Origin of the sequence: Conchiformibius steedae (genome assembly GCF_014054725.1) — a bacterium.
Taxonomy (GTDB): domain Bacteria; phylum Pseudomonadota; class Gammaproteobacteria; order Burkholderiales; family Neisseriaceae; genus Conchiformibius; species Conchiformibius steedae.
Genome location: NZ_CP059563.1, coordinates 1,030,877 through 1,087,031, shown reverse-complemented (window position 1 = coordinate 1,087,031; position 56,155 = coordinate 1,030,877). Strand labels below are relative to the sequence as shown.

Below are 56,155 nucleotides of genomic sequence, written 5' to 3'. Positions count from 1 at the left end.
ACGGCTTCGGCATCTTCAGGCAGCGCGGGATTGCGGATAATCGGCACGGTTTTGGCGTCTTCAATATCCAGCAGGGCGCGCGCGGTTTTGATGGGAATATGGCGCGGCAGGGGGCGGTTGATAAAGTGGACGATTTGTTCGCGCACGGGGGTTTTGCGGGTGGTGGCTTTGGGGGCTTCTTTTTGTTTTTCTGTGCCAAGGGGGAATTTTTGTCCCAATTCGTAGGCGAAGTTTTGCAATTTGAAACCGCCTTTGGCAACGGCTTGGCGCAACAGTTTGACGGCGCGGGGGTCTTTGGCATTGAGCAATGCCATGCCTGCGGCGGCGGCAGGGCTGAAACTTTGTTTGCCCGATTGTTTTAAAAAGTGGCGGATATCGACGGTTACATCGCCAAAGTCAATTTTGACGGGACAGGGTTTCACGCAACGGTGGCACACGGTGCAGTGGTCGCCGATATTGCCCAATTCGTCAAAATGTTTCAGCGATACGCCGCGACGGGTTTGTTCTTCATACAAAAATGCTTCTGCCAGCAAGCCGACACCGAGGATTTTATTGCGCGGGCTGTAAAGCAGGTTGGCGCGGGGGACGTGGGTGGAACACACGGGTTTGCATTTGCCGCAGCGCAGGCAGTCTTTGACGGCGTGGGTAATGCCGCCGAGCGCGGACTGTTCCATAATCAGCGATTCAAAACCCATCAGTTCAAAAGACGGGGTGTAGGCGTGGCGCAAATCCGAGCCTTTCATCAGCTTGTGGCGGTTAAAGCTGCCGTGCGGGTCAACCTTTTGTTTGTAATCCCAAAACGGCTGCATTTCTTCATCGCTTAAAAATTCCAGCTTGGTGATGCCGATGCCGTGTTCGCCCGAAATCACGCCGTTTAAGCTACGCGCCAAATCCATAATGCGGGCAACGGCGCGGTGGGCGGTTTGCAGCATTTCATAATCGTCTGAATTAACGGGGATATTGGTGTGGACATTGCCGTCGCCTGCGTGCATGTGCAGGGCAACAAACACGCGTTGGCGCACCACGGCGGCGTGGATTTTGCCCAAACCCGCCATAATTTTGGCATCGGCGCTGCCGCTGAAAATTTCCGCCAAAGGTTTCATCACGTCTTCCTTGACCGATACGCGCAGGCGGAAATCGCGGAAGGCGGTAAAGCAGCTTTCGGCAGGATTGGCAGCGGGGTCGGCAAAGGCTTGTGCGCCGTAACGGTTTTGGTAATCCGCCAAGGGCAAATCCATATTGTCCAACAGCCACTGCCAGCGTTCGCGCACGGTTTGGACGTGTGCCAAAGCGTGTTTGGCGCGGTCGCCCAGCAGTTCGCTTTTGGGCAAATCCGTGCCGAGCTGTTCAACGGGCAGGCTGCCTGAAAGGTAGGGAATCAGGGCATCGCACAGTTTAAGCTTGTTTTGAATGGACAATTCAATATTGATGCGTTCAATACCGTCTGAATAGCCGCCCAAGTTTTCCAAGGGAATGACCACGTCTTCATTGATTTTAAAGGCGTTGGTGTGGCGGGCGATGGCGGCGGTGCGGCTGCGGTCCAGCCAAAAGGTTTTCCGCGCTTCGGGCGAAACGGCGATAAAGCCGTCGCCGTCACGCGCCCGCGCCAGCTCGACAATCTGTTCGGCGGCTGCCTGAACATCGGCTTCGTTGTCGGACACCACGTCTGCCAGCAACACCATTTTCGGACGACCGCGCCCTGCTGCTTTGGTGGCATAACCCACGGCGCGGACATAACGCCAGTCCAGATGTTCCAAACCCGCCAAGCGCACGGACGGATGTCCCAAAATAAAATCGCGCACTTCCACAATAGACGGCGTGGCGTTGGCAACCGTGCCGAAAAATTCCATGCACACGGTGCGCGTGTGCGCGGGCATTTTGTGCAGCACAAACGCTGCGCTGGTGATGATGCCGTCCGTGCCTTCTTTCTGCACCCCCGGCAAACCGCTTAAAAATTTATCGGTTACGTCTTTACCCAAGCCTTCTTTGCGGAAACGGCTGCCTGCGATTTCCAAACGCTCTGTTTTGGCAATGGTTTCGCCGTCTTCGCGCAGGGTGTGTACGTCAAATATGGCGGTTTCTTGGTCGTGGATTTTGCCGAAATTGTGGTTTACCCGTTCAATTTTCAGCCATTCGCCCTGCGGATTGACCATTTTCCACCACGCCAGATTGTCCAACGCCGTGCCCCACAACACGGCTTTTTTACCGCCTGCGTTCATGGCGATATTGCCGCCCACGCAACTGGCATCTGCCGAAGTCGGGTCCACCGCAAACACCAGCTTGGCGGCGTGCGCGGCTTCTTCCACGCGCCGTGTGACCACGCCCGCGCCGCAGCGGATAATCGGGTGCGTACCTTCCAAACCCGCCAAGGCAACGTATTCCGCGCCGTGATGACGGTCTAATTTTTCGGTATTGATGACCGCGCTCATCGCGTCCAAAGGAATCGCGCCACCCGTGTAACCCGTACCGCCGCCGCGCGGGATAATGGTTAAATCCAATTCAATCAGGGCGCGTACCAAAGGGGCGATTTCGGCTTCAGTATCGGGGTTAATCACCACAAAGGGATATTCCACGCGCCAGTCTGTCGCATCGGTAACGTGGCTCACCCGCGCCAAGCCGTCAAACATAATATTGTGTTTGGCGGTGATTTTGCTTAAACGGTTGAGGATTTGGCGGCGTTTGAGTTCGGTGGCGGCAAAGCCGTCTTCAAAACGGTTGACTGCGCTTTCAGCTGCCTGAATCAGTTTTAACACTTCGCTGTTGTCGTCGCGGCGTTTGCGGATTTCGCCCAAACGGTGGCGCATTTCACGCACCAGTGCGGCGCGGCGTTTGGGGTGTTCGAGCAAATCGTCAATCAAATAGGGGTTGCGCTGTACCGCCCACATATCGCCCAACACTTCAAACAACATCCGCGCGGAACGCCCCGTTTTGCGCTGCGAACGCAAACTTTGCAGGGTGTCCCACGCGGCATTGCCCAATAGGCGGCAGATGATTTCGCGGTCGGAAAAAGAGGTGTAGTTATAGGGGATTTCGCGGATGCGGGTGGTGGTCATGGTGTTCCTCCGTAAATACAGGGCGGATATTATGCAGAAAGGCGATTGTAAAAGATTTTCCCTATTCAAAGCGCGAAAAATATTAACGGGCTGCCTGAAACGGATTCAGGCAGCCCCAAGCATACGGCAAGTTTTAATCATCGTCGCGGTCGGTATCGGTAATCACGGCACGACCGTTTGCCGCATTCACACGAATTTCGTATTTCACGCCTTTGCGGTACACATCTACTTCATAATAACCGCGTTTGCGGTCAATATCGGTTACACGTCCGCCGCCGGCACGTTTAACCGCAATGGCGGAAGCCTGTTGAGCGGTCAGGTGTTTGCCCTGTTTGGGTGCAGGGGCAGCGGTGGCGATTTGGGCGGTGCATACGGCAGCGGTAACGGCGATGACAGAAAACAGTTTCATCAAAAAATCCTTTAAACAGTAAACGGGAAAAACATTATTCTAACCCCAAACAATTAGCTGAAAATTAGCTTGTACCGTTTACCGCATACGCCCCAATGCCCGTTCGGAACGGCAGTTCCCAGCCGCAGCAAAAATCGTTACAATCACAGCGTTTATTTTCCCCCTATTTTGCCATGTACCGTTTTGCCCTATTGCTGGCGTTGTGCTGCGGTTTTGCCCGCGCCGATGTGCCTGCCGATGATGCCCCCAATCAAGAAGAAACCGCCGCTGCCGAAGAAGCTGCCTTGCCTCCCGTTCCCGACCCCGACGGGCGCGGTTGGTTTGACTTATACGTTTCCCCCACCCACCGTGGCAAACCCACCATTTTGCTCGACAGCATTCACACCGCCGCCGACAACAGCATTCACTACATCATTAACCGCCGCTCGTCCGCAGGCAGCGACAACGTCAGCTTGGAAGCCATGATGTGCTTGGGTGATGAAGAATGGCTCGGTTCGGACGGTGCCAAATACCGCATTCTTGCCTTTGCCGATTTGGGTAACGACAGCTGGGTTGTCCCCCGCCGCAGCGACTGGCAGATTACGGGCAACAAACTCACTGCCACCGACCCGCTGCGCCAAGTGCTGTACGACAACTTGTGTACCGAAGGCAAAGCCAAAAACGATGAAGAACTGCGCCGCCGCATCCGCCGCGGTGCGGGCTATATGATTCAAAAAGACTATTCCAAATAAGCCCATGTCCGTTCACAGCCACAGCATCATCACCCCACAGATTATTGATTTTAACGCGCCCTTTACCCTGCAAAACGGACAGGTTTTGCCGCATTTTTCGCTGGCGGTGGAAACCTACGGCACACTGAATGCCGACAAAAACAACGCCGTTTTGATTTGCCATGCCCTTTCGGGCGACCACCACGTTGCAGGACGACATCACCCAGATGACCGCTACGCAGGTTGGTGGGACAATATGGTCGGTTCGGGCAAGCCCATTGATACCGATAAATTTTTTGTTGTCGGTGTCAATAACTTGGGCGGTTGCGCGGGCAGTACGGGACCTTTGTCGCCCCACCCTTCAGGCGAAGGCAGCTACGGCGCAGATTTCCCTATGGTAACCGTGCGCGACTGGGTACGCAGCCAAGCCCTGCTTGCCGACCATTTCGGCATCAACCAATGGGCAGCAGTGGTGGGTGGCAGTTTAGGCGGTATGCAAGCCCTGCAATGGACATTGGAATACCCCGAACGCATCCGCCACGCCCTTGTTATCGCCTCATCGCCGCGCTTGAGCGCCCAAAACATCGCCTTTAACGACGTTGCCCGCCAAGCCATTATTACCGACCCCGATTTTCACGGCGGACACTACGCCCGCCATCACGTCCTGCCCAAACGCGGCTTACGCATTGCCCGCATGATGGGACACATTACCTATTTGGCAGAATACGGACTCGGACACAAATTCGGACGACAACGCCGTCGCCCCGATTATCAATATCACTACGATATTGAATTTGAAGTAGAAAGCTATTTGCGCCATCAAGGCGATAAATTTTCAGGGCGTTTTGATGCCAATTCCTACCTGCTGATGACCAAAGCCCTAGACTATTTTGACCCTGCCGCCGAATACGGACACGACCTGCAAAAAGCCCTGTCCCGCGTACAAGCCCGTTTTTTCGTTGCCAGCTTCAGCAGCGACTGGCGTTTTTCGCCCTCGCGTTCGCACGAACTGGTCAAAGCCCTGATTGGCGCACGCAAGTCCGTTCAATATATTGAAGTGGAATCCCACCACGGACACGATGCCTTTTTAATGGAAGACCCACCTTATATCAACGCCGTACGCGCCTATATGCAAAACATTGAAACCTCATCATGAAACAAACCCTTATCGGCATACTTGCCCTGATTGCGCTGGTGTGTGCCTATACGTTTCTGCCTTTGGAATGGCGTCGCCACAAAGACATTGAACGCGGCAACACCGTGATTGCCAATATTGAAACCTACCGCCAACAGCACGGCAAACTGCCCCCTGCCGACAACGCCGAACTGCTGACCCGACTGGGCATGCAGCATCATAAAGATTTGGGTTGGCAACCCGATTACCAGCCCCTTTCCGACACGCAATACCGCATCCGCTACCGCAGCGGCTATTCCCCGCCGTGGCTCACTTGGGACACGCAGCAACCGCAATGGCGGCTGCAGGGCGAATAAAAAAACTGCCCGAAACACACAGTTTCGGGCAAAGTTTTCTAGCTAATCAATCCGCCAACTTTTGTACATAAAGCTGATACGCAGGCAAACCCTGCAATACCCTCACTTTTCTTTGAAAAGCGTTCACATAAGCATCTACCGCAGGTTTCACCAGCAGATAATGGTCTTGCTCGCCATCGGGCAGCGGCGACCACAAATAATCGTCAAAAGCAATCACACCACCTGCACGCACCAAACGGTGTGCCAGCAAAGCATCTGCCAACACATCAGGGGCTTCGTGCGAACCATCTACATAAACAAAATCAAAATAATTTTCCCAGCCTTGCACACACAAAGTCATCATGGCGGTTTGGGAAGTGCTTTTGTGTTTAATGATTTCTGCTTGTGGAAAATGTGCGCCAGCCAGTTTGAGATTGTGGTCAAAACGGTTTTCTGCCACATTCATATCGTGTTTGCCGATGTGTTCGCGCCCACCTAACCATGTATCCACGCAATAAATTTGCACTTTATCCTGATATTGCAGGGCTTTTTCTACAAAATAACACGCCGAACGCCCTTCGTAAGAGCCGATTTCCAAAATCCGTTGGGGTTGCAAGTGGTCTAACAGCGGTTCCAGTGCGGGTAGGTTGTGGCTAAACCAGTCATCTGAAAAAATATAGCCTTTGTCGTTCATATTTTACGCACAATCTGAATAAAAAAACTTAATCGGGCAAGTGGTTTACCGCTTCGGCAAACACTTTGCCACGGTGGGCATAGCTGTCAAACATATCCAAGCTGGCACAGGCGGGACTGAGCAGCACGGTATCGCCTGTGTGGGCAGCGGCGGCGGCGCGTTGTACGGCTTCGGGCAAATCGGCGCAAAAATGCAGCGGTACACCGCAGTCTGCCAAGGCAGCCGCGACTTTGTCGGCATCTGCGCCAATCAGCATCACGGCGCGGGCTTTGCGGCGCACTTCTTCACGCAGCGGCGAAAAATCCTGACCTTTGCCCTGCCCGCCTGCAATCAAAACGATTTTTTCGGGCAAACCCGCCATCGCTGCCACGGTTGCGCCCACGTTTGTGCCTTTGCTGTCGTCAATATAGTTTACGCCTGATTTTTCGGCGATTTTTTGTACACGGTGGGGCAAGCCTTGAAAGGTTTGCACGGCGGCAAGCAAGCTGGCACGTGGCAGTCCTACGGCTTCGCACACGGCTAACGCTGCCAAAACATTGGCGGCGTTGTGGCGACCTTGCAGGGGGATTTGTTCGGGCATCAGTAAAACTTCGCCATCGCAACACAATGCGCCTGTTTGTTCGTCAATAAAATAGCCGCTATTGCCTTCGGTGGAAAACCATCGCTGCTCGCGCCCTGCCCGCTTCATGGCACGGCAAAACGGGTCGTCTGCATTCAATACCTGTACGCCGCTGCCGTTAAAGATGGCATCTTTGGCGCGGGCATAATCCAGCAAATCATCGTAACGGTCTAAATGGTCTTCCGACACATTCAGGCACACGGCGGCGGCGGCGTTTAAATCGGGGGTGGTTTCCAATTGAAAACTGGACAGTTCCAACACCCAAAAATCGGCGTTTTTGCCGTTTCGGTCTTGCAAAGCCGCCAGCACGGGCGTACCGATATTGCCTGCGACAACGGTATCGCAGCCGCAGGCTTGGCACAGATGCCCGATTAGGCTGGTTACGGTGGTCTTGCCGTTGCTACCTGTGATGGCAAGAATGCGGTCGGGACGGTCGCGCAACACTTCGGCTAATACGGCAACATCGCCGCTGACACATCCGCCTTGTTGTTCAAATTGGATAATCTCGGCGCGGCGGCGGCTGATGCCGGGGCTGAGCAGCAACACATCACGTCCTGCCAGCGCCTCTGCCAAACTGCCTGATAATAACGGTACATTGGGAAATTCGCCTGCCCATTGCGCGGCGCGTTCGGGGCTGACGCGGGCATCATAAGCGGCAACGTCCATGCCTTGTGCCACACACCAGCGCACGCTTGCCATGCCTGTCCCGCCCAAGCCCGCCACCAAAACGGTTTGATTGTGCAAATCCATAATTATGATTCCTTACTACTGCTGCGGCAAAACGGCAGGCACGTCTTCAACGCCCGCCGTTTCGTCAAATTCTGCTACCGATGCTTCGGTTTCAGACTCGGACGGCAGGCTTTCTTCGGCATACTGTGCGCCCCAGTCGTTTTCCACCTGTTTTAAATACACGCCCGCATCGGTTTGCGGATAATCAATATTGTCGCGGTCGGCATCATTCACAAACACCACCTGCGCCAACACGCGCCTTTGTCCAGCAAGGCGCACGGCTTCATCGCGCCAAGCGGGGTCATCTACGGGAATATCGGCAATCACGCTGTCACCCGGTAGCAGCACCCCCGACAAAGGCACAGGCACTGCCTGCACTTGGGCAAAGGCTTCGTTTGAACCGTCCAGCAGCAGCGACAGGCTGATTTGTGCCGCGCTGATGGCAAATCCGCCCTGATTATACACCGCCACCCGCACCACAGGCATACCGTCCCGATAGGCAAACTCACCCTTTTGCACCGCCAAATCTGTGCCACTGCTCACGCTTTCGCTCACCTGCTGCCATTCGGCAGGCACTGCGCCCGATACTTGCGACAGGGTAAAAGTATTCACATCAGAACGCGGTTTTGCCTGTTCCACTTGGCTTTGAATGTTTTCCGCACTCTGACCCAAGCCGCTGACCACATACCAGCCGCCATAGCCCGCCGCGCCCAACAGCAAAAAAAACACCGTCCACAACAACACCGATTTAAATTCGCTGCCGCCGTCTTCGTCATAATCGTTCATGATGCCGTCCTTTTACCGCGTGATGGCACATCAGCGCAATTTAAGCGAACTCAATCCCACCAGCACCAGCACAATGGTGATAATCCAAAAACGCACCACCACCTGCGTTTCTTTCCAACCTTTTTGTTCAAAATGATGGTGAATCGGTGCCATCAGAAAAATCCGTTTGCCCGTTTTTTTATACCACGCCACCTGAATCATTACCGACAAGGCTTCCACCACAAACAAACCGCCCATAATCACCAGCACCACTTCCTGACGGATAATCACCGCCACCGTACCCAATGCCGCACCCAATGCCAATGCGCCCACATCGCCCATAAACACCTGCGCGGGGTAAGCGTTAAACCACAAAAAGCCCAAACACGCACCACACATCGCCGCACAAAATACCACCACTTCGTTGGCACCTGGTACATAAGGCAGCACCAGATAACGGGCAAACTCGCTGTGTCCGCCCACATAGGCAAACACCGCCAAACCCGCTGCCACCAGCACCACAGGGAACGCCGCCAAGCCGTCCAAACCGTCGGTTAAATTTACCGCATTAGACGTACCGACAATGGTTAAATACGACAAAACCACAAAACCCACCGCGCCCAAAGGCAGCAGCAGCATTTTCAAATAAGGGATAATCAGAATACGGTTGGCAGCCACCGCGCTGTCGGCGGCATTTTTCGGGTCGGTGATGTAGCTGCCGTCTGCCAACAGCGAAAACAACGCCACCCCCGCTGCCAACGCCACCGCCGACTGCCACACCATTTTAAACCGCGCCGATACGCCGTTGGGGTCTTTGTACACCACCTTGCGCCAGTCGTCATAAAAACCCAACGCGCCTGTCGCCAGCATTACCCCCAGCAAAATCCAAATATAGCGGTTTTCCAAATTGGACCACAGCAGCGTGGAAACGGCAATCGCGGCTAAAATCAAAGCACCGCCCATGGTAGGCGTACCGTTTTTAATCAAATGGCTTTGCGGACCATCAGTGCGGACTGCCTGTCCCACTTTCAATGCCGTGAGCTTGCGTATGGACCACGGTCCCAATAACAGGCTGAACGCCAAGGCGGTAAGCGCCGCCATTACCGCGCGGAAAGTGGTGTATTGCACCACGTTAAACGCTTTAATCCAATCGTCAAGAACTTGTGCCAGCCAGATAAACATAAAAACTTCCCTTGTTACTGCTATAGTCAATATGCTTTATTTCTCATACCGCGCGGCATCGCCTTGCCGTATTATTCATACCGTCTGCGGCATCGCCGCCTTGTATGAAAAATAAATCACATTAACTATAAATAATTGATAAAACGATTTCAGACAGCCTGAAGCGCCGCCGCCACGTCTTCCATTTTCATAAAACGCGAGCCTTTAACCAACACGCTTGCGCCCGCAGGCAAATCGTGCGCCAATACCTGGATCAGCGGGTCTTTATCGGCAAACCACAAACCGTCTGCGCCAAAGGCTTCCGCCGCAGCCGCGCTGTGATTGCCGACAAAATACGCCGCTTCAATCCCTTGCGCTTTGGCATACGCACCCACTTCGGCGTGCATGGCATCGGCTTCGTCCTCGCCCAACTCGCCCATATCGCCCATTACCAACACACGCGGCGCAGCTTGGGCAGTCAGCACATCAATCGCGGCTTTCATGCTGTCTGGATTGGCATTGTAACTGTCGTCAATCACGGTTGCGCCGCCAATGCCGCGTTTAAACTGCAAACGTCCGCGAATATTGGCAAAGTGTTGCAAACCCGCCGCAGTTTGTGCCAAATCCACGCCCGCGCAACGCGCCAACGCAGCGGCAGCCGCCGCATTACGGACATTGTGCCAACCAGGGGCAGGCAAACGCACCGCCGCACGTTCTGCCCCACACACCAAATCAAATTCGCTGCTGTCGGCGTGCAAACGCACATTTTCAGCGTGAACATCGCCCGTTTCCGCCCCAAAACTCAGTTGCGTCCACGCCTGCGCCGCTTCACGGAACAGCGGTAAACGCTCGTCTTCGGCAGGCACTAAAGCCGTGCCATCCGCTGCCAAACCTTGATAAATTTCACTTTTGGCACGGGCAATGTCGTCCACACCGTTAAAACCACAGCCGATATGCGCGCGCATGGCATTATTGACCAGCGCAGCATCGGGGCGGGCAATGCGCGTCAGTTCCGCCAACTCGCCTGAGTGATTCATGCCCATTTCAATCACGGCATAACGGTGTTGTGGTTTTAAATTCAACAGCGTAAGCGGCAAACCGATGTGATTGTTAAAATTGCCAGCGGTTGCCAGCACCGCATCGGTACCAAAACGGTGGCGTAATATGGCCGCCAGCATTTCTTTCACAGTGGTTTTGCCGCTGGAACCCGTAATACCAAACACAAACGGTTGAATGTGCTGCCGCCACGCCGCCGCCAAAGTTTGCAGGGCGCGTAAGGTGTCGTCTACTTTCAGGCAGCCAGCAAGCGCGGCGCAATCGTCACGCGACACAATCGCATACGCGCCTTTTGCCAGCACTTGCGCGACAAAATCATGGGCATCGTGGTTTTCTCCCACCAAAGCAACAAACACATCGCCTGCTTCGGCGGTGCGGCTGTCGGTGATAATTTTGCCAACAGGGGCATCGGATAAGGGCGGTAGTCCTAAAGTTTGGGTAATAAAATTTAAGTTCATTATTTGCTCGTAAAACCTAATTTCCCGTAATAGTCGGAATCGGTAAACCATAACACGCCAATGGTTTTACCGTTTATCTGATACGGATAAAACAATTCATAATTGCCGTTGCGACTGTTAAAACGGATATCGCGACCGTTTTCAGCAAAAACTTTGTCTAAATACTGTTGTTCTTTTTCAGGAAAGCGGCGATGGTAATCCGATTTTTCCACTGTGTGCTTTGTTTTTTCTTCATTAGACAACACCACTTGAAACGAATCGGCGGCAGCACGGGAAAAAACGGCATCATCCAAATACGACCGTTTACCTATGGTTAAATAAACGGGATGTCCATTGATGGTATCGGGCGCAATCCACGCCACATGGATATCAGCATCAGAAACTTTATCTTCTGCCTGTTTCAGATAACGCAGCAGGGTTTGCAAATGGGCAAAATCAAAACGATAGCCAGAAACAGGCTGCTGGTTTTTCACAATATAAGCCGCATCGGTCAGCAACCTGTCGCGTTTTTTTAATGTACTGAGATGGTTGCCACCAAACAACAAAGCTGCCAACACAGGAAAACTCAAAGCAAACAACCAAACGCTTTTTTTATTGCTCGCAACAGGCTCAGCGGCACCACCACGCTCGGCAATGCGGGTCAGGTTGAGCATAATGTTCAGCATCAGTGCCGCTGCCATTACCGCTAAAATGCCGATAATGCTGAAACCGAACATATCGGTGATTCTTTGCTGGAAAATTTTTAAGCCGAGAACTTCCACCAACAGAAAGACAAACACCCAGTAAATCATAATGATGGCAGCAGTAATGCCCAGCGTATTAACAGCTTTGACCCATTTTTGCATATTCATCAATTAGTCTCCTGTTTTCAGGCTGGCTAAAGCTCAACGTCCACTGCTGTCTGCCAAACGCTTTGCCAACGCGTGTTCCGCTTCTTCAAAATCGGAAAAATGGTGTTTCACGCCCTGAATATCCTGATAAGTTTCATGCCCTTTGCCCGCAATTAAAATCACATCATCGGGCGCAGCCTGCAAAATGGCTTGCTCAATGGCACGGCGGCGGTCGGCTTCCACCAGCGCAGGATGGGGAACGGCAGGCAAAATATCGTCAATAATGGTTTGCGGTTCTTCCATGCGCGGGTTGTCGCTGGTAACTACGGGATAATCGCTGTAAGCGGCAGCCGCTGCGCCCATTAGGGGGCGTTTGCCACGGTCGCGGTTGCCGCCACAGCCAAATACGCACCACAGTTTGCCGTTGGCAGGCAAAATTTCGCGCAAAGTCGTTAAGGCTTTTTCCAAAGCATCAGGGGTATGTGCGTAGTCCACCACCACCAAAGGTTTGCCGCTGCGGGCAATGCAGTCCATGCGTCCTGTGGCGGGGCGAATTTGCGCGAGTGCGGCGGCAACGTCTGCCAAAAGATAGCCGTTGGCGCACAATACGCCGATACAAGCAGCCAGATTTTGTGCGTTAAAACGCCCCAACAAACGGCTGGAAACGGTACATTCGCCCCAAGGTGTGTGCAAATCGGTGTGCATACCGTCAGGCGAGGCTTGAAAACGGCTGATGCGGATATCGGCGTGTTCGGCAAAACCATAGCCGTAAACCGCCAATTCGGGACGCTGTTGGCGCAATTGTTGCAACAGTTCTTTGCCAAAATCATCATCTGCGTTAATCAAGGCGTGTTTTAAGCCTTGCCAGTAAAACAAACGGGCTTTGGTGTCGCCATAGGCTGCCATTGAGCCGTGATAATCCAAATGGTCGCGGGTCAAATTGGTGAAAACGGCAGAGGTAAACGGTACGCCGTTTACGCGGCATTGGTCAAGCCCGTGGCTGGACACTTCCATGGCAACGCTGTTTGCGCCTTCGCGGGCAAATTGGCGCAGCAGGGTTTGCAGCGACACGGGGTCGGGGGTGGTGTGGGTGGCTTCGCGCAATGCGCCCCAAAAGCCGTTGCCTACCGTTCCCATAATAGCGCAGGATTTTTGCTTTTCTAAAATATCAACGGCTTGTGCCAGCCATTGGGTAATAGACGTTTTGCCGTTGGTGCCTGTTACGCCAAAAATATTCAAACCTTCTGCCACGCTGCCGTACAGTTTGGCAGCGGCTATGCCCGCACGTTGGCGCAAATCGGCAATCCCAACATTGGGGACTTGCCACGCGCTGTTCCATTGAAAACGTCCGTCATCGTCCCACAACACCAGCGATGCGCCTTGGGCTATGGCAGCGGGAATGTAGTCGCGCCCGTCCACATATTCGCCCTGACAGGCAACAAACACATCGCCCGTGCGGATTTTGCGGCTGTCGGCGTGCAGGGTTACACTTTCGGCAACGGTGTCGGGCAGATGGGGAAATTCGGTTTCAAGAGACGGGGTGCGGGTGCTGTACATGATGGTTTCCTTGGCGGGGATAGGGGCGCAAAACCGCCCCCGCCGCTCAATATGGCGGCAGGGGCAGGATACAATCAGGGTTCGGACGGCTCAACGGCGGATTCGCTCGGCGGCACAACGGCGGGGGTTTCGGTTTCTTCTACACGGGTGGGTTTCACACCCAAGGCGCGTAAACCGCCTGCCATCACATTGCGGAATACCGGACCCGCCACCGTGCCGCCGTAATAACCGCGTCCGCGCGGGTCATCAATGGTAACCGCCACAATCAGGCGCGGGTTGTGTGCGGGCGCAAAACCGACAAAGCTGGCGCGGTAACGGTCTTCATAACCGCCGCCGCTGGCACCGACTTTTTTCGCCGTACCCGTTTTGCCTGCCACATCGTAGCCCGGCACAGCGCCGTTGATGCCGCTGCCGCCCGGACGGGTTACGCTAATCATCATATCGCGCATTACTTTGGCGGTGGCGGGGCGGATAACGGGCGTTCCTGCAGGCACGGTGTCGCGTTTGTAAATGGTTACGGGCAACAATTTGCCGTCATTGGTAAAAATGGTATAGGCCTGCGCCATTTGCAGCATATTGGCAGTAAGCGCATAGCCGTAAGACATCACCGCCTTATCCAATTGTCCCCAACGCTCTGCGGGTTTTAAAGGCGAATTTTGTTCGCCACTCACGCCCGAATTGGTTTTTTTACCGAAACCGACAGCACTGAAATAATCGTACAGGGCTTTGCTGGGATACATTGCCGCGATATGGCTCGTTCCCACATTAGACGATTTTTGCAAAATGCCTTCAGCGGTCAGGCTGGGGTATTCGTGAGTGTCGCGAATCAGTTTGCGCCCGATGGCAAACGGACGGGTGTCAAATTGGGTATTGCGCCCGATTTTGCCGTCATCAATGGCTTTGGCAACGATAAACGGCTTCATTACCGAACCCGGTTCCATGGTGACACCCACGGCGTAATTGCGGAAGCTGTCTTCGGGGAATTGGGTATAAAAATTGGCATCGTAATCGGGCATGCTGGTCATTGCCAGAATTTCGCCCGTTTTCGCGTCCAGCACCACCACGCCGCCTGCTTTGGCGTTAAACTGCTTGAGTGCGTTTGCCAATTCGTCCCGCGCCAGCCGCTGAATTTCCTGACTTACCGACAACACCAGCGTATTGCCCGAACGGGCAGGCGTGTTTTCGGGCGAATCCAGCATTTCCACAATATTGCCGTGGCGGTCGCGAATCACGATTTGTTTACCGTCTTCGCCTTTCAAACGCTCGTTTTCGGTGCGCTCGATGCCTTCCAAACCCACGCCCTTGCTGTTGGCAAAACCGACAATATGGGAAAACAGGTTGCCTGTGGGATAGCTGCGCTCGCTGCGCTCTTCAAAACGCAGCGAGGGGATTTTCAGGGCTTTAAGGGCATCGGCTTCGCTTAAGGAAAGCTCTTTTTTTAAATTGAGGTATTTAACAGAAGTGTCTTGAAATTTGGCTTTAAGTTCGTTTTCGGGAATCTGCAGAATTTCCGACATCTTGCGGAATTGTTCGTCGCTGATGGTCTGCCAATTAACGGGGTCGCCTTTGCGCTTGGGCTCGTAAATCGCCTGCGGGTTAAAAGTAGGCACGCGCAAATGACGGCTCACCGCCAAGACGGTGCCGTCGCGGTCGGTAATCATGCCGCGCAGGGCGGGTTCGCGGATGCTGCGGATCAGGCGGTTTTCGCCAAAACGGTTTAATTCGGTGCGGTGGCTGATGTGAATGAAAAAACTGTACACTGCCAGACACACAAAAGCCACGCAAATGGCAATCAGTACCACCATCAGGCGCACATTGCTGGTGACGGGCGGAACGTCTTTTATGGTTTTGGGTTGCTCGGCCATTTGGCTTCAATCGTTAAAACGGGTTAATCATCTGAATTGTAAAATCACGGTTTCCTGCGGGGAAGGGGCGTGCATACGCAGCTTGCCGGCGGCGTTGTGCACCAGCTTTAAATCCACTGCCTGACTGTGTTCGTATTGCAGTTCGGCATAGTCTTGGTTCAGGCGGATTTCGGCTTCCTGCCCTTTGCCGTAAAGCTGGGTTTGGTGTTTGATGCTGTTGTTCAAATCCACCACATAGTAGCCCGACGCCAGCACGCCTGCCAGCAGCAGTATATTGAGTCTGGTAAACATAAAATCTAAAATCTTTCACTTTGCAGGGGAATAAGGGGCTAAAGTGCGCTCTGCCACACGCAGCACCGCCGAACGGGCGCGGGGGTTGGCAGCGGTTTCGGCGGCAGAAGGTTTAACGGCTTTGCCTACGCCGCGCAAAGGCGGTTGCGGCAAATCGGCATCGCGCACCGCCGCCCATTTGGGAACAGGCGGTAAGGTGCTGTGGCTTTTTATAAATTGCTTGACGATGCGGTCTTCCAAAGAATGAAAGGCAATTACTGCCAAACGCCCGCCCGTGTGCAGCCGCGCCACCGCCTGCGGCAGCAGGGCTTGGATTTCGTCCAGTTCGCGGTTGATGAAGATGCGTATCGCTTGGAAAGTGCGCGTGGCGGGGTCTTGCCCGCGCTCGCGAGTACGGACGCACCGCGCCGCGATTTGCGCCAGCTTGCGGGTTGTATCGATGGGACTTTCGCCGCGCTGCGCAACAATCGTGCGCGCAATCTGGCGGGCAAACCGCTCTTCACCATAATCTTTGATTACCTCGTAAATATCCTGTTCGTCTGCCTGCGCCAGCCACTGCGCCGCCGACAGCCCGCGTGTGGTGTCCATACGCATATCCAAAGGCGCGTCAAAACGGAAGCTGAAACCGCGCGAGGCATCGTCAATTTGCGGCGACGACACGCCCAAATCGCACAATATACCGTGTACCGCGCCGATGCCCAAGTTGTCCAAAGCCTGCGTTAAAGCGGCAAAACCGTTGTGTACCACATGCACACGCGGGTCGTGCTGCGCCAAAGCGTGTGCAGCGGCAATGGCTTGCGGGTCTTTATCAAACACCACCAAACGCCCGTTTTCCCCCAAACGGCTTAAAATCAGCCGCGAATGTCCACCGCGCCCGAACGTGCCGTCCACATAGATGCCGTCGCTGCGGATATTCAGCGCATCAACGGCTTCATGCAGCAGTACGGTGGTATGGGTCAAAGCATTTTCGGGATTCATGGCAGAAACGTATGGGGTTTAAGGGTGGTTTTTCCCGCACAATACGCGGCACAGCAGGGCAAAACACCAAAGGTGCGGCGGCATCAGACGGGGCGGGGAATGGGGTATTTGCCCTGAATCGGACAAGGCGTATTCCTTTCCGACACCGATAAAAACATTTTACCGCCGTTAAAGGCGGAGGCTCAAACCGAAAAGGAATATTGATTAACCCACACTATAAAAAAAATTAACCGCACGGTCAAACCCGCCCCCGTGCGCCCGATTGCGCCGCCATGCGCCCCCGTTCGCGATAAAAACGCCGCAAACGCCTGCCACCCACGCTTTAATCACGGATTGGCACAGCGGTCAAACCAAAAACGCCATAAAAAACAGTACGGGCAAATAATCGGAAACGCACAGGCAAAACCGTTATAATAAACGCCCCGAATTTGGCTTTTACACAATTTAACCTTTAAGCTGTATTCTTACCACACCCGCCGCACGAAAGAACCGATTGATGTTGCCCCAAGCCCCCCACCTGCCCCCGCCCGATGCCGAAGCCCAAGCCGCCAGCCATGCCCTGTGCGTCCTGATTCGTGAGCAAATCGCCCACAGCGGCGGCGCGATACCGTTTTCACAATTTATGCAACTGGCTTTGTATCATCCGCAATACGGCTATTACAGCGGCGGTTCGCACAAAATCGGCACGGCGGGCGACTTTGTTACCGCGCCGCTGCTCACGCCCCTGTTTGCCGATGCCTTGGCGGTACAACTGGCGCAACTGCTGCCGCAAACTTCAGGCGCAATATATGAATTCGGCGCAGGCACGGGCGCACTGGCAGCGCAACTGCTCAACGCCCTATCCGACACGGTCGCCAATTATTATATTATTGAAGTTTCGCCCAATTTAAGCGCACGCCAACTGGAATACATCAAGCAACACGCCCCGCAACACGCCCACAAAGTCCGCCATTTATCCGCCTTGCCCGAACAATTAGACGGCATACTGATTGGCAACGAAGTATTGGACGCCATGCCTGTAGAACGGGCGCGCCGTTTGGCAGACGGCAACGTAGTGCGTATGGGCGTAACATGGCAAGACGAGCGTTTTGCATGGTGTGAACTGGCTGAAATCCCTGATGATTTACAAGAGCAGGCACACGCCCTGTTACCGCCCTTGCCCGATTACACCAGCGAACTGCATCCCGCCCAACACGCTTTTATCCGCACTTTGGCACAAAAATTGGTACGCGGCGGCATGATTTGGCTGGATTACGGTTTTGACCAAGCCCAGTATTACCACCCGCAACGACAGGACGGTACGCTAATCGGGCATTACCGCCACCACAGCATACACGACCCGTTTTACCGCGTGGGGCTAACCGACCTGACTGCCCACGTTAATTTTACCGACATCGCCCAAGCCGCCACCGATGCGGGTTTGGACTTAATCGGTTACACCAGCCAAGCCTATTTTTTATTGAATTTGGATATTTTGGGCAACATGCAGCAGCGTTTTCCCGATACCGAACACAGCGATTATCTGCAAGCTGCCGCCGCCGTACATACCCTGACTGCGCCGCATGAAATGGGCGAGCTGTTTAAAGTGATTGCTTTCGGTAAAAACCTTGACCCCGATTGGCAGGGTTTTGCCACAGGCGACCTGTGCCACAAACTATAGTTGATAAAAATCGTTTATTTTCATCAACTACAAAATATTAAGAATCAAACTACTATGTCCCTAAAAATCGCCTTACTGTGTTTAACTTTAGGCAACAACGCCTGCGCCCCGTTCAAAGACAAACCCGAACTTGCCCATTTCAGCCTACGCCACCCCATCGCCGCTGCCGCTATTGGGCAAACGGGCGCACTCAGCACCAACATCACCAGCAACGCCGTGCGCCTGTCGCAACGCAGCGGCTTGGACAACCGCGCCAACGGCGACGGTCGCGGCACGCAAATGAACGCGCTGCGCCATTCCTTGTGGCAAGCTGCCATCGCTGCCCGTTTCGGCGACGACATCGCCCGCCAAGCGGGTAATGCCTACGAAAAAAATCCCGTGTGGCAACACACTTTGGATTATCCCGACCGCTACCGCGCCGATGAAGCCGCCGATTTACGCAACAACGCCATCGGCAGGCGCATCGGTTTGCGCCAACGCGGACAAACCATGCACGCCCTCGCCAACGCATTATTAAACGAATTTCGCCAAAACGGGCTGTGGACGGCTGCGCCCGTTAAAGAAAACGGGCGCACACAGTGGCGCATCGCCCAAACCCGCATCAGCGAAACCGAATACCGCCGCGCCGTTCAAAACCTTGCCGCGCTGGATGGCAACGGCATGACCGCCGCCGAACGGCAACAGTTGGCACAACAGCCAGCACGTCAGCGTTAAACGCTTATATTTCTATGGTCTGCTGCTGGTATCAGGTGCAGCCACTTCCACAATCTGCCAGCGCGTACCGTCAAAATGCAGGCGCGAAACGGCAACATTGGGCGGGCTTTTGTATAAAATGGCATTCGGATTCAGCGATTTAATCAAGGCAACAATCGCCATGCCGTGCGATACCACCAATACGCGCCCTTGCGTGGGGCTGTGTTCGGCAACACGGTTCATGCCGCGCCACAGCCTGTCGGTAAATGCCGCTTCGGTTTCGCAACCCGCTTCGGTGCGCGACAATAATTCGGCAAACAGATTACTGCTGCCGTGGCGGTAACGCTGCAACAGCGTGGCAGTATCAGGTAAACCCAATAAATCACTTAAATGGCGGTACAGCACTTCGGCTGGTTGTCCTTCAAAACGTCCGAAACCGTATTCGCGCAAGTCTGCCAATTCCCTTATCGGCAAATCGGGGCAACCCGCGCCGCGCAAAATGGCTTGCGCGGTGGTGCGCGTACGCGCCAAAGTGCTGCAAAACGCAGCGGCAAACGGCGGTTCGGGCAGTTCGCGGCGCAGTTTCACCCCCAAATCATAAGCTGCGGCTGCGCCTGCGGCGGTCAGCGGCGAATCTGCCTGACCTTGCAAACGGGCAGCGGCGTTAAATTCGGTTTGTCCGTGGCGCACCAAATAGACTTCCAAATCGCGTTTCATCACGCTGCTGCCGCTGCTTGGTTAATGCCGCGCAATACGGCAACGGGGTCGGCGGCGCGGGTAATCGGACGACCCATCACCAAATAATCCGCGCCCGCAGCCAAAGCATTTTCGGGGGTCATTACGCGGCGTTGGTCGTCGCCACCCGCATCATCTGCCAAACGGATACCGGGCGTAACCAGCAAAAAGTCTGCGCCCAAATCCTGCCGCAACAACGCTGCTTCCTGCGCCGAACACACCACGCCGTCCAAGCCCGAATCTTTTGCCAACGCCGCCCAACGGCGCACCAATTCTTGCGGCTCGCCCGTCCAGCCCAATTCGTGCAAATCCGCTGCCGTCATGCTGGTCAGCACCGTTACGCCCAATAATTTGGGACGTTCGCGCACATTGGCAACGGCTTCTGCCGCCGCTTCCATCATGCGCCGTCCGCCGCCCGCGTGCATATCCGCCAGCCACACGCCCATTTGCGCCGCTGCCTTGCACGCCTGCGCCACTGTGTTGGGAATATCGTGGTATTTCAAATCTAAAAACACATCAAAACCTTGCGTAATCAGCTGTTCCACCAGCGCAGGACCTGTGGCGGTAAACAACTCTTTACCGATTTTCAAACGGCACAGCTGCGGCGACAAACCGCGCACAAACGCCAGCGTTTGCGCGGCATCGGCAAAATCCAATGCCACAATCACAGGACGGCGTTCCGTTGCCGCGCCCCCGTCAAGCATCAGCGGATTCATGATGTTTTCCTTTACTTTGCTTCAAACAAAGCCCGATTATAACGTCAAATTGCGTAAAACCCGCGCCCAATCATTCCGAAAACGCCCGAAAAAAGCTAAACTGCGCCCCTTTCCCCCCACACATTACGAAAGACAACATTATGGGTTTGCTGGATTCCATTACTTCACTGGCAGGCGCAGCCGCCCTGCTCAAAGACACCGACGGCAACGGACAAATTCAAGCCGTAGATTTGGTTAAACAACTGATTGAACAAAACGGCGGCAACGTTGGCGCACTGCTGGGACAATTACAGCAAGGCAATCTTGCCGACACCGTACAAAGCTGGATTGGCAACGGTGCCAACGCCCCCGCCGATGCCGCACAAATTCAAAACGCCTTGGGCGGCAACCTGCAAGAAGCCGCCGCCAAAGTCGGTTTGGACGTGAACCAAGCAGGCAACCTGCTGGCACAATACCTGCCCCAAATCGTTAACGGGCTTACCCCCAACGGCAACGCTGCCGATGCCAACGGTTTCGGTTTGGACGACATTGCCGGTATGCTGATTAACAATTTCTTAAAAAAATAAGCCCATTTAACACACACACGCCAACGCGGTTTCCCGATTAAACGGAAAACCGCGTTTTTCCCAATATCATGAGCATCAAACACTGGAACGAAAACGAACGTCCCCGCGAAAAACTGCTGGAACGCGGCGCAGAAGCCTTAAGCGATGCCGAATTACTCGCCATTTTACTGCGCGTTGGCACACAAGGCATGAGTGCCGTAGATTTAGCGCGTTCACTGATTCAGCAATTTGGCAGTTTGCGCGGCGTGATGAGCGCACCCTACCCCCAATTATCGCAACACAAAGGCATGGGCTTGGCATCGTTTGCTCAATTTTCCGCCGTCCGCGAAATCGGCAAACGCATTTTAGGCGAACAACTGCGCCAAACCCCCGTATTTGACCACCCCGACACCGTGGGCGATTATTTGCGCCTGCGCTTGGGACACGAAGCCGTAGAAGTGGCGTTGGTACTGCTGTTAGACGCACAAAACCGCCTGCTTGCCTGCCGCGAAATGGCACGCGGCAGCGTTTCCGAAAGCACCGTTTACAGCGGCGAAATCGCCAAATACGCCCTACACCACCACGCCGCCGCCGTCATCTTTGCCCACAACCACCCATCGGGCAACCCTCAAGCTTCCCCAGCCGACCACGCTTTTACTCGCAAACTGCAAGCAGGTTTGGCATTATTGGATATTGCCCTACTGGACCATTTTATCGTTACCGCAGGGCAAACCGTGTCGTTTGTGCAACAAGGCTGGCTTAAACCTGATGCGTCATCAGCCAATACACATAGCGGCTAACCCCTTCATTAACATCATAAAACGGCGCAGTATAACCCGCTGCGCGTAATTTACCGATGTCTGCCTCGGTAAAGCTCTGGTATTTGCCTTTTAATTCATCGGGGAAGGGTTTGTAGCGCACCAATTCTTGTTTGACCAATTCGTCCAATTCCAAGGCAGGCAAACCGTCTGCCACACGACAGGCATTTACCGTTGCCACCGCCAAATCGTTAAAGGTTTGGCTGCGCCCCGTACCCAAATTGTAAATACCTGATTGTTCGGGGTGGTCTAGGAAAAACAAATTCACTTCGGCAACGTCTTCCACGCTGACAAAATCGCGCTGTTGTGCGCCGTCTTCATAACCGTCCCAGCCGCCAAACAATTCTACATAGCCGTGATTGCGGTATTGGTGAAAGTGATGAAACGCCACCGATGCCATGCGTCCTTTGTGCTGTTCACGCGCACCGTACACATTAAAATAACGCAGTCCCACCACTTGCGAACGCATACCCGCTTCCAAACGCCGCGACACCACACGGTCAAACAAAAATTTGGAATAACCGTAAATATTTAAGGGGCGTTCGTATTCGGGTTCTTCGCGGAAAGTTGTGCCTTTGCCATACACGGCGGCGCTGGAAGCGTAAATAAAGGCAATACCTTCGTCTTGACACCAATCTAATAAATCCAGCGAATACTGATAGTTATTATCCATCATATACACGCCGTCGTGGTTCATGGTGTCGGAACACGCGCCTTGGTGGAACACGGCGCGGATGTTGTGATAGGGGAAAATATGTCCGCGCACTTGGCGGATAAATTCGTGTTTGTCCAAATAATGGGCGATGTCGCAATCGCTTAAATTATGGAATTTTCCGCTGCGGCTTAAATTATCAACGGCGATGATGTCGGTAATGCCGCGGCGATTAAGGGCGCGGACGATGTTGCTGCCGATAAAGCCCGCAGCACCGGTTACGATAACGGTCATAAGGATTTTCCTTTTCTTTTTTAGGCGGTTTCGCGCGACAGGGCGGCGTGCAATTCGTCCAAACTGCACACGGCAGTTCCCAGTTTTGCTACCACCACACCAGCGGCGGCGTTGGCGATGTGCATGGCTTCGGGCAAAGTACAACCTGCTGCCAAACTCAAACCCATGGCGGCAATCACGGTGTCGCCTGCACCCGATACGTCAAACACTTCTTGGGCGCGGGTGGGCTGGTGGTCGGTTTGCTCTTCGCGATACAAACTCATGCCTTCTTCGCTGCGGGTCAGCAGTAATGCATCTAAATCCAGCTGACGGCGCAGGGTGTGGGCTTTTTGGGCGAGTTCGTCTTCGCTGTGCCATGTACCGATGATTTCTTTCAGTTCGTTGCGATTAGGCGTGAGCAGGCTGGCACCGCAGTATTTGCGGTAGTCGCTGCCTTTGGGGTCAATCAAAACGGGTTTGCCTGCTGCACGCGCGGCTTGAATCATGGCGGCAATGTGGGTCAATACGCCTTTGCCGTAATCGGACAGAATCACCACGTCGTATTGGGGCATCAGGGCGAGATATTGCTGGTAAACGCGGTTGAGGCTGTCGGGGTCGGGGGTATTTTCAAAATCCAGCCGTATCAATTGTTGGTTGCGTGCCAATACGCGCATTTTCAGGGTGGTGGCGATGGCACTGCTGCGGTGCAAATGGCTTTGCACATCGCTTTTTTCCATCAGTTTTTCCAAAATGTCGGCGGCTTCGTCTTCGCCCACCACTGCCAACAGCGCGGCTTTTCCGCCCAAGGCGGCGATATTGCGGGCAACGTTGGCAGCCCCACCCGCACGGTGGTCGGTTTTGTCGATTTTGGCAACGGGAACAGGTGCTTCGGGGGAAATGCGCGACACTTCCCCAAACCAATAGCGGTCCAGCATCACATCACCCACCACCAACACATTGGCGTTTTGCAGGTCTTGGCGGGCGGGAACGCGCAATTTGCTAGGCTTGGCGGCAATGGGGTCAGACGATGGCTGCTGCGGTACTTCAGCAGTGGCTACGCCTGTGGCAGGCACGCTGCGGCGGTGTATGGGCAAGACATTGTTTTTGCGTTGGGTAAAATTCGGGCGTTGGCTCACGGTGTGTCTCCGTTCAGGCGTTGCGCTTCCAGCACAGGGCGGGCGCGTTTGTCGAGAATGCGCAGGCGGTTTTGCTCAATGTGAAAAACCGCGCCGTTGATGTTTGCCAATACGGTGTGCAAACGGCTTTCCTGCGCCATCAGGGCTTCATCACAGGCTTTTAAAGTGGAAGCGGCAGGCGGTAAGGTTAAACGGTTGTTGTCCACACGATAGCTGCCAAAAATGGTGTTGCAGCCTGCGGTGGCGGAAAAATGGGCTTCGTGGTCAAACGACAAACGGGTTTGCGCCGATGCGGGCGCACCCGCCAAACGCAGCACCTGCCAATCGCCGTGCAAAGCAGTAGGCTGGGGCGCGGAAACCGCAGCACACGCACTCAAACACGCTGCGCCTGCGGCAAGGGTAAAACGGGTTTTCATCAGGGGATTCCTTTTTGGTTGTCCATGCCGCAGCAATCGCTTCTGCGGCGGCGGTTATGGTAACAGCTTTACCCCGATTTGTAACCGCAGCCCCGCGCAAAGCGGTTTCAGGTGTGGTTTTTCGGTTGGCAGCGGCATTTTATGATATAGTGGCAAGCCGTTTGCGGGACTTGTTTTGCCCCGCCCTGATTTCCCTTTATTTACATTTAAAAATCACTTTAAAAAAGAAAAGGAAAAGCCAAAATGAAACGCGCTGCCCTGTTTACCGCCCTGATGCTTTCATTAAGCGCCTGCGCCGTTACCGACAGCGCGGGACTGAACGCCGAATCCGCCAACGAATACCGCGGCATGGTGGCTGCCGCCGCCAAAAAAGGGCAAGTTGACACCCAATCTGTCACCGCCAAGCGCGTACACACCGTGTTCCGCCGTCTTGTTCCCCATGCCGATGCTGCCAACCGCACCGGACACCCCTTTCAATGGGAAATGACCGTATTCCGCGACAACGAACTGAACGCATGGGCGATGCCGGGCGGTAAAATGGCGGTTTACACAGGCATTGTCGAAAAACTTAAGCTCAACGACGACGAAATCGCCGCCATTGTCGGGCATGAAATGACCCATGCCCTGTTGGAACACACCAAAAAAGAATCCAACCGCAATTTCGGCATTGGCTTGGCAGCGCAAATCGGCAGCGGTATTTTACAGGCCACCACAGGCGTGGACGGCAACCTGATTGACACAGGCTTGGGTTTGGCGGTGAATTTGGGCTTGGACAAACCCTTCAGCCGCGATGCCGAGCGCGAAGCCGATATCGGCGGTATGCGCCTGATGGCACAAGCGGGCTACAACCCCGAAGCCGCCGTTACCGTATGGCAAAAAATGAACCGTTTAAGCAATAACAACGACGTATTTACCAAAATTTTATCCACCCACCCCACCAACAACGAACGCATCAGAAACCTGCAAAACGAACTGCCCAAAGTGATGCCCCTTTACCGCCAAAGCATAGGCGCAAAATAAGTTAAACCACTTTAACCACCTGATTTAAGGATTAAACCATGATTAAACTGCATACCAATTTCGGCGTAATCAGCTTGGAACTGAACCACGAAAAAGCCCCGATTACCGCCGCCAATTTTGAACAATACGTTAAAGACGGGCATTACGACGGCGTGATTTTTCACCGCGTGATTAAAAACTTTATGATTCAAGGCGGCGGCATGGACAGCGACATGAACGAAAAACCCACCCGTCCGCCCATTGAAAACGAAGCAAAAAACGGCTTGAGCAACGACAAATACACCATTGCCATGGCGCGTACCCAAGCCCCGCACAGCGCGTCTGCCCAGTTTTTTATCAACACCAAAGACAACACCTTTTTGAACCACACCGAGCCGAGCCTGACCGGTTGGGGCTATGCCGTGTTTGGCGAAGTGGTAGACGGGTTTGATGTGGTGGATGCCATTGAAGCCGTTGCCACCAAACACCACGGCTATCACGACGACGTACCCGTTGAACCCGTGGTAATTACCAAAGCCGAAATCGTATAAACCACGCCCATAAAAAAACCCGCTGTTCCCCAATTTGAGAACAGCGGGTTTTTTCCATTAAAACTTCGGTTTCTGACCTTTACGCCATTTGTAGGCATAACCGCCCACCACAGGCAACAACGCCAAAATCATTTTAAACAGCCAAGACGCATACCACGGCTTACCCACCACCAGCACGTCGCCCGATGCCGATGCCGCCGCCACATGGCGCAGCGCAAAACCGTCCAACCACGGCCACCAGCACGCCACCAATCCGCCCAACAGCAGCGGCCACAGCTTATCCGCCCAACCCGTACGCCACAGCCAAAACGCCAGCACCGCCCAGCCCGCAGTCAAACCGGTAATCAGCAAAACATATTTTGCCGTTGCCCCCGACCAGCCCGCCAAAAAATAAGTCAATACCACCCAAGCCGCTGCCAAAACCGCCATAATCACTTCTTCGGGTTTTTGAAACATGGTTTTTTTCCTTTTCATTGTGTGTAAGACGCGCAAATATACCTGAAAAACAGCGGCTGTGCTATGATAAGCTGCCCTTTTCGCCGCCTCAAACGGCAGGGAAAAGTTTTTTGATTGTTTATTCGGCACGCCCGCGCTGCCACTTAAGGAATACCATGAACACTTCCGAACTGCGCCAAAAATTCCTCAAATTTTTTGAATCCAAAGGACACCAGATTGTCGCCTCGTCCTCACTCGTTCCCCACGACGACCCCACCCTGCTGTTTGCCAACGCAGGCATGAACCAATTTAAAGACGTTTTTCTCGGTTTTGACCAACGCCCCTACAGCCGCGCCACCACCGCACAAAAATGCGTCCGCGCAGGCGGCAAGCACAACGACTTGGAAAACGTCGGCTACACCGCCCGCCACCACACCTTTTTTGAAATGATGGGCAATTTTTCCTTTGGCGACTACTTCAAACAAGATGCCATTAAGTTCGCATGGGAATTTCTCACTTCCCCACAATGGCTGAACCTGCCCAAAGAAAAACTGCTTGCCACCGTCTATGCCGAAGACGAAGAAGCCTATGCCATTTGGCGCGACCAAATCGGGCTGCCTGAAAACAAAATCATCCGCATCGGCGATAACAAAGGCGCACGTTATGCCTCCGACAACTTCTGGCAGATGGGCGATACCGGTCCTTGCGGTCCTTGCTCTGAAATCTTTTACGACCACGGCGAACACATTTGGGGCGGCGTTCCGGGCAGTGCCGAAGAAGACGGCGACCGTTTTATCGAGATTTGGAACTGCGTATTTATGCAGTACAACCGCGACGAACAGGGCAATATGAACCCCCTGCCCAAACCCAGCGTGGATACGGGCATGGGTTTGGAACGCATGGCAGCCGTCATGCAACATGTAAACAGCAATTATCAGATTGATTTGTTTAAAAACCTGCTCAAAGCCGCTGCCCGCGAAACCAATGTTCCGTTCAGCGAAGACGTGCCCAGTCTGAAAGTGATTGCCGACCACATCCGCGCCTGCGCCTTTTTGATTGCCGACGGCGTGTTACCTTCTAACGAAGGGCGCGGCTATGTATTGCGCCGCATTATCCGCCGCGCCGTGCGCCACGGTTACAAACTCGGACAAAAACAAGCCTTTTTCTACAAACTCGTTCCCGATTTGGCTAAAGAAATGGGCGATGCCTACCCCGAATTAAAAGAAAAACAAACCCAAATTATGGAAGCCCTGCGCGGCGAAGAAATCCGTTTTGGCGAAACCTTAGAAAAAGGCATGGGCTTGTTTAACCAAGTCTTAAACGGCATGAAATTCCTGAAACTGGAATCGCTGCTGCCTGAAGACGGCGTGGGCGAACCCCTGCTGTTAAAAACCGCCGACAACACCGAATTTAGCGCATCGGCACGTTTTAACGGCGGCGACAAACAAATCGTTATCCGCCCCCGTGCCGCCGACCGCTTAAACGAAACCATTACCGTTTCCCTGCACGACGTGGTGGAAACCAAACAAGTTTCCCCGTCTGAACAAGCCTTTGTCAGTGCATTGGAAGCCTATTTGAACGACAATATCGCCAACAGCAAAATGATTTTGTCGGGCGAACACGTGTTCAAACTCTACGACACCTACGGCTTCCCCTACGACTTAACCGCCGATATGGCACGCGAATTGGGCATTGAATTGGACGCAGAAGGCTTTGAACGCGAAATGGAAGCCCAACGCGCACGCGCACGCGCCGCACAAAACTTCAAAGCCGATACTTCGCAAATCGCCTACCACAGCGCAGACACCGAATTTACAGGCTACAGCCAACGCACGGGCGAAGCCACCGTCTTGGCACTGTACCGCAACGGCGCAGAAGTGGCGGAACTGCACGAAGGCGAAAACGGCATTGTGATTCTGGACAAAACCCCGTTTTACGCCGAAAGCGGCGGACAAGTGGGCGATGTGGGCAGCTTAAACGCCGACAGCGGCACGTTTGAAGTGGCAGACACCCAAAAAATCAAAGCCACCGTACACGGACATTTAGGTCGCGTGGTTTCAGGCAGCCTGAAAACAGGTCAAACCCTGACCGCCAATGTAAACAATGACCTGCGTGATGCCATCACCCGCAACCACAGCGTAACCCACCTGATGCACCAAGCCCTGCGCGACGTACTCGGCACACACGTTGAACAAAAAGGTTCGCTGCAAAACGCCGAACTGACCCGTTTTGATATTTCCCATCATGCGCCCATTACGGCGGACGAAATCGCCGAAGTGGAACGCCGCGTCAATACCGCGATTATGGCAAACGTGCCTGTGCGCGTGGAAACCATGTCTTTGGAAGAAGCGCAAAAAACAGGCGCGATGATGTTGTTTGGCGAAAAATACGGCGATTTGGTGCGCGTGGTCAAAATGGACGACTACTCAACCGAATTGTGCGGCGGTACACACGTGGCGCGGACGGGCGAAATCGGGCTGTTTAAAATCATCGGCGAAGGCGGCATTGCCGCAGGCGTGCGCCGTGTGGAAGCCGTGTGCGGCGCAGCAGCGTTGGCACGCGTTCAACAACAGGAAGCCCTGTTAAAACACATTATTGCCGAAGTGAAAGCGCAAACCGAAAAAGACGTGTTGGCGAAAATCCAAGCCAACGCCGCGCAAACCAAGCAGTTGGAAAAATCGCTTGCCGCCGCCAAAGGCGAACTGGCAAAACACGCAGGCGCAAAACTGTTGGCACAGGCGCAGGCAATCGGCGGTGCTTTGCTGGTGGCGGCGCAAATTGATGCCGATGCGGGCGCATTGCGCGAAATCGTTACCGATTTAACGGGACAATCCGATAAAGCGGTGGTGTTGCTGGCGGCGGTAAACGGCGGCAAAGTGTCGCTGTGTGCGGGCGTGTCCAAGCCCTTAACCGCGCAGGTAAAAGCAGGCGATTTGGTGAAATGGGCAGCGGAACATCTGGGCGGTAAAGGCGGCGGTCGCCCCGATTTGGCGCAGGCGGGCGGCACGGATGCCGAGAATGTACCGCAAGTGCTGGTGCAAACGGCAGATTGGGTAAAAGAGAAGGTGTAATTTTTCTGCTGTTGATACAAAACGGGTTGTCTGAAAACCATTCAGGCAACCCGTTTAATTTAAACCATTATTTATTTCGCTAACCGTGCTTTGCGTTCTTCCAGCCAATGCTCCAAATAATGAATGCTTACGCCGCCGTGGACAAAATCGGGGTCGCGGAACAAATCGCGGTGCAACGCGGCATTGGTTTTAATGCCCGTAATCGCCAATTCGTCCATGGCAACGCGCATTTTGGCAACGGCTTGGGCGCGGTCTTGCCCGTGTACGCAGATTTTGCCGATTAAGCTGTCGTAGTTCGGCGGAATGCGGTAGCCCTGATAAATATGGCTGTCCACGCGCACACCGAATCCCCCCGGTAAATGGCAGGATTCAATCGTACCGGGGCTGGGAATAAAGTTATACGGGTCTTCGGCATTGATGCGACATTCAAACGCATGACCTTGTAAAACAATGTCTTCCTGACGATACGACAAGGGCATACCCGCCGCCACGCGCAGTTGTTCCTGCACAATGTCCACGCCCGTTACCAGCTCGGTAATCGGATGTTCCACCTGTACGCGCGTGTTCATCTCAATAAAGAAAAACTCGCCGTCTTCATACAAAAATTCAAACGTGCCTGCGCCACGGTAGCGGATACGGCGGCAGGCAGCGGCGCAGGATTCGCCGATGCGGCGGCGTTCTTCTTCGGTAATAAAGGGCGCGGGGGCTTCTTCAATGATTTTTTGGTGACGGCGCTGCATGGAACAATCGCGCTCGCCCAGATAAATGGCGTTGCCGTGTTCGTCTGCCAACACCTGAATTTCAATATGGCGCGGTTTTTGCAAAAAACGTTCCATATAAACCATAGGGTTACCAAATGCGGCTTCGGCTTCGGCTTTGGTCATTTCCACGGCTTTAAGCAAATCGGCTTTCTTTTCCACCACACGCATACCGCGTCCGCCGCCGCCACCTGAAGCCTTGATAATCACGGGAAAACCGACTTTATCGGCAATTTTCAGGATTTCATCGGGGTTGTCGGGCAATGCGCCGTCTGAACCCGGCACGCACGGTACGCCCGCTTCAATCATGGCTTTTTTGGCGGAAACCTTGTCGCCCATCAAACGGATGGTGTCGGCACGCGGACCGATAAAGGTAAAGCCCGACTGTTCCACCTGTTCGGCAAAGCTGGCGTTCTCCGCCAAAAAGCCGTAACCGGGGTGAATCGCGTCTGCGCCCGTTACTTCGGCGGCGGCAATCAGCGCGGGAATATACAGATAACTTTGCGGCGACGGCGCAGGTCCGATGCAGACGGATTCGTCTGCCAGCTTCACATGCAGGCTGTCTTTATCCGCTTCGGAATGCACGGCAACGGTGGCAATGCCCATTTCGCGGCAAGCACGCAGCACGCGCAGGGCGATTTCGCCACGGTTGGCAATAAGGACTTTTTTTAACATATTGACTTCCAATATTTATTTATATTTTTCAGGCTACCTGAAAGCGTTATTTAAGCGGCGGCAAGCCTTTTTTCGCCCGTTCGGCGTCATACATTTCATTATGCAGCTCTGCAGGGTCGTCCGCCCACTCTTCCGCGCTATCGTAAACAGCTTGCCAACTGTCGCAGATAAAATCCACGTCCAATTCAGCAAAACCTTGTTTGATTTCATCAAACCACTCATCATTATCATAACAATACCATGCGGCAAATGCTTCGGTCAGCGATGCACCGGGCATGATGTCAAACTGCCCTTCCGTGTCGTATTGCACGATGGGCGCGTCTTCAAGCGGACGGTTGGATTTGCCGTGCCAATAGCCGTAAAGATTGCCGTCGTCGTCTCTGGCAACAAAAGTAATCATGTGCGCAACTTGTTCAACGGCAGCAATATTCGCTTGAATATCAGGGTCTGCCCGTTCGTCTTCACTCAAATAATCATGACCAAAAACCAATTCATCCAACAATTCGTCTTTTTCATCAGGCAAAATGGCAAACAAACCCAATTCGTCAAACGGCGTTCCTGCATCGGTAATCGTTGCCCAAGCCAGCACTTCCAAGTCGCGGGGCAGATTATCCGTGCCTGCCACTTCTTGTTTAAAGCGTTTCATGTTATCCAAATACGTCATCATGTTTTTCCTATTGATTGACTGCCGTTTGAACACTTACCAATCACGCGGCGCAATCAATTCTTCACAATCGGCATCATCAAAACCGTATGCTTGTGCCACATAATACATGGTCATGCCCAAACAATCGCGGGCAGCCGTTTCAATTTCGCTGTCGTTTTCATCAAACTCATCTTGCAAATCATTAATTTGCTCGGTGGCTGCGTGGGTAATCGCATATAAAGCATCCAAGCTGTCGGGCTGTTCGCTTTCAATGCGTTCGCAAACGTTTACAAAAACCGCTTTGCATTTATCCACCAAAAAATCGGGAAAGTAATCATCTTCATACATTTCAGCCAGCCAATCATCTAGGCGGACATCGGGGTTTTGTATCGCCATGTTTTCTACCCTTTAATTGGAATAGCTTACGGATTGGGGCAGCTGCGCCCACACAACCGCCCAAACTGTTTATTCAATAATAAACAAAGGCTCGCCGTATTCCACGGGCGTACCGTTTTCCACCAGAATTTCTTTGACCACGCCCGACGTTTCCGCCTCAATTTCATTCATCAGCTTCATCGCTTCAATAATGCACAGCGTGTCGCCAGCCTTAACGGTTTGTCCCACTTCCACAAACGCGGGCGAAGACGGGCTGGGCGCACGGTAAAACGTGCCGACCATCGGCGATTTTTGCGCGGCAGACAAATCACGCGCAGCAGGCGCGGCGGGCGCGGCGGGCGCAGAAGCAGCCGCCACAGGTGCAGCGGCAGGCGCGGCTGCCTGAACGGGCGCGGGCGCAGCGGCATAAACCGTATGCGCGGGCGCGGCAGGCGCAGCCACAGTGCGCGTAATGCGTACCTTTTCTTCGCCTTCGGTTACTTCAATTTCAGCAATCCCTGATTCTTCTACCAAATCAATCAGTTTTTTCAGTTTTCGCAAATCCATGAACACAGTTCCTTTATCAAATGCAAAGCAGCGGCAGCAGGCTTGATCCAGCCAAAGTTCTGCCGCAAAAATAAAAATACAGTATGCGCCAAACGGCGTATTCAGACAATCACAATTAAAGCGATTTTGGCGAAAACAAGGGCAAAAGTCCAGCAAATTATCGGAATTTGACGGCAAAATCGGGTAAATGGTTCGCTTTACAGCCTTTGCCCTTGATTCGTTAGAGTAAAAATACAACACCTAACAGCCCGTGCAAAAGCACCCAAACCGCTTTATAATCCGCCTATTGTTTTCCCAACCTAACTATTTTATGCACCCAATTGTTTTTTATAAAAAAAGTAGCTTATTTATCGCCTGTACCGCATTGCTATTGGGCGCATGCGGTTATAAAGGCGACCTGTATCTGCCCAAACCAGACGACAAAAACCGCTTCGGCGTGATTCAAACCGACCTTTCGCCCCCACCCCCTGCCAAGGAAGCACCATGAACCTAAACGCTCTCGCCGAACAATTCGGCACGCCCCTGTATGTTTACGACCAATCCGCATTGGATAACGCGCTAGACCGCTACACCCAAGCCTTTCCCGAACCCACCTTAATTTGCTATGCCGTTAAAGCCAACAGCAATTTAAGCATTTTGCGCCATTTTGCCCAGCGTGGCTGCGGTTTTGATATTGTGTCGGGCGGCGAGTTGGCGCGGGTGTTGACAGCGGGTGGCGACCCCGCCAAAACCGTATTTTCGGGCGTAGGCAAAAGCAGCGATGAAATCCGTTTCGCATTATCGCATCAAATCAAATGCTTTAATGTGGAAAGCCTGCCCGAGTTAGACCGCATCAACGCCGTCGCTGCCGAAACAGGCTGTCGCGCCCCTGTATCGCTGCGGATTAACCCCGATGTGGACGCGCAAACCCATCCTTATATTTCCACAGGTTTAAAAGAAAACAAATTCGGTATCCCGATGGCACAGGCAGAAGCCGCCTACCAATACGCCGCCACCCTGCCCCATCTCAACATTATCGGTATTGACTGCCACATCGGTTCGCAACTGATTGATTTATCGCCGCTGGTGGAAGCCTGTGAACGGCTGTTGCCCTTGGTGGAACGTTTAAAATCACAAGGCATTACACTACAACACATTGATTTAGGTGGCGGAATCGGCATTGTGTACCACAACGAAAACACCCCCGACATTGCCGCTTACGCCGCCGAAGTGCGCCGCTTGCTTGCGCCCTATTCTTTGCAATTGATTTTGGAACCGGGGCGCAGCTTGGTGGGCAATGCGGGCGTGCTGCTCACCCGCGTGGAATACGTCAAACACGGCGACGGCAAAGATTTTGTCATCACCGATGCCGCCATGAACGACCTATTGCGCCCCGCACTTTATGGCGCATATCATCAGATTGACAACATCAGCGCCCCCGAGCGTGAAGCCCGTGTCGCAGATATTGTTGGTCCTATATGCGAAACAGGCGATTTTCTCGCGCAAAACCGTTTAATCGGCGCACAAGCAGGCGATTTGTTGGCGGTACGCAGCGCGGGCGCGTATGCCGCATCCATGGCAAGCAATTACAACAGCCGTCCCCGCGCCGCCGAAGTGCTGGTGGACGACACAGGCAATGCCAAACTCATCCGCCGCCGCGAAACCCTTGCCGAAATGCTCGCCAACGAACACAATCTGCTGTAAGCAGCCAAACAAACGGGAAGCCGAAACCGCTTCCCGTTTGTTATTGCTTACTCAATATTTTGCACCTGCTCACGCATCTGTTCAATCAATACTTTTAATTCTACCGACACCTGCGTACATTCGCTGGCAATCGCCTTACTGCCCAAGGTATTGGCTTCGCGGTTGAGTTCCTGCATTAAAAAATCCAAACGCTTGCCCGCGCTGCCCTTGTGCTCGGTAACAATGCGGCGCACTTCGGCAATATGGGTACGCAAACGGCTAAACTCTTCATCTACATCTGCTTTTTGCATAAACAGGGCAAATTCCTGTTTTAAACGGTCTTCATCCACGCCTGCTACCGCTTCCGCCAAACGCGCGCGCACACGGTTCATGTGGGTACGCAGCAAACCGGGGAACAGCGATTCCAAGGCAGTGATGATGTCGTCCATCAGTTCCAAGCGTTCCAACAAATGCTGTTGCAGTTTGACACCTTCGCGCTGACGGGTGGCGACAAAATCCGCCAAGGCTTTATCCAACAGGTTTTGCACGCCTGTTGCCAAGGCTTCGCCATCTTTTTCGGCACTGATAATCACGCCCGGAAATTTTAATATTTCGGCAACGGTGAGTTTGCCTAAATCTTCGTGTTTTTTACGCCATTTGTGGTTGAGTTCCGCCAATTCGCGCACCAAATCATGATTGATGTGCAAATGTCCGCCGTGTTCTGCTACAGAAGCGAGTTGGATACGGCATTCTATTTTGCCGCGCACCACTTGTTTGGCGATGTGTTCGCGCATCACGCCTTCCAAATAGCGCAAATCTTCAGGCATTTTGAATTGTACGTCTAAAAAACGGTGATTCACGGCGCGTAATTCCAAATCAACGCGCTTGCCTGCAAATTCGCCCGAGGTGTGGGCAAATCCCGTCATGCTTTTAATGGTCATGGTGTTTCTCTTGATGTATGGAAAACAGGCGGCATGGTAACAGAGTTTGCCACCCCGCGCATCACGCCCGTTCCAGCAGGGCTTGGCGCAAGGCGTCCAAACCTGCGCCGCTAACGGCAGACAGGCGCACCGCTACGCTTTCGCCCTGTGCATTGCGCTGAATGCCGTTTTGTTGTTCGGTTTCGGGCAATAAATCGGTTTTGTTAAACACCAGCAATTGCGGTACTTTATCTGCGCCAATTTCCGCCAATACGGTGTTTACGTCTTCAATTTGGCGTTCGTGTTCGGGGTGGGAAGCATCAACAATATGCAGCAGCACGTCTGCCAAGGCGGTTTCTTCCAAGGTGGCGGCGAATGCCGACACGAGACGGTGCGGTAAATCGCGTACAAAACCCACGGTATCGCTTAACACAATATAGGTGTCGGGGGCGAGATACAAACGCCGTGCGGTGGGGTCAAGCGTGGCGAATAATTGGTCTTTTGCCAACACATCGGCTTTGCTTAAGCGGTTAAACAAGGTGGATTTACCCGCATTGGTGTAGCCCACCAGCGCAAAGGTTTTCACTTTTCCCGACAAGCGGGCTTGGCGGCGCACGGCGCGTTGTTTTTTCACGTCTGCCAAACGGCGGCGCAGCTTGCTGATGCGCGTTTGAATTAAACGGCGGTCGGTTTCCAACTGTGTTTCGCCCGGACCTTTCAAACCGATGCCCCCTTTTTGACTTTGCAAATGCCCGTAACCGCGCACCAAACGCCCCGCCAAATGCGACAACTGCGCCAGTTCCACCTGTAATTTGCCTTCTTGACTGTGCGCCCGTTGCGCAAAAATCGCCAAAATCAAGCCCACCCTGTCCAACACACGGCATTGCAGCACTTTTTCCAAATTGCGTTCCTGCGTGGGCGACAATTCCCGATTCACCACCACCAATTCAATGTGTTCCGCCGCCACACGCGCCGCCAATTCTTCAGCTTTGCCCGTTCCCACCAACAAAGCCGCATGGGCGCGGTCGCGTTTGGCAGTTTCCACACCGATTAAATCGCCCCCTGCGGCGCGTACCAATTCTTCGGCTTCGGCAGTGGCAGCGGCAAAATCGCGCTCGCGACTGTCGCGGCTGCCCGTCTGTTCGTCGCCCAACATCACAGCAAGCAACAAAGTTCGTTCAGGTTGGGTTAAAGATTTGTCGGGTTGGGTAAAACGGCGGCTCATGGCTGGAATAATCACGCAAAAAATGGGATTATACGATGTTTTGCGGCAGACAATGCCAATGCAATACTTTGCCGCCGCATTTCTTTATCATAAATTCAATAAGAGGTATCTGAAAATGACCCAAACCACCCGTACCGCAGCCATGATGCTGACCGCTTTACTGACCATTAGCGCCTGTGGCGGCGGCGGCAGTTCCGACCACCGTCCCCAAGCCAACAGTTCCGCCAACACCCCGCAAACTGCCCCCAAAACCCAAGCCCCAAGCGCCCCACAAAATCCGCCACAAGCAAACGGCACAGACAACAAACCACAACAACCACCTGTTTCATCTACTGAAAATACATCTAACCCACCCGCCACCACCCCCGTACCCAATACCCCGCAAAATGACCGCGACACCTTTAACCGTTTGGCACTGTATGGCAGCCGTGGCGGATTAACCGCCACCGACACCCTCAAACTGGTTTTGCCCGAAAACGGACAATCCCTGCAACTGGCGTTACTGAAAACCGATGACCAATTTGTCGGACAACCCTTTATCCAAACCCTGCGCGATGCCGATAAAAAACTGGTGGGCTATATCGCCCACGCCAACGTCAATCAGGTAACGACTAACGACTACGGCGAAAAACAAACCAAATTAAATAGTTACTACCTGCAACACGCCGACTCTAGCCAAGCCGCCCGTCCCAGCGCACAAGGCGATGTCCGCTACAACGGCACCATGCACTTCCGCTATACCGATGGCGGAAACCTAATTGAAAATCAAACCGCTACCGTAGATGCCACCTACCACGGCAGCGACAAAACCCTGTCTATGGAATTGATTTCCGACCGCTACGCTGCCAACCGCTGGTATTTAAACGACCAAATCCAAAAATACCAAAACGGCAAAGTCCGCAGCGAGCGCGTACCTGTGGGCGAGAACGGTTCAGTCAGCGGCTATTTGTTTTACGATGAAAACGGCACCAAAGAAAAAACCGTGTACAACGGCACGTTTAACGGCGGTTTTTATGGCAAAAACGGCAGCGTTTTAACAGGTGTTGCCGTAAATGAAAGCGGACACGGCGACAAATGGGAAGGCGTCATCGGCGCAACCGCCGAATCTGCCCCACAATAAACCCTTTATCCGCGTAACAAAAAACGGCTGAATCCGCAAGGACATCAGCCGTTTTATCTATTTTAAACCAATATTTACAAAATCCAGTTCAACACCCACACCACCAGCACCGCATACAGCGCCGCCGCCGCATCGTCTGCCATCACGCCCAAACCGCCACCATAACGCCGTTCCACCCAATTTACAGGCGCAGGTTTCACAATATCAAACAGGCGAAACAGCGCAAAACCCGTTACCCACCAAAAAAATCCCTGCGGAATCAAAGCAAAAACCGCCATCATCGCCACCATTTCGTCCCACACAATGCCCGAATGGTCAGGTTCGCCCAATGCCGTACCCGCGCGTGTACACAGTCCGATGCCCCACACAAACAGCACAGCCGACAATAAAAACAAACCCGTATGGCTTACCCCACAGCCCAATAGCAGTCCCGCCAACAACAGCCCCAACAGCGAACCGAATGTTCCAGGTGCTTTGGGCGACAACCCCGCCCCAAAACCAAACGCCAGCAGCGCATTTGTATCGCGCATTAGCCATGCCCAATCGGGGCGAATCGTTTGTTTATCCTGATGATCCATTTCATTTCCTTTGTTCTGATAAAAAAGGCTTGCGCCTACCTGTCCATATCATAACGCTACCTATAGCAGCGTTTCAAGCTTTGTTTGCCATACAAACAGATAACCGCTTGAGAATCAATCCACAAGCGGTTGTTTAAATTTAAGATAATGCAATCAAAACATTGAACGGCGGCGTTTCAGCATATCCCGCGCCACTTCCTGACGCAGTTTATTGCTGCTGTCGTTCGCCATTTGTGCCAATTCCCCATCATCAAGCGAAGCAAGATGCTGCTCATATTTCGCCCTATACTCTGCCTGTTTTTTGGCATATACGACTTCCAATTCAGCACGGGTTTCAAGCATCTCCGCCTTCCATTTCTCATACGCTTCTTTTCTGCGCTGCTGCGGGTTTACCTGCTTACCCTCATTGTCCTCGTAATTATTTGCCAATACTTTTACAAGGTCAATAAATGAAGTCGCTACTTTCCACAAACCCATACTCACCCCCTATTTCTGACGGTAAGCCTGCGTATCGCCACTTCCGCACTTGGGGCAACGTGCAGCATCTGCCTGTCTGTCGTTATCATGGTAGGCTTCCCACTCATGACCGCAGTCTTCACAAACATGATTGTATCCGGACATCGTTTATTTCCTTTTTAGTTAATAAAAGAGTGAATTTTCCAAATTTTATTCAGTAAATGAACTTTTGTCAATGCGGAATTTCCATAATGATTCAATAGACGTGTATTGGTAAGATGGAAAGGCAGATGGTGGCTCAACTGGCTGTTTCAGAATTGGATAAGGTAATCGGCAAGCGCATTCAAAGCAAACGCAAAGAACAAGGCTTCAGTGCAGATAAATTATCCGAAAAAATAGGTATTTCCCAACAACAACTTTCGCGCTACGAACGGGGCGACAATAAAATTAACCTCGCCCATCTGATTGCGATTGCACAAATGCTGAACACGCCTTTACTGTGGTTTTTACAAGATGCTTATACCGATTCGCACCACACGGATACAGACCTGCTGTATCCGCGTTTACTGGCGCATTGGCAGAATGCCACTCAAGAACAAAAAGAATCGTTGATACGTTTTTTAGATATGTGGGCGAAGAGCTGAATCAAGCAAACCAACCCCGTACCGCATCCAAGCCATTATGATTAATACGCAAATCCGCAGCCTGTTGTGCAGCGGCTTTGGCGCGGTAGGCAATACCGAATGTAGCGGCGCGGAACATCGGAATATCGTTTGCCCCGTCGCCCACTGCTAATGTTTGTTCGGACGACAAACCCAATTGTTCACGGTGTTGCGCCAATAATTGCGCCTTGGCTTCAGCATCCACCACGCGCCCCAGCACGCGCCCTGTTAAATAACCATTCTTAATTTCCAATTCATTGGCATAGGCATAGTCCAAGCCTAATTTTTGCTTCAGTCTGTCGGTAAAATAGGTAAACCCACCCGACACCAGCAGCGTTTTCACACCGTGGCGCCGGCATGCTTGAATTAAAGTTTCCGCGCCCGCGCTCAAACGCAGCACATTTTGATAAACGTGTTCCAAAGCACTTTCCGGCACGCCTTCCAGCAATGCCACGCGCTGATGCAGCGATTGGGCAAAATCCATTCCTCCCTGCATGGCGCGTTCAGTAATTTCGGCAATTTGCGTTTTCAAACCCGCAAATTGGGCAATTTCGTCAATACATTCAATGGTGATTAAGGTGCTGTCCATATCGCTTGCCAGCAAACCAAAGCTGTCAAACGTCCGTTCGGGCAAAACGGCATAATCTACGGGCGCAGCGTCCAACTCGGCGCGAATATGCTCATCTAAAACAGCGTTTTCGCCCAAGGGGATACGCACACATTTGCCTGCTAATGCCTGTCCGAAACGCGCAGCGGTATTTGGAAATTTTATTTCTGATAAATCAGAATGTTGTATTACTAGGGTATGGTTCATGTTTATCCTTTCAAACCAATTTTTTGGCACGATATTGCAGCACATGGGACAATATTCAAGCGTTATCCCATAAAAGCGGATTTTACCGCCATGAACATCGGGGTTTCAAACCCCTAAAGCCATATTTATCAAATTACCCGTTATTACAAACACGTCTGCACTCTGATGTTTTTCCCAACGTGCACCCCTGCCACGCCACCTTTTTTAACAAAACATAACATTTTTTAATCGGGCGGAAACGTTTTGATTTCATTCGGCTACACAGCATAAGTGCCGATTTTCCAGCCGCTGCCCTGGCGCCGCGCTGTAAAAAAACATGACACGCCACGCAACAAACATTAAAATATGCGCCGTTTTAACCGTTTCTTTACATAACCCTAAGGACGCCAACAAATGACCGAAAACTACGTGGTTTGGTTTGAAAACCTGCGCATGAGCGATGTCGAGCGCGTGGGCGGCAAAAACGCTTCGCTGGGCGAAATGATTAGCAACCTCACCGAAAAAGGGGTACGTGTTCCCGGTGGTTTCGCCACTACCGCCGATGCCTACCGCGCCTTTTTGGCGCACGAAGGGCTGAACGAACGCATTTCCGCCGCCCTTGCCGCCTTAAATGTGGACGACGTGGCAGAGCTGGCACGGGTGGGCAAAGAAATCCGCCAATGGATTTTGGACACGCCTTTCCCCGAACAGCTTAACCGCGAAATCGAAACCGCGTGGGAAAAAATGGTCGCCGATGCGGGCAGCAGCGAGATTTCCGTGGCGGTGCGCTCTTCTGCCACTGCGGAAGACCTGCCCGATGCCTCGTTTGCAGGACAACAAGAAACTTTCCTGAACATCAACGGCTTGGAAAACGTTAAAGAAGCCATGCACCATGTGTTTGCTTCGCTGTACAACGACCGTGCCATTTCTTACCGCGTGCATAAAGGTTTTGAACACGATGTGGTTGCCTTGTCCGCAGGCGTACAGCGCATGGTGCGTTCCGACAGCGGCGCAGCAGGCGTGATGTTCTCGATTGATACCGAAAGCGGTTTTGAAGACGTGGTTTTTGTCACTTCGTCTTACGGCTTGGGCGAAACCGTGGTACAAGGCGCGGTCAATCCCGACGAATTTTATGTACACAAGCCCACACTGAAAGCAGGCAAACCCGCTGTTTTGCGTAAAAACTTGGGTTCTAAACTGATTAAAATGGTGTTCAGTGAAGAAGCGCAAGCGGGTAAATCGGTGCGTACCGTTGATGTTCCTGAAGCAGACCGCAAAAAATTCTCCATTTCCAATGAAGAAATCACCGAATTGGCGAAATACGCGCTGATTATTGAAGAACATTACGGTCGTCCGATGGACATTGAATGGGGTCGTGACGGTGTGGACGGCAAGCTGTATATTTTGCAAGCACGTCCCGAAACCGTTAAATCGCAAGAAGAAAAAGGCAGCAGTCTGCGCCGCTACGAATTAAACGGCGAACGCAGCGTTTTGGCGGAAGGTCGTGCCATCGGTCAAAAAGTCGGACAGGGCAAAGTGCGTTTGGTTAAAGACGCTTCGGAAATGGACAGCGTTCAGGCAGGCGACGTTTTGGTTACCGATATGACCGACCCCGATTGGGAACCCGTAATGAAACGCGCTGCCGCGATTGTGACCAACCGTGGCGGACGTACCTGCCACGCCGCCATTATCGCCCGCGAATTGGGCATTCCCGCCGTGGTGGGTTGCGGCAACGCTTCCGAAGTGCTGAAAGACGGACAAGAAGTTACCGTTTCCTGCGCCGAAGGCGATACGGGTTTGATTTACAACGGCTTGTTGGACGTACAAGTGCATGATGTCGCTTTGGACAATATGCCCAAAGCGCCCGTTAAAATCATGATGAACGTGGGCAATCCCGAACTGGCGTTCTCGTTTGCCAATATTCCCAATGAAGGCATCGGTTTGGCGCGGATGGAATTTATCATCAACCGTCAAATCGGCATCCACCCCAAAGCCCTGATTGAATTTGACCGCTTGGACGATGATTTGAAAGCGGAAATTTCCGACCGCATCGCTGGTTACGCATCGCCTGTTGATTTTTATGTGGACAAAATCGCCGAAGGCGTGTCTACTTTGGCGGCTTCCGTGTATCCGAAAAAAGTGATTGTACGGATGTCGGATTTCAAATCCAATGAATACGCTGGCTTGGTCGGCGGCAGCGTGTACGAACCACACGAAGAAAACCCGATGTTGGGCTTCCGTGGCGCAGCGCGTTATGTGTCTGAAGACTTTAAAGAAGCCTTTGCGCTGGAATGCCGTGCGCTGAAATATGTGCGCGATGAAATGGGCTTGACCAATGTGGAAATTATGATTCCCTTTGTCCGTACTTTGGCAGAAGCCGAAGGCGTAGTTAAAGCCTTGAAAGAAAACGGCTTGGAACGCGGCAAAAACGGTTTGCGTCTGATTATGATGTGCGAACTGCCCAGCAATGCGCTGTTGGCAGAGCAATTCCTGAAATATTTTGACGGCTTCTCCATCGGTTCTAACGATATGACCCAGCTGACTTTGGGCGTGGACCGCGACAGCGGCGGTTCAATCGCTTCCAGCTTTGACGAGCGCAATCCTGCGGTTAAAGTGATGTTGCATTTGGCGATTTCCGCCTGCCGCAAACACAATAAATACGTGGGAATTTGCGGTCAAGGTCCGTCTGACCACCCCGATTTTGCCAAATGGCTGGTGGAAGAAGGCATTGAAACCGTGTCGCTCAATCCCGATACCGTGATTGAAACATGGCTGTATCTGGCGAAAGAATTAAACGCCGCTTAAATCCGTTTCCATTTCCATAAAAAGCAACGCCCGATAATCTTTCGGGCGTTTTTTGTTGCCATTGCACAACATTTAACGGTTAAATCAGGTAAAAAAGGTAAATTTTCCTACCAAAGCCTGTATTTCATCACATTACCGCTATAATAGACAGTGAAATCCGACATCAAATGATTTGGCATAAAATCAACAGATTGCCAAAATATTGAAACCGTGCGGATTGATTGGGCACAGTGTCGGAATCCCCGCCCCTTGGACGGAGTGAGATGCTGGAACAGCGTTTGCTTGCACCTGCCAACGGGCATCCGAAATCCTTTATTTTCAGGAGAAAAACATGAAAAAATCCGTATATGCTTTGTTGTTGGCAATGTGTTCTACCATTGTGTGCGCTGCAGGTCAAACGACTGTGGTAGAAAATGATTATGAAAATCAAGGCAGTTTTGTGATTCAATCGGGTGCATTTGCCGACCCGATGTTGGCAGATGCCCAAGCGGGACGGGTATCTTTATTCGGTGTACCATCCACCGTAGTCACACGCCAACGCGCCGACGGTAACTTTGTGCGCGTGGTGCGCAGTAAACGCATGAAACAAAAAGAAGCCGAAGCCTTGGCAGAACGCCTATTTAAAGAACACTCTGTTTCGGCGATGGTGATTGCCGATTGAAGTCCATAACACTGTTTGGCTGACAAAAAAAGCTGCCCGAACCTTATCGGGCAGCTTTTTTAATTAAAAACAATACTTAATCTTGCGTGGTTTCCACCTGCATCAAGGCTTGCGGCGCAGGTGCAGCAGCAGACGCAACAGGTTTGCGGTCACTACGGCGCAAAGCAGGCTGTGCAGCGAGAATTTCCACCACTGATTCTTCTGCTTTAGTTTCAACGGTTTCCGTCTGCACCCACTGCAAACCTTGCAAATCCAAGTTTTCAATCAGCTGTTCCAGCACAGGGGCATCCGCCGTTCCGCATACTTCGGCAACCGCTGCTTCTACCTGTGCCGCTGCTTCACGCACCAAAGCATTTTCTTCTGCTTCAGTCGCTTGAGTGCTAATATTTGGCTCTTCTTCCATTTCAATGGCTTGCAATACCGTGGTTTCTTCTGCCACCGCAAATACCACCTCTTCAACGGTTTCTGCTTCTGCCACAGCTTCAGGCGCAGCCTCATAACGGGCGCGGTATTCCGCCACTAACAGACTTTCTTCCGCTAAATCAGGATATTGCATCAGCACTTTTGCCACTGCATCTTCCACACGCTGCGCGGCTTTGCCCACATCCAGCGAACCTTCAATACGCGCAGCAGACGGAATATGACGCTTATTCGCCTGTTTATTCTGACTTTTTTGCTGCTTATTGGCAGAATTACCCTGTTGGTTGTTGTTACCAATGCGGACAATCAGCGGTTTTTGTTTTTGCTGCTGCTTTTTATGACGCGGCTGCTTGGGGGTATTTTCTGCTGCTTGAACAGGCACTTCGGCAGCGGCAAGGGGCGCAGGATTGGGTGCGGCAGCCGCTTGGTTTTTCGAAACAGCCTGTTGTTTCTGCTGGGGATTACGCTGCGGTTTATTTGGATTAGGCTGTTGATTCACCTTTTCTTTTTCTACCACAGGCGCAGCATCGTTCTGCACATCAACAGGCGATGCCTTATGGTAAGGACGCTTGTTTTTGTGGGCGTATTGCTGATTGCGGTTGCCGTTGGCACGGCGGTTGGGGTTGTTGCGTTTGGACGGGGTGCGCAGTTTTTCGGCAGCGGCGGGTTTGCTGCTGCTTTCTTCGCTGCCGCCAAACAGTTTTTTCAGCCAGCCTTTAAAGCTGTCCCACCACGAACGGTTTTCCGATACGGTAGGCGCAGGTGAAGCGTGTTTTACGCCTTTTACCGCAGGTTCGGGGCGGGCGGCTTTTTCGCCTTTGCTGTTGGAAAACGGCACATTATCAACCACTTCAGGCTTGGCAACACGTCTGTAGCTGGGCGCGGCGTTTTCATCGACATCATCGTTGCGGATGCGCGTGATTTCGTAATGCGGATTTTCCAAATGAATATTGGGAATCAAAAACACCGATACATCCAAACGCTCTTCCATGCCGAACAGCTCGGCGCGTTTTTCGTTTAACAGGAAAGTCGCCACATCAACAGGCACTTGTGCGTGTACTTCGCCCGTATTGTCTTTCATGGCGGCATCTTGAATCAGGCGCAAAACGTGCAGCGCGGTGGATTCAATGCTGCGAATCACACCCGTTCCCGCACAGCGCGGACAGGCAATGTGGCTGCTTTCCGCCAGCGCGGGTTGCAGACGTTGGCGGCTCAATTCCAGCAGCCCGAAACGCGACAGCTTGCCCATTTGTACACGGGCGCGGTCTTTTTTTAGGGCATCGCGCAGGGTGTTTTCCACTTCGCGCTGGTTTTTCGCGTCCTCCATGTCAATAAAATCAATGACGACCAAGCCGCCCAAGTCGCGCAAACGCATTTGCCGCGCCACTTCTTCCGCCGCTTCCATATTGGTTTTAAACGCGGTTTCTTCAATATCCGCGCCGCGCGTGGCACGCGCAGAGTTAACATCAATGGAAACAAGGGCTTCAGTGTGGTCAATCACAATCGCGCCGCCAGAAGGCAGGCTCACAGAACGCGCAAAAGCAGTTTCAATCTGCTGCTCAATTTGCAGACGTGAAAATAAGGGGGTGTGGTCTTCATAGAGTTTCAGCCTGCCCAAATTATTGGGCATCACATAGCTCATAAACTCGGAAACTTGTTCGTAAACTTCTTGATTGTCTACCAGAATTTCACCGATGTCGGGGCGGAAGTAGTCGCGGATGGCGCGGATGACCAAAGAGCTTTCCATAAACAGCAAATAGGGCTGTTTGTGCGCGGCAGCGGCTTCTTCAATGGCGCGCCACAGTTGCAACAAATAATTGAAATCCCATTGTAATTCTTCTACTGTGCGCCCAATGCCTGCGGTACGCGCAATAATGCTCATGCCTTGCGGTACGTCCAATTCCGCCATCGCTGCTTTCAGTTCTTGGCGTTCTTCGCCTTCAATGCGGCGCGACACGCCGCCGCCACGTGGATTATTCGGCATCAACACCAAATAACGTCCCGCCAAGCTGATAAAGGTGGTCAGTGCCGCGCCTTTGTTGCCACGCTCATCTTTTTCCACTTGAACAATGATTTGCATGCCTTCTTTCAGCACGTCTTGGATGCGGGCTTTGCCGCCTTCGTAATCTTGAAAATAGGCGCGGGATACTTCTTTAAACGGCAAAAAGCCGTGTCTGTCGGTTCCGTAATCGACAAAACAGGCTTCTAAAGAGGGCTCAATGCGGGTAATCACGCCTTTGTAAATATTGCCTTTGCGCTGTTCTTTACCCAGCGTTTCAATGTCCAAATCGAGCAGGGTTTGCCCGTCAACAATCGCCACGCGCAATTCTTCGGAATGCGTGGCGTTAAATAACATGCGTTTCATATTTGTTTTACCTCAATATTATTAAGGCACGGAAACGGAAAACAACCGGTTAAGACTTTGCGCCCGCCGCACGGCAGGCAAACAAGCAAGCGAATAAAGAGCTAAAGAAAATGGCGGAATGTGCGCCGAAGAATAATACAGCCGTCGTCTTGTTGTTTTTATTAACAGTTAAAAGGCTTTCTTTGCCATGCGGTGTGAGCCTGCCGGGTATAAAAAAACAATTTAACGGTACTGGGGCGAGCGGCTGTGCCGACCTAATCAATATGCCGTCTGCGCCCAAAAAGTTTAAACTCGGGTTGCGGTTTTGCCCGTGTAGGCTTGTGCGTGCAAAAGGATGTCCGTTTCTAAAAACCGATACCGCAAACGGCATGGGTTCTCAAAGTGCGTTTTTCAATTAAAATGGGGGCGTGTGCCGTTATTTGGCAAAAAATCGGAAAGGCGGTTTGCCCGAAACGGGGCGACAGTCCAAGCTGCCCAAACAGGGTGTTGATAAGCCAACGACACACACCGCGCCATCCGCGTTTTCGGCGGACGGTTGCCGCTCAAAAACAAACGGATTATAAGAGAAAATGCCACCAATTAGCAAAGAAAGCGTCCGCCATTTGCAGCTTGGCGAAGAACACGCAGGACAACGCCTTGATAATTACCTGATAAAAATACTCAAAGGCGTGCCACGCAGCCATATTTGGCGCATTATCCGCGCTGGCGAAGTACGCATTAACGGCAAGCGCGTGAAAGCCGAAACCCGTCTGTACGCAGGCGACAGCATACGCATTCCCCCCATCCGCACCGCCGAACGCACCCTACCCGCCCCCTCCGTGCCGCCGCGCCTGTTCCCCATCGTATTTGAAGACGATGCCTTGCTGGTCATCAACAAACCCGCAGGCGTAGCCGTGCATGGCGGCAGCGGTGTCAGTTTCGGCGTGATTGAACAACTGCGCCAAGCCCGTCCCGAAGCCCGTTATTTGGAACTGGCACACCGTCTCGACCGCGACACCAGCGGTTTGCTGATGATTGCCAAAAAACGCAGTGCTTTAGTCAAACTGCACGAAGCCATCCGCGCAGGCACGCCGCAAAAAAGCTATCTTGCCCTTGGTATTGGCGCATGGGGCGACATCCGCCACGTTAAACTGCCGCTGCACAAATACACAGGCGCAGCAGGCGAAAAAATGGTACGCATTGCCGCAGACGGACAACACGCCCACACCGTGTTTGACGTATTGGAACGCTTTGACGGTGGCTTACTGCACCGCATCGGCTTGTCCAAACTCACCCTGCTACGCGCCACCTTAAAAACAGGGCGCACCCACCAAATCCGCGTTCACATGCAATCGCAGCAATGTCCCATCGCGGGTGATGAACGTTACGGCGATTATCAGGGCAACAAACGTTTGCAAAAAATCGGGCTGAAACGGATGTTTTTACACGCCGAACAGCTGATATTGGCGCACCCATTAAGTGGCGAACCCCTGAATCTGCACGCCCCTTTACCCGCCGAACTGGACAATCTGCTGCTCATGCTGCGTAATAGTCAGACCATAGTGGATTAAAATTGCAACGATACGGCGTTGCCAACACCCTGATGTACTGTTCGTACACGGCGGGCGTTGTCGCCTTGTCTCGTTTTTATTTTTATCCACTATACTTAAACCTTTGCCAATGCACCAAATCAAAGCCAATCCCCCGCGCCGAAACATGGCTTTCGCGGGAAACTTCCTGCCACTGCTGGCGCGAAAATTCGGGGAAAAAGGCATCGCCCGCCACATTTAGGCGCACTTCGGTTAAACGCAAATCGGTTGCCAAAGGCAAAACCTGTGCATACAGCTGCGCCCCGCCGATAATCATCACTTCGGGCGCATCGGCACAAGCAGCCAAGGCAGTGTTTAAATCGGCAAACACTTCCGCGCCTGTGTCTGTCCAATCCCTCTGCCGCGACAAAACGATGTTACGGCGTTCGGGCAGCGGACGTTTGGGCAGGCTTTGCCATGTTTTGCGCCCCATTATCACGGGTTTACCTAAAGTATATTGTTTAAAAAAGGCAAAATCTTCAGGGATATGCCATAACATGGTATTGTTGCCACCAATACAGCCGTTTATATCGGCGGCGGCAATCAGGGTAATTCGCTGCATATTCTTTCCATTTTTGCTTATTGACCTTGCCACTATACCCGTCTTAACGCTACAACAAAACCCTGCTTAAAATCAAACTTTCCCCGAAAATCTTTACCTGATTTTAAATAACGCTTAATCCTCAGCGTGAAATCGGGTAAAATCGCGGGGTTTAATGGTTTATTTGCCCCTATCTGCGCCCTTTGGCGCATGGGCGGGGTAAAATCACACCGGCAAGGGCAATCCGCCCCCGTCCGCGTTTTCCGAAAACCCTACGGTTTTCGGCGCATGTGTCAAACCCCAAACATCAGGACAACTGAATAATGGATAATAAAGAAATCAATCAAGGACGCCGCCGCTTTCTCTCACTCGCCACCGCTGGTGCGGGTGGCGTAGCTGCCTTGGGTGTAGCCACGCCGCTGGTTGCCAGCTGGTTTCCTTCGGAAAAAGCCAAAGCCGCTGGTGCTTCAGTAGAAGTAGATGTCAGCAAAATTGAAGCGGGACAACTACTAACCGCCGAATGGCGCGGCAAGCCCATTTTTGTGCTCAACCGCACCGAAGCCCAGCTCAAAGACCTGCCCACGCTTGACGGCGAACTGGTGGACCCCGCTTCGCAAGCCGACCAACAGCCCGAAAGCTGTAAAAACCCCACACGTTCGCTGAAGCCGAACCTGTGGGTGGCCATCGGTATTTGCACCCACTTGGGCTGTTCCCCCACCCACCGCCCTGATGTGGGCGCGGCGGACTTGGGCGGCGCAAGCTGGAAAGGTGGCTTTTTCTGCCCCTGCCACGGCTCCAAATTTGACTTGGCAGGACGTGTGTTCAAAGGCGTACCCGCACCGAGCAATCTGGTTATCCCGCCATACAAATACCTGAATGACAACCTGATTCTGGTTGGCGAAGAATAAAACAAAGGGGCACAGACTATGGAAAACCAAAATCAAAGCAAAGGCAAAGCCTTACTGGACTGGGTGGACGCGCGTTTCCCCCTGTCCAAAATGATGAAGGAACACGTTACCGAATACTATGCACCGAAAAACTTTAATTTTTGGTACTTTTTCGGTTCGTTGGCGATGCTGGTGCTGGTGATTCAAATCGTCAGCGGCATTTTCCTAACCATGAACTTTAAACCCGACGGCACGCTGAACGCACAAAATCTGCCTGTAGCGTTTGCCGCCGTGGAATACATTATGCGCGACGTGTCGGGCGGTTGGATTATCCGCTATATGCACTCTACCGGCGCATCCATGTTCTTTATCGTGGTGTATCTGCACATGTTCCGCGGTTTGGTGTACGGCTCGTTTAAAAAGCCGCGCGAACTGGTGTGGGTATTCGGCTCGCTGATTTTCTTGGCATTGATGGCAGAAGCCTTTATGGGCTACCTGCTGCCTTGGGGTCAGATGTCGTTTTGGGGCGCACAGGTGATTATTAATCTGTTCGGCGCGATTCCCGTGATTGGTCCTGATTTATCCACTTGGATTCGCGGCGACTTTAACGTATCTGATGCCACCTTAAACCGCTTCTTCGCCCTGCACGTGATTGCCCTGCCTTTGGTATTGGTCGGTTTGGTGGCTGCCCACCTGATTGCCCTGCACGAAGTGGGTTCCAACAACCCCGACGGCGTGGAAATCAAAAAACTGAAAGATTCTAACGGTATTCCTTTGGACGGCATTCCTTTCCACCCCTACTACACCGTTAAAGACATTTTGGGCGTAGTGGTATTTTTGATTTTCTTCTGCGCGGTGATGTTCTTTGCCCCCGAAGGCGGCGGTTATTTCTTGGAGAAACCGAACTTTGACCCTGCCGACCCGCTGAAAACCCCGCCGCACATCGCACCCGTTTGGTATTTCACCCCGTTCTATGCGATTTTGCGTGCCGTACCCTCTTTTGCAGGTACACAAGTTTGGGGCGTATTGGCAATGGGCGCAGCCGTGGTGCTGATTGCACTGCTGCCGTGGCTGGACCGTTCCCCCACCAAATCCATCCGCTACCGCGGTCCGATTTTCAAATTTGCCTTGGTTGCCTTTTTGATTTCATTCATCGGCTTGGGCATTTTGGGCGCGAAAGTGGCAAGCGATACCCGTACTTTGGTTTCGCAAATTTTGTCAGTGGTGTATTTCGCCTTCTTCTTGGGCATGCCGTTTTACACCAAATTGGACCAAGACAAACCCGTTCCCGAGCGTGTAACCATGAGCACGCCCAAACAAAAACTGATGTTCTTTGTTTATGTGGCGATTACGCTGGTGGGTTCATACCTGTTTGCGGTTTATATTTAAAAGGGCGGTGAACAAAATGAAAAAATCATTGAAACAATACCTTGCTGCCATCGCCTTGGCAGCCCCCATCGGCATGGCTGGCGCAGCAGGCGGCGGCAACTACGAAAAAGTAGAATTAGACCACGGCGACCAAATCAGCCTGCAACGCGGCGCACAGATTTTTGTCAATAACTGCCTGTCGTGCCACTCGGCTTCCGCCATGCGTTTTAACCGCTTGAAAGACATCGGTTTAACAGAAGATGAAATCAAAAACAATCTGATGTTTACCACCGATAAAGTGGGCGATGTGATGCAGGCGCACATGGACCCAGCCGATGCGAAAAAATGGTTTGGCGCAGCCCCACCCGATTTAACCCTGATTGCCCGCTCACGCGGCGCGGATTACCTGTATGCCTATCTGCGCGGTTTCTACCACGACCCCACCCGTCCCAACGGTTGGAACAATGTGGTGTTTGATAAAGTAGGCATGCCGCATCCGCTGTGGGAACAACAAGGCATTCAAGCCGTTAAGTTGGACGACAAAGGTCAGCCCATTTGGAAAGACGACGGACACGGCGGCAAAATCCCCGATTTGTATTGGGTTCAAGCAGGTACGCAAACACGCATGACCAAAGACGGCAAAGTGATTACCAAAGAATTTGATAATTCTGTCAAAGATTTGGTGAACTTTATGTCGTATATGGCAGAGCCTGCACAGGTTCAGCGCAAACAAATCGGCTACATCGTGTTGATGTTCCTGATTGCGGTACTGCTGCCATTGGCATACTTCCTGAAAAAAGAATTCTGGAAAGACGTGCATTAAGAAGCTATCCCCGAAATATCCGTATTTCGGGGATATTTTTATCAGACAATAAAAAACGCATGGTTGAATCCGACAACCATGCGTTGAATCAAAACAAAAAATCAGGCAGCGCTGGGGGTAACGGTTTCCACCTGCTGCAAAGTCATGGCGGTTTTTTGCTGGGCATTTTTATTGCCGCCGTCGTGCTGCAAGCTGACTGCACGCGCGGGCACAATGGTAGAAATGGCGTGTTTGTACACCATTTGCGTTACCGAAGTATTGCGCAGCAATACCACATATTGGTCAAAAGATTCCACTTGTCCTTGCAGTTTGATGCCGTTTACCAAATAAATGGAAACGGGCACATGTTCCTTACGCAAAGCGTTCAGGAAAGGATCTTGTAACAGTTGTCCTTTAGCTGTCATTGTTTGGCTCCGTTATTTCGGTTTTGAGTTGGGAAAAAACCACTCTATTTTATCCGTAAACGCGCCAATTACCAAGCGTTTTTTGTATTTTTAATCACGCCCTAATGCAAAACCGATGAGTGTTCTGCCATCGGCAACGCGCCAACAGATGGGCTATAATAGCCGTTCTGACAACACACACGAAAGACACCCCATGTCCGACAATATTTTGTTGAATTTACAAGATGAACCGCGTTTTGCCGATATCCGCGCCGAAGATGTGCGCCCTGCTGTCCGCCAAGCCATTGCCGAAGCCCGCGAAGCTGTAGCAGCGGTAAAAAATCAAGATGAAGCAGCCACTTGGCTGAATACCGTTGAACCGCTAACCGATGCCACCGAGCGTGTGGGGCGCATTTGGGGCGTGGTGGCGCATTTAAATTCGGTGGCAGATACGCCTGAATTACGTGCCGCTTACAATGAATTGATGCCCGAAGTAACGGTTTTCTTTACCGAAATCGGACAGGATATTGAATTGTACGAGCGTTTTAAAGACATTAAGGCTTCGCCACAGTTTGATAAATTGGACGCTGCCCGTCAAACCAAATTGGCGCATGATTTGCGCGGATTTGTGTTAAGCGGTGCGGAACTGCCCCCCGAACAGCAGGCACGTTTTGCCGAATTGCAAAGCGAAGGCGCACAATTGGGCGCACAGTTTGCCCAAAATGTGTTGGACGCAACTGATGCGTTTGCGCTGTATTTTGAAGACGAAAGCGAATTGGCGGGTTTGCCCGAAGATGCTTTGGCGATGTTCCGCGCTGCTGCCGAAGCCGACAACAAAAGCGGTTGGAAAATCGGGTTGCAAATGCCGCATTATTTGGCAGTGATGCAGCACGCCGACCGCCGCGAACTGCGCGAACAGCTTTACCGTGCCTACAGCACCCGCGCCAGCGAATTGGGCAAACCCGAATGGGACAACACCGCCAATATCAACCGCTGTTTGGAAATTGCTTTAGAAGAAGCCAAGCTGCTGGGTTATGCCAATTACGCCGAATTGTCGCTGGCAACCAAAATGGCAGAAACCCCCGCACAAGTTTTGGATTTTCTGAACGATTTGGCAAAACGCGCCAAACCTTTCGCCGAGCGCGATTTGGCAGAAGTACGCGCTTTTGCTGCCGACAAGCTGAACATCGCCGATTTGCAGGCGTGGGATTTGGCTTATGCCAGCGAAAAACTGCGCGAAGCCAAATACGCTTTCAGCGAAACCGAAGTGAAAAAATACTTTCCTGTCAGCAAGGTATTGGCAGGTTTGTTTGCACAGGTACACCGTTTGTTCGGGGTGAACTTTATTGAAAAACGCGTTCCCGCTTGGCATGAAGACGTGCGTTATTTTGAATTGGAAAAAGGCGGTTCAATTATCGGCGGCGTGTATTTTGACCTGTTTGCCCGCGAAGGCAAACGCGGCGGCGCATGGATGAACGATTACCGCGGTCGCCGCCGTTTTGCAGACGGACACAAAGCGGGACAAATCCAAACGCCTGTTGCCTATTTGGTGTGCAATTTTACTCCGCCTGTAAACGGCAAAGAATCGCGTTTAAGCCACGATGAAATCCTGACTCTGTTCCACGAAACGGGACACGGATTGCATCACCTGCTTACCCGTGTGGACGAGTTGGGCGTGAGCGGCATCAACGGCGTGGAATGGGACGCGGTGGAACTGCCCAGCCAGTTTATGGAAAACTTTGTGTGGGAATACGACGTGTTACGCGGTATGTCGGCGCACGAAGACACGGGCGAGGCATTACCTGAAGATTTGTTTGCCAAAATGTTGGCGGCGAAAAATTTCCAACGCGGGCTGTTTTTGGTACGCCAAATGGAATTTGCCTTGTTTGACATGAAGATTTACAGCGAAACCGATACGGCACAATTGCACCATTGGGCGCAGGTATTGGACGAAGTGCGCCGTGAAGTGGCGGTTATCCGTCCGCCCGAATACAACCGTTTTGCCAACAGCTTCAGCCATATTTTTGCAGGGGGCTACTCGGCAGGCTATTACAGCTACGCTTGGGCGGAAGTATTGAGCGCGGATGCTTATGCGGCATTTGAAGAAAGCGGCGACGTGAAAAACACGGGCGCGAAATTCTGGAATGAAATCTTGGCGGTGGGCGGCAGCCGCAGCGCGATGGACAGCTTTAAAGCCTTTCGTGGACGTGCGCCGCAAATTGATGCTTTGTTAAGACATTCAGGATTTGAAGCACAACCCGCTTAATTCTGTTTCTCAATCAAACCAAACCTGTATTCTGCACAGAATACAGGTTTTTTGTTAATGTACAGGCTGATACGGCTCGCGGAACTGCGCCCATATCGGACGACACAACGGCGGCAGTTCGGGACACGCACCCAATACCCCGCCGCCATAGCCGCCGCTGCGGTGAAAATCGCTGCCCGCGCTGGCAAAAAAACCAAATTGTTCCGCCAACAGCGCGTAATTTAAACGGTCGCCCAAACTGCTGCTGCCGCTGTGGACTTCAATCGCGCAGCCGCCTGCTGCTTGAAATTCGCTAAACAAATGCCGCCGTGCCGTTGCCGACAAATCATAGCGCATCGGATGCGCCACCACCGCCAATCCGCCCGCCGCCGTAATCGCGCCCACCGCTTCGTCCAAATCCGCCCAACGGTGCGCCACCGCCGCACATTTGCCCTCGCCCAAATACTTGGTAAACGCCTGCTGCTTGTTGCGAACCACGCCCTGTTGCAGCAAAAATTCCGCCACATGGGTGCGCGACACCATTTCGGGATTGGCAGCTGCCAATGCCATTGCGCCGTCAAATACGCCTGTAATGCCTTTTTTGGCTAATTTTTCCGATATTTGGCGCACCCGTTCAATGCGTCCGCCGCGCACCCGCGCCAGCAGCGTTTGCAAGCCTTCATGTTGTTCGTCAAAATCCAAACCAACAATGTGAATGGTGCGCCCGCGCCATGTTACCGACACTTCCACGCCGCTAATCACACGAATGCCGTGTTGTGCGGCTTCGGCGCGTGCGGGGGCGATGCCGCCAGTGTGGTCGTGGTCGGTTAATGCCAGCAGACGACAACCGTTCTGCGCCGCCAAGCGCACCACTTCTTCAGGGCTTAACGCCCCGTCCGATACGCTGGAATGACAATGTAAATCAATCATTTTTATCTATTTTTTCTTTTTGTGCCGCATCCATCGCAGCAAACACCGCCACCGTATCCATGCGCACGCCATCAAAAAAGCCCTGCAACAAAGCCTGCGCCGCTACTTGGTCGGATACGGCTTTGTGTTTTTTACCAAACACTTGCGCCTGATGCAGCAGCTCTTCCGCATAAAGGGACGTAAAACGCTCGTCCGCCCAAAACACAGGCAAATCAAAGCGTTTCTGCAAACGCTCGCCAAATCGCCGCGCCAAACGGGTGATGTCGTGGGGTGTGCCGTCAGCATGCACGGGTAAGCCCACCAGTAAAAACTGCGGCTGCCACTGCTGCACCAACACGGCAATCCGTTCCAATTTTTCGGCATTGCTGCGCCCCGTTACCGTTGCCAAGGGGTGCGCGATGCACACCGCCGAATCGCCCTGCGCCACGCCGATGCGCGTTTCGCCAAAATCAAACGCCAACACCCCGCCCTGCGGCAAATCAGGCATGACCTGCCCCGTGCATCAAATTCACTTGTTCAATCCCCAGTTTGGCCAACGCCGCGCGGTAACGCTTACCCGCAGGCAAATCAAATAAAATCGCATTGTCCGCCGCCACCGTCAGCCACGAATTTTCTGCCAATTCGCGTTCCAACTGTCCTTTTTCCCAACTGGCGTAACCAATGGTTAAAAAAGCTTTTGCCACTTTTTCTTCATCGCCCAGATTTTCCACAATATCGCGTGAAGTGGTGACGCCGTTGTCGTCTGCACCGTTTACTTTTAAGGTGCTTTGCCATTCGCCTGCGGGCGTATGCACCACAAAACCGCGTTCGGGATGCACTGGTCCGCCAAACAAAACAAAATCTTCGGCAAAACGTTCGGGCGTGTCGCCGCCGTTGCCCGCAAACACCGCCTGCATGGGAATCGGCGACGGTTTATTGATAATCACGCCCATCGCGCCTTCCTGATTGTGTTCACACACATACACCACGCTGCCCGCAAACGGACCTTCATCTAAAGCGGGTGCGGCAATCAAAAAATGATTGCTCAAATCCATGGTCAAACTCCTCAAACAAATATTGTTTAAAATAAGGCTGCAGATGCAGTTTATCAAGCGATAAAAAACTTTATTTTTACTTTACCACAAGCATATATTTTATGTATAATAAATTGCTTTTTCTAATACATAACTAGGCATTTAACACATAGGCAATCCCTATACAACTCACGCCCGCTGCGGCAGAAACCCTATTGCCTCTTCAGGCATTATTTTGAATATAAAGGTAAAAATTATGAAATCTATTATGGATAACCGTTTTGAAAACTTTGAATTGCTGATTCGTGAAGCAGGCGGCGTTGCCAAACTCGCCCGCCGTTGTGGTTACGAAAAAGCCGCTTAT

56 protein-coding genes (1 of these 56 only partly in view) are annotated in these 56,155 nt (G+C 52.6%); 21 read left to right on the top strand and 35 right to left on the bottom strand.

Annotated features, from left to right (window positions below; genetic code table 11):
• Positions 1-3,053 carry the 5' portion of a DUF3683 domain-containing protein gene (locus tag H3L98_RS05900; protein WP_027021181.1) on the bottom strand. 775 nt of this gene lie to the left of the window's left edge, so 3,053 of the gene's 3,828 nt are visible here — the first part of the coding sequence; it begins with the start codon at positions 3,051-3,053; its stop codon lies beyond the left edge, outside the window.
• Between the two features lie 133 nt (positions 3,054-3,186).
• Positions 3,187-3,462: a PepSY domain-containing protein gene (locus tag H3L98_RS05895; RefSeq protein ID WP_027021180.1), complete on the bottom strand. Its 276-nt coding sequence runs from the start codon at positions 3,460-3,462 to the stop codon at positions 3,187-3,189.
• Between the two features lie 173 nt (positions 3,463-3,635).
• On the opposite strand from H3L98_RS05895, the gene H3L98_RS05890 reads away from it, so the two are divergent.
• The 3 genes from H3L98_RS05890 to H3L98_RS05880 are packed head-to-tail and all read left to right on the top strand — an operon-like array spanning position 3,636 to position 5,663.
• Positions 3,636-4,193 carry a CNP1-like family protein gene (locus tag H3L98_RS05890; RefSeq protein ID WP_182078426.1) on the top strand — a complete coding sequence of 186 codons (558 nt, stop codon included), beginning with the start codon at positions 3,636-3,638 and terminating at the stop codon, positions 4,191-4,193.
• A gap of 4 nt (positions 4,194-4,197) precedes the next feature.
• Positions 4,198-5,328 carry a homoserine O-succinyltransferase MetX gene (metX, locus tag H3L98_RS05885; protein ID WP_027021179.1) on the top strand — a complete coding sequence of 377 codons (1,131 nt, stop codon included), beginning with the start codon at positions 4,198-4,200 and terminating at the stop codon, positions 5,326-5,328.
• Entirely contained in the window at positions 5,325-5,663 is a 339-nt protein-coding gene (locus H3L98_RS05880) for a hypothetical protein (protein ID WP_027021178.1), read from the top strand. Before metX ends, H3L98_RS05880 begins: the two co-directional genes overlap by 4 nt.
• Before the next feature lie 46 nt (positions 5,664-5,709).
• Here the strand turns inward: H3L98_RS05880 and H3L98_RS05875 are convergent, their stop codons facing one another.
• The 10 genes from H3L98_RS05875 to rsmH all read right to left on the bottom strand — a co-directional run bounded on the left by H3L98_RS05875 (position 5,710) and on the right by rsmH (position 16,645).
• The gene (locus tag H3L98_RS05875; RefSeq protein ID WP_027021177.1) at positions 5,710-6,336 is read right to left on the bottom strand and encodes a class I SAM-dependent methyltransferase; all 627 of its coding nucleotides are present in this window, start codon (positions 6,334-6,336) and stop codon (positions 5,710-5,712) included.
• 28 nt (positions 6,337-6,364) lie between these two features.
• Positions 6,365-7,705 (bottom strand): UDP-N-acetylmuramoyl-L-alanine--D-glutamate ligase, encoded by a 1,341-nt coding sequence (murD, locus tag H3L98_RS05870; RefSeq protein ID WP_027021176.1) that lies wholly within the window; start codon positions 7,703-7,705, stop codon positions 6,365-6,367.
• A 15-nt stretch (positions 7,706-7,720) separates the two neighbouring features.
• The gene (locus tag H3L98_RS05865) at positions 7,721-8,470 is read right to left on the bottom strand and encodes a hypothetical protein (protein ID WP_027021175.1); all 750 of its coding nucleotides are present in this window, start codon (positions 8,468-8,470) and stop codon (positions 7,721-7,723) included.
• Between the two features lie 30 nt (positions 8,471-8,500).
• On the bottom strand, positions 8,501-9,631 hold the full coding sequence (mraY, locus tag H3L98_RS05860) for a phospho-N-acetylmuramoyl-pentapeptide-transferase (protein WP_027021174.1): 1,131 nt from the start codon (positions 9,629-9,631) through the stop codon (positions 8,501-8,503).
• Between the two features lie 149 nt (positions 9,632-9,780).
• Positions 9,781-11,124 (bottom strand): UDP-N-acetylmuramoyl-tripeptide--D-alanyl-D-alanine ligase, encoded by a 1,344-nt coding sequence (locus H3L98_RS05855; protein ID WP_034332977.1) that lies wholly within the window; start codon positions 11,122-11,124, stop codon positions 9,781-9,783.
• Complete coding sequence (locus H3L98_RS05850; RefSeq protein ID WP_027021172.1) at positions 11,124-11,975, bottom strand: hypothetical protein; 852 nt, start codon at positions 11,973-11,975, stop codon at positions 11,124-11,126. Before H3L98_RS05850 ends, H3L98_RS05855 begins: the two co-directional genes overlap by 1 nt.
• 33 nt (positions 11,976-12,008) lie before the next feature.
• Positions 12,009-13,511 (bottom strand): UDP-N-acetylmuramoyl-L-alanyl-D-glutamate--2,6-diaminopimelate ligase, encoded by a 1,503-nt coding sequence (locus H3L98_RS05845; protein WP_027021171.1) that lies wholly within the window; start codon positions 13,509-13,511, stop codon positions 12,009-12,011.
• Positions 13,512-13,585: 74 nt separating this feature from the next.
• On the bottom strand, positions 13,586-15,376 hold the full coding sequence (locus H3L98_RS05840) for a peptidoglycan D,D-transpeptidase FtsI family protein (RefSeq protein ID WP_051531946.1): 1,791 nt from the start codon (positions 15,374-15,376) through the stop codon (positions 13,586-13,588).
• Between the two features lie 27 nt (positions 15,377-15,403).
• The gene (locus tag H3L98_RS05835) at positions 15,404-15,667 is read right to left on the bottom strand and encodes a cell division protein FtsL (RefSeq protein WP_027021170.1); all 264 of its coding nucleotides are present in this window, start codon (positions 15,665-15,667) and stop codon (positions 15,404-15,406) included.
• A 15-nt stretch (positions 15,668-15,682) separates the two neighbouring features.
• Positions 15,683-16,645: a 16S rRNA (cytosine(1402)-N(4))-methyltransferase RsmH gene (gene rsmH, locus H3L98_RS05830; RefSeq protein WP_027021169.1), complete on the bottom strand. Its 963-nt coding sequence runs from the start codon at positions 16,643-16,645 to the stop codon at positions 15,683-15,685.
• Positions 16,646-17,141: 496 nt separating this feature from the next.
• Here rsmH and H3L98_RS05825 point away from each other — a divergent pair, with 496 nt between their 5' ends.
• Complete coding sequence (locus tag H3L98_RS05825) at positions 17,142-18,305, top strand: class I SAM-dependent methyltransferase (RefSeq protein WP_034332975.1); 1,164 nt, start codon at positions 17,142-17,144, stop codon at positions 18,303-18,305.
• A 54-nt stretch (positions 18,306-18,359) separates the two neighbouring features.
• On the top strand, positions 18,360-19,019 hold the full coding sequence (locus H3L98_RS05820; protein ID WP_027021167.1) for a DUF6973 domain-containing protein: 660 nt from the start codon (positions 18,360-18,362) through the stop codon (positions 19,017-19,019).
• Between the two features lie 12 nt (positions 19,020-19,031).
• Here the strand turns inward: H3L98_RS05820 and H3L98_RS05815 are convergent, their stop codons facing one another.
• Both H3L98_RS05815 and pyrF read right to left on the bottom strand, forming a co-directional pair.
• Positions 19,032-19,715, bottom strand: a complete 684-nt coding sequence (locus tag H3L98_RS05815) for a histidine phosphatase family protein (RefSeq protein ID WP_051531945.1) — start codon at positions 19,713-19,715, stop codon at positions 19,032-19,034.
• The gene (gene pyrF / locus H3L98_RS05810) at positions 19,715-20,449 is read right to left on the bottom strand and encodes an orotidine-5'-phosphate decarboxylase (RefSeq protein WP_027021166.1); all 735 of its coding nucleotides are present in this window, start codon (positions 20,447-20,449) and stop codon (positions 19,715-19,717) included. The genes H3L98_RS05815 and pyrF overlap by 1 nt, the downstream gene beginning before the upstream one ends.
• Positions 20,450-20,589: 140 nt before the next feature.
• Between pyrF and H3L98_RS05805 the strand changes: the two genes are divergently transcribed.
• On the top strand, positions 20,590-21,015 hold the full coding sequence (locus tag H3L98_RS05805) for a YidB family protein (protein WP_027021165.1): 426 nt from the start codon (positions 20,590-20,592) through the stop codon (positions 21,013-21,015).
• Positions 21,016-21,083: 68 nt separating this feature from the next.
• Positions 21,084-21,794, top strand: coding sequence for a RadC family protein (radC, locus tag H3L98_RS05800; protein ID WP_027021164.1), 711 nt, complete (start codon positions 21,084-21,086; stop codon positions 21,792-21,794).
• Here the strand turns inward: radC and rfaD are convergent.
• The 3 genes from rfaD to H3L98_RS05785 form a co-directional block, all read right to left on the bottom strand.
• Positions 21,754-22,758 carry an ADP-glyceromanno-heptose 6-epimerase gene (gene rfaD, locus H3L98_RS05795; RefSeq protein WP_027021963.1) on the bottom strand — a complete coding sequence of 335 codons (1,005 nt, stop codon included), beginning with the start codon at positions 22,756-22,758 and terminating at the stop codon, positions 21,754-21,756. The genes radC and rfaD overlap by 41 nt on opposite strands.
• A 20-nt stretch (positions 22,759-22,778) precedes the next feature.
• Entirely contained in the window at positions 22,779-23,732 is a 954-nt protein-coding gene (gene rfaE1 / locus H3L98_RS05790) for a D-glycero-beta-D-manno-heptose-7-phosphate kinase (RefSeq protein ID WP_276512652.1), read from the bottom strand.
• A gap of 137 nt (positions 23,733-23,869) precedes the next feature.
• Entirely contained in the window at positions 23,870-24,289 is a 420-nt protein-coding gene (locus H3L98_RS05785; RefSeq protein WP_034332972.1) for an META domain-containing protein, read from the bottom strand.
• 243 nt (positions 24,290-24,532) lie between these two features.
• On the opposite strand from H3L98_RS05785, the gene H3L98_RS05780 reads away from it, so the two are divergent.
• A complete protein-coding gene (locus tag H3L98_RS05780; protein WP_027021163.1) occupies positions 24,533-25,309 on the top strand; it encodes a M48 family metallopeptidase in 777 nt (258 codons plus the stop codon).
• Positions 25,310-25,347: 38 nt separating this feature from the next.
• Positions 25,348-25,839 (top strand): peptidylprolyl isomerase, encoded by a 492-nt coding sequence (locus H3L98_RS05775; RefSeq protein WP_027021162.1) that lies wholly within the window; start codon positions 25,348-25,350, stop codon positions 25,837-25,839.
• A gap of 57 nt (positions 25,840-25,896) precedes the next feature.
• Here H3L98_RS05775 and H3L98_RS05770 read toward each other — a convergent pair whose 3' ends face one another.
• Entirely contained in the window at positions 25,897-26,295 is a 399-nt protein-coding gene (locus H3L98_RS05770) for a hypothetical protein (protein ID WP_027021161.1), read from the bottom strand.
• 155 nt (positions 26,296-26,450) lie between these two features.
• Here H3L98_RS05770 and alaS point away from each other — a divergent pair, with 155 nt between their 5' ends.
• Positions 26,451-29,345 (top strand): alanine--tRNA ligase, encoded by a 2,895-nt coding sequence (alaS, locus tag H3L98_RS05765; RefSeq protein WP_027021160.1) that lies wholly within the window; start codon positions 26,451-26,453, stop codon positions 29,343-29,345.
• Between the two features lie 71 nt (positions 29,346-29,416).
• On the opposite strand, the gene accC is transcribed toward alaS, so the two are convergent.
• The 4 genes from accC to accB all read right to left on the bottom strand — a co-directional run bounded on the left by accC (position 29,417) and on the right by accB (position 32,366).
• The gene (accC, locus tag H3L98_RS05760; RefSeq protein ID WP_027021159.1) at positions 29,417-30,778 is read right to left on the bottom strand and encodes an acetyl-CoA carboxylase biotin carboxylase subunit; all 1,362 of its coding nucleotides are present in this window, start codon (positions 30,776-30,778) and stop codon (positions 29,417-29,419) included.
• 46 nt (positions 30,779-30,824) lie between these two features.
• Positions 30,825-31,445: a hypothetical protein gene (locus H3L98_RS05755; protein WP_156932190.1), complete on the bottom strand. Its 621-nt coding sequence runs from the start codon at positions 31,443-31,445 to the stop codon at positions 30,825-30,827.
• A 33-nt stretch (positions 31,446-31,478) separates the two neighbouring features.
• On the bottom strand, positions 31,479-31,820 hold the full coding sequence (locus H3L98_RS05750; RefSeq protein WP_027021157.1) for a DUF5713 family protein: 342 nt from the start codon (positions 31,818-31,820) through the stop codon (positions 31,479-31,481).
• A 69-nt stretch (positions 31,821-31,889) separates the two neighbouring features.
• Positions 31,890-32,366: an acetyl-CoA carboxylase biotin carboxyl carrier protein gene (accB, locus tag H3L98_RS05745; protein ID WP_027021156.1), complete on the bottom strand. Its 477-nt coding sequence runs from the start codon at positions 32,364-32,366 to the stop codon at positions 31,890-31,892.
• Between the two features lie 310 nt (positions 32,367-32,676).
• On the opposite strand from accB, the gene lptM reads away from it, so the two are divergent.
• Together lptM and lysA are read left to right on the top strand one after the other, a co-directional pair.
• The gene (gene lptM / locus H3L98_RS05740) at positions 32,677-32,853 is read left to right on the top strand and encodes an LPS translocon maturation chaperone LptM (protein WP_084481827.1); all 177 of its coding nucleotides are present in this window, start codon (positions 32,677-32,679) and stop codon (positions 32,851-32,853) included.
• On the top strand, positions 32,850-34,049 hold the full coding sequence (gene lysA, locus H3L98_RS05735; RefSeq protein ID WP_027021155.1) for a diaminopimelate decarboxylase: 1,200 nt from the start codon (positions 32,850-32,852) through the stop codon (positions 34,047-34,049). Before lptM ends, lysA begins: the two co-directional genes overlap by 4 nt.
• A gap of 47 nt (positions 34,050-34,096) precedes the next feature.
• On the opposite strand, the gene H3L98_RS05730 is transcribed toward lysA, so the two are convergent.
• Positions 34,097-34,969 carry a YicC/YloC family endoribonuclease gene (locus H3L98_RS05730; RefSeq protein ID WP_027021154.1) on the bottom strand — a complete coding sequence of 291 codons (873 nt, stop codon included), beginning with the start codon at positions 34,967-34,969 and terminating at the stop codon, positions 34,097-34,099.
• A gap of 61 nt (positions 34,970-35,030) precedes the next feature.
• The gene (gene hflX, locus H3L98_RS05725) at positions 35,031-36,173 is read right to left on the bottom strand and encodes a GTPase HflX (RefSeq protein ID WP_027021153.1); all 1,143 of its coding nucleotides are present in this window, start codon (positions 36,171-36,173) and stop codon (positions 35,031-35,033) included.
• Positions 36,174-36,288: 115 nt separating this feature from the next.
• Here hflX and H3L98_RS05720 point away from each other — a divergent pair, with 115 nt between their 5' ends.
• A complete protein-coding gene (locus H3L98_RS05720; RefSeq protein WP_027021152.1) occupies positions 36,289-37,293 on the top strand; it encodes a transferrin-binding protein-like solute binding protein in 1,005 nt (334 codons plus the stop codon).
• 74 nt (positions 37,294-37,367) lie between these two features.
• Here H3L98_RS05720 and H3L98_RS05715 read toward each other — a convergent pair whose 3' ends face one another.
• From H3L98_RS05715 to H3L98_RS05705, 3 genes are all read right to left on the bottom strand, one after another.
• The gene (locus H3L98_RS05715; RefSeq protein WP_027021151.1) at positions 37,368-37,871 is read right to left on the bottom strand and encodes a phosphatidylglycerophosphatase A family protein; all 504 of its coding nucleotides are present in this window, start codon (positions 37,869-37,871) and stop codon (positions 37,368-37,370) included.
• A 153-nt stretch (positions 37,872-38,024) separates the two neighbouring features.
• A complete protein-coding gene (locus tag H3L98_RS05710) occupies positions 38,025-38,348 on the bottom strand; it encodes a hypothetical protein (protein WP_027021150.1) in 324 nt (107 codons plus the stop codon).
• Between the two features lie 9 nt (positions 38,349-38,357).
• Positions 38,358-38,492, bottom strand: a complete 135-nt coding sequence (locus H3L98_RS05705) for an FmdB family zinc ribbon protein (protein ID WP_156932186.1) — start codon at positions 38,490-38,492, stop codon at positions 38,358-38,360.
• A gap of 125 nt (positions 38,493-38,617) precedes the next feature.
• On the opposite strand from H3L98_RS05705, the gene H3L98_RS05700 reads away from it, so the two are divergent.
• The gene (locus H3L98_RS05700) at positions 38,618-38,971 is read left to right on the top strand and encodes a helix-turn-helix domain-containing protein (protein ID WP_156932184.1); all 354 of its coding nucleotides are present in this window, start codon (positions 38,618-38,620) and stop codon (positions 38,969-38,971) included.
• Position 38,972: 1 nt separating this feature from the next.
• Here the strand turns inward: H3L98_RS05700 and serB are convergent, their stop codons facing one another.
• Complete coding sequence (gene serB / locus H3L98_RS05695) at positions 38,973-39,803, bottom strand: phosphoserine phosphatase SerB (RefSeq protein ID WP_027021148.1); 831 nt, start codon at positions 39,801-39,803, stop codon at positions 38,973-38,975.
• A 393-nt stretch (positions 39,804-40,196) separates the two neighbouring features.
• Here serB and ppsA point away from each other — a divergent pair, with 393 nt between their 5' ends.
• Complete coding sequence (gene ppsA, locus H3L98_RS05690) at positions 40,197-42,587, top strand: phosphoenolpyruvate synthase (protein WP_027021147.1); 2,391 nt, start codon at positions 40,197-40,199, stop codon at positions 42,585-42,587.
• Between the two features lie 331 nt (positions 42,588-42,918).
• On the top strand, positions 42,919-43,248 hold the full coding sequence (locus H3L98_RS05685; protein ID WP_027021146.1) for an SPOR domain-containing protein: 330 nt from the start codon (positions 42,919-42,921) through the stop codon (positions 43,246-43,248).
• Between the two features lie 76 nt (positions 43,249-43,324).
• Here the strand turns inward: H3L98_RS05685 and H3L98_RS05680 are convergent, their stop codons facing one another.
• Together H3L98_RS05680 and H3L98_RS05675 are read right to left on the bottom strand one after the other, a co-directional pair.
• The gene (locus tag H3L98_RS05680) at positions 43,325-46,033 is read right to left on the bottom strand and encodes an Rne/Rng family ribonuclease (protein WP_027021145.1); all 2,709 of its coding nucleotides are present in this window, start codon (positions 46,031-46,033) and stop codon (positions 43,325-43,327) included.
• A 49-nt stretch (positions 46,034-46,082) separates the two neighbouring features.
• Positions 46,083-46,403: a hypothetical protein gene (locus tag H3L98_RS05675; protein WP_182078459.1), complete on the bottom strand. Its 321-nt coding sequence runs from the start codon at positions 46,401-46,403 to the stop codon at positions 46,083-46,085.
• A gap of 199 nt (positions 46,404-46,602) precedes the next feature.
• On the opposite strand from H3L98_RS05675, the gene H3L98_RS05670 reads away from it, so the two are divergent.
• The gene (locus H3L98_RS05670) at positions 46,603-47,583 is read left to right on the top strand and encodes an RluA family pseudouridine synthase (RefSeq protein WP_027021144.1); all 981 of its coding nucleotides are present in this window, start codon (positions 46,603-46,605) and stop codon (positions 47,581-47,583) included.
• An 82-nt stretch (positions 47,584-47,665) separates the two neighbouring features.
• On the opposite strand, the gene H3L98_RS05665 is transcribed toward H3L98_RS05670, so the two are convergent.
• Positions 47,666-48,163 carry a dihydrofolate reductase gene (locus H3L98_RS05665; protein ID WP_027021143.1) on the bottom strand — a complete coding sequence of 166 codons (498 nt, stop codon included), beginning with the start codon at positions 48,161-48,163 and terminating at the stop codon, positions 47,666-47,668.
• 302 nt (positions 48,164-48,465) lie between these two features.
• Here H3L98_RS05665 and petA point away from each other — a divergent pair, with 302 nt between their 5' ends.
• Genes petA through H3L98_RS05650 form a run of 3 tightly spaced genes read left to right on the top strand, consistent with a single transcriptional unit; the run spans position 48,466 to position 51,220 of the window.
• Entirely contained in the window at positions 48,466-49,050 is a 585-nt protein-coding gene (gene petA, locus H3L98_RS05660) for a ubiquinol-cytochrome c reductase iron-sulfur subunit (protein ID WP_027021142.1), read from the top strand.
• 18 nt (positions 49,051-49,068) lie between these two features.
• The gene (locus tag H3L98_RS05655; protein ID WP_027021141.1) at positions 49,069-50,418 is read left to right on the top strand and encodes a cytochrome b; all 1,350 of its coding nucleotides are present in this window, start codon (positions 49,069-49,071) and stop codon (positions 50,416-50,418) included.
• Between the two features lie 16 nt (positions 50,419-50,434).
• Positions 50,435-51,220: a cytochrome c1 gene (locus tag H3L98_RS05650; protein WP_027021140.1), complete on the top strand. Its 786-nt coding sequence runs from the start codon at positions 50,435-50,437 to the stop codon at positions 51,218-51,220.
• A gap of 101 nt (positions 51,221-51,321) precedes the next feature.
• Here H3L98_RS05650 and hfq read toward each other — a convergent pair whose 3' ends face one another.
• Positions 51,322-51,624 carry an RNA chaperone Hfq gene (gene hfq / locus H3L98_RS05645; protein ID WP_027021139.1) on the bottom strand — a complete coding sequence of 101 codons (303 nt, stop codon included), beginning with the start codon at positions 51,622-51,624 and terminating at the stop codon, positions 51,322-51,324.
• 193 nt (positions 51,625-51,817) lie between these two features.
• Between hfq and H3L98_RS05640 the strand changes: the two genes are divergently transcribed.
• Complete coding sequence (locus H3L98_RS05640; protein WP_027021138.1) at positions 51,818-53,869, top strand: M3 family metallopeptidase; 2,052 nt, start codon at positions 51,818-51,820, stop codon at positions 53,867-53,869.
• Between the two features lie 54 nt (positions 53,870-53,923).
• On the opposite strand, the gene H3L98_RS05635 is transcribed toward H3L98_RS05640, so the two are convergent.
• Genes H3L98_RS05635 through H3L98_RS05625 form a run of 3 tightly spaced genes read right to left on the bottom strand, consistent with a single transcriptional unit; the run spans position 53,924 to position 55,812 of the window.
• Positions 53,924-54,778, bottom strand: a complete 855-nt coding sequence (locus tag H3L98_RS05635) for a PHP domain-containing protein (protein WP_027021137.1) — start codon at positions 54,776-54,778, stop codon at positions 53,924-53,926.
• On the bottom strand, positions 54,771-55,265 hold the full coding sequence (gene ruvX / locus H3L98_RS05630) for a Holliday junction resolvase RuvX (RefSeq protein WP_084481826.1): 495 nt from the start codon (positions 55,263-55,265) through the stop codon (positions 54,771-54,773). The genes H3L98_RS05635 and ruvX overlap by 8 nt, the downstream gene beginning before the upstream one ends.
• Positions 55,258-55,812, bottom strand: coding sequence for a YqgE/AlgH family protein (locus H3L98_RS05625; protein ID WP_027021136.1), 555 nt, complete (start codon positions 55,810-55,812; stop codon positions 55,258-55,260). The genes ruvX and H3L98_RS05625 overlap by 8 nt, the downstream gene beginning before the upstream one ends.
• Between the last annotated feature and the right edge of the window lie 343 nt (positions 55,813-56,155).

What these genes read in the sequence shown, in the direction of transcription:
- H3L98_RS05730 (WP_027021154.1), bottom strand. Translation starts at nt 34,969, where the DNA reads ATGACCATTAAAAGCATGACGGGATTTGCCCACACCTCGGGCGAATTT.
- H3L98_RS05640 (WP_027021138.1), top strand. Translation starts at nt 51,818, where the DNA reads ATGTCCGACAATATTTTGTTGAATTTACAAGATGAACCGCGTTTTGCC.
- H3L98_RS05705 (WP_156932186.1), bottom strand. Translation starts at nt 38,492, where the DNA reads ATGTCCGGATACAATCATGTTTGTGAAGACTGCGGTCATGAGTGGGAA.
- ruvX (WP_084481826.1), bottom strand. Translation starts at nt 55,265, where the DNA reads ATGCCTGATTTGCCGCAGGGCGGGGTGTTGGCGTTTGATTTTGGCGAA.
- H3L98_RS05710 (WP_027021150.1), bottom strand. Translation starts at nt 38,348, where the DNA reads ATGGGTTTGTGGAAAGTAGCGACTTCATTTATTGACCTTGTAAAAGTA.
- H3L98_RS05845 (WP_027021171.1), bottom strand. Translation starts at nt 13,511, where the DNA reads ATGTACAGCACCCGCACCCCGTCTCTTGAAACCGAATTTCCCCATCTG.
- H3L98_RS05840 (WP_051531946.1), bottom strand. Translation starts at nt 15,376, where the DNA reads ATGGCCGAGCAACCCAAAACCATAAAAGACGTTCCGCCCGTCACCAGC.
- H3L98_RS05785 (WP_034332972.1), bottom strand. Translation starts at nt 24,289, where the DNA reads ATGAAAACCCGTTTTACCCTTGCCGCAGGCGCAGCGTGTTTGAGTGCG.
- H3L98_RS05670 (WP_027021144.1), top strand. Translation starts at nt 46,603, where the DNA reads ATGCCACCAATTAGCAAAGAAAGCGTCCGCCATTTGCAGCTTGGCGAA.
- H3L98_RS05675 (WP_182078459.1), bottom strand. Translation starts at nt 46,403, where the DNA reads ATGCCGTTTGCGGTATCGGTTTTTAGAAACGGACATCCTTTTGCACGC.
- H3L98_RS05750 (WP_027021157.1), bottom strand. Translation starts at nt 31,820, where the DNA reads ATGGCGATACAAAACCCCGATGTCCGCCTAGATGATTGGCTGGCTGAA.
- murD (WP_027021176.1), bottom strand. Translation starts at nt 7,705, where the DNA reads ATGGATTTGCACAATCAAACCGTTTTGGTGGCGGGCTTGGGCGGGACA.
- accC (WP_027021159.1), bottom strand. Translation starts at nt 30,778, where the DNA reads ATGTTAAAAAAAGTCCTTATTGCCAACCGTGGCGAAATCGCCCTGCGC.
- H3L98_RS05855 (WP_034332977.1), bottom strand. Translation starts at nt 11,124, where the DNA reads ATGAACTTAAATTTTATTACCCAAACTTTAGGACTACCGCCCTTATCC.
- H3L98_RS05650 (WP_027021140.1), top strand. Translation starts at nt 50,435, where the DNA reads ATGAAAAAATCATTGAAACAATACCTTGCTGCCATCGCCTTGGCAGCC.
- H3L98_RS05755 (WP_156932190.1), bottom strand. Translation starts at nt 31,445, where the DNA reads ATGATGACGTATTTGGATAACATGAAACGCTTTAAACAAGAAGTGGCA.
- H3L98_RS05715 (WP_027021151.1), bottom strand. Translation starts at nt 37,871, where the DNA reads ATGGATCATCAGGATAAACAAACGATTCGCCCCGATTGGGCATGGCTA.
- alaS (WP_027021160.1), top strand. Translation starts at nt 26,451, where the DNA reads ATGAACACTTCCGAACTGCGCCAAAAATTCCTCAAATTTTTTGAATCC.
- H3L98_RS05875 (WP_027021177.1), bottom strand. Translation starts at nt 6,336, where the DNA reads ATGAACGACAAAGGCTATATTTTTTCAGATGACTGGTTTAGCCACAAC.
- metX (WP_027021179.1), top strand. Translation starts at nt 4,198, where the DNA reads ATGTCCGTTCACAGCCACAGCATCATCACCCCACAGATTATTGATTTT.
- hflX (WP_027021153.1), bottom strand. Translation starts at nt 36,173, where the DNA reads ATGAGCCGCCGTTTTACCCAACCCGACAAATCTTTAACCCAACCTGAA.
- rfaD (WP_027021963.1), bottom strand. Translation starts at nt 22,758, where the DNA reads ATGACCGTTATCGTAACCGGTGCTGCGGGCTTTATCGGCAGCAACATC.
- H3L98_RS05685 (WP_027021146.1), top strand. Translation starts at nt 42,919, where the DNA reads ATGAAAAAATCCGTATATGCTTTGTTGTTGGCAATGTGTTCTACCATT.
- lptM (WP_084481827.1), top strand. Translation starts at nt 32,677, where the DNA reads ATGCACCCAATTGTTTTTTATAAAAAAAGTAGCTTATTTATCGCCTGT.
- H3L98_RS05880 (WP_027021178.1), top strand. Translation starts at nt 5,325, where the DNA reads ATGAAACAAACCCTTATCGGCATACTTGCCCTGATTGCGCTGGTGTGT.
- radC (WP_027021164.1), top strand. Translation starts at nt 21,084, where the DNA reads ATGAGCATCAAACACTGGAACGAAAACGAACGTCCCCGCGAAAAACTG.
- H3L98_RS05780 (WP_027021163.1), top strand. Translation starts at nt 24,533, where the DNA reads ATGAAACGCGCTGCCCTGTTTACCGCCCTGATGCTTTCATTAAGCGCC.
- H3L98_RS05850 (WP_027021172.1), bottom strand. Translation starts at nt 11,975, where the DNA reads ATGAATATGCAAAAATGGGTCAAAGCTGTTAATACGCTGGGCATTACT.
- lysA (WP_027021155.1), top strand. Translation starts at nt 32,850, where the DNA reads ATGAACCTAAACGCTCTCGCCGAACAATTCGGCACGCCCCTGTATGTT.
- rsmH (WP_027021169.1), bottom strand. Translation starts at nt 16,645, where the DNA reads ATGAATCCCGAAAATGCTTTGACCCATACCACCGTACTGCTGCATGAA.
- H3L98_RS05805 (WP_027021165.1), top strand. Translation starts at nt 20,590, where the DNA reads ATGGGTTTGCTGGATTCCATTACTTCACTGGCAGGCGCAGCCGCCCTG.
- serB (WP_027021148.1), bottom strand. Translation starts at nt 39,803, where the DNA reads ATGAACCATACCCTAGTAATACAACATTCTGATTTATCAGAAATAAAA.
- H3L98_RS05625 (WP_027021136.1), bottom strand. Translation starts at nt 55,812, where the DNA reads ATGGATTTGAGCAATCATTTTTTGATTGCCGCACCCGCTTTAGATGAA.
- H3L98_RS05835 (WP_027021170.1), bottom strand. Translation starts at nt 15,667, where the DNA reads ATGTTTACCAGACTCAATATACTGCTGCTGGCAGGCGTGCTGGCGTCG.
- mraY (WP_027021174.1), bottom strand. Translation starts at nt 9,631, where the DNA reads ATGTTTATCTGGCTGGCACAAGTTCTTGACGATTGGATTAAAGCGTTT.
- H3L98_RS05665 (WP_027021143.1), bottom strand. Translation starts at nt 48,163, where the DNA reads ATGCAGCGAATTACCCTGATTGCCGCCGCCGATATAAACGGCTGTATT.
- H3L98_RS05775 (WP_027021162.1), top strand. Translation starts at nt 25,348, where the DNA reads ATGATTAAACTGCATACCAATTTCGGCGTAATCAGCTTGGAACTGAAC.
- H3L98_RS05635 (WP_027021137.1), bottom strand. Translation starts at nt 54,778, where the DNA reads ATGATTGATTTACATTGTCATTCCAGCGTATCGGACGGGGCGTTAAGC.
- H3L98_RS05655 (WP_027021141.1), top strand. Translation starts at nt 49,069, where the DNA reads ATGGAAAACCAAAATCAAAGCAAAGGCAAAGCCTTACTGGACTGGGTG.
- H3L98_RS05820 (WP_027021167.1), top strand. Translation starts at nt 18,360, where the DNA reads ATGTCCCTAAAAATCGCCTTACTGTGTTTAACTTTAGGCAACAACGCC.
- H3L98_RS05770 (WP_027021161.1), bottom strand. Translation starts at nt 26,295, where the DNA reads ATGTTTCAAAAACCCGAAGAAGTGATTATGGCGGTTTTGGCAGCGGCT.
- accB (WP_027021156.1), bottom strand. Translation starts at nt 32,366, where the DNA reads ATGGATTTGCGAAAACTGAAAAAACTGATTGATTTGGTAGAAGAATCA.
- H3L98_RS05825 (WP_034332975.1), top strand. Translation starts at nt 17,142, where the DNA reads ATGTTGCCCCAAGCCCCCCACCTGCCCCCGCCCGATGCCGAAGCCCAA.
- hfq (WP_027021139.1), bottom strand. Translation starts at nt 51,624, where the DNA reads ATGACAGCTAAAGGACAACTGTTACAAGATCCTTTCCTGAACGCTTTG.
- pyrF (WP_027021166.1), bottom strand. Translation starts at nt 20,449, where the DNA reads ATGAATCCGCTGATGCTTGACGGGGGCGCGGCAACGGAACGCCGTCCT.
- H3L98_RS05890 (WP_182078426.1), top strand. Translation starts at nt 3,636, where the DNA reads ATGTACCGTTTTGCCCTATTGCTGGCGTTGTGCTGCGGTTTTGCCCGC.
- petA (WP_027021142.1), top strand. Translation starts at nt 48,466, where the DNA reads ATGGATAATAAAGAAATCAATCAAGGACGCCGCCGCTTTCTCTCACTC.
- H3L98_RS05720 (WP_027021152.1), top strand. Translation starts at nt 36,289, where the DNA reads ATGACCCAAACCACCCGTACCGCAGCCATGATGCTGACCGCTTTACTG.
- H3L98_RS05865 (WP_027021175.1), bottom strand. Translation starts at nt 8,470, where the DNA reads ATGAACGATTATGACGAAGACGGCGGCAGCGAATTTAAATCGGTGTTG.
- H3L98_RS05895 (WP_027021180.1), bottom strand. Translation starts at nt 3,462, where the DNA reads ATGAAACTGTTTTCTGTCATCGCCGTTACCGCTGCCGTATGCACCGCC.
- H3L98_RS05815 (WP_051531945.1), bottom strand. Translation starts at nt 19,715, where the DNA reads ATGAAACGCGATTTGGAAGTCTATTTGGTGCGCCACGGACAAACCGAA.
- H3L98_RS05700 (WP_156932184.1), top strand. Translation starts at nt 38,618, where the DNA reads ATGGTGGCTCAACTGGCTGTTTCAGAATTGGATAAGGTAATCGGCAAG.
- H3L98_RS05680 (WP_027021145.1), bottom strand. Translation starts at nt 46,033, where the DNA reads ATGAAACGCATGTTATTTAACGCCACGCATTCCGAAGAATTGCGCGTG.
- ppsA (WP_027021147.1), top strand. Translation starts at nt 40,197, where the DNA reads ATGACCGAAAACTACGTGGTTTGGTTTGAAAACCTGCGCATGAGCGAT.